The sequence below is a fragment of the Corynebacterium lipophilum genome (assembly GCF_024102595.1).
GTDB classification, from domain to species: domain Bacteria; phylum Actinomycetota; class Actinomycetes; order Mycobacteriales; family Mycobacteriaceae; genus Corynebacterium; species Corynebacterium pseudogenitalium.
On record NZ_JAEUWV010000012.1, the window covers coordinates 1 to 57,671 of the forward strand.

A 57,671-nucleotide genomic window follows, 5' to 3' on the forward strand; every position below is an offset into this window, starting at 1 on the left:
CCGACGGCATTCTTGGTGCAAGTATTTGACTCCTTGCGAGTACGAATCTCGTTGCGCGTAGCGATACGCTAGAGTTGAACCCATTATTTGACCACCCCATGGTGTCTACTTTTCAGGGGTCGGCCCCAAGGATCAGGCACCTGTACTTGATCAGACCGTCATTTATATAGTTTTGGTCTACTTTATTGTTGTCGTGCTTCCTTGTCTGGTGTGTTTTTGGAATGTGTCCAAGATCTTCGACCCTGCATGGGAGGAAACTGCTCGGGTTCTTGCGCTGCGAGGCGCCGGGAAGTGGGTCGCGGCTGCGTTGCTGTCGGCTGCACCGTTAGCCGGTCTTCTCGTGAGCGTTTTACTTTCAGTCGCCCCCTTATATCTCGTATCTCGCATTCTCGAAAAGGTGGTCTGGGAAGGCCGTGGGTTCCTCCCTGCGGATGCTTTCGCTGGCCTAGTAGGAGCATTTGGCTGTGGGGTTCTTATCACCATCATGGTGGGCGTCGCGACGTACCTGAGGAGGATGAAACTCTTTGCAACGACTGCATAAATGGCAATTAGCTGCTTTTCCTGTTGGCATAGTAGCAGCGGCCCTGATGGCCATCGCATCCGAGATATTTTCCCTCCCAATCTTGGTTCCTTTAGCCTTCCTCCCTATCATTGCTGGGCTAGTGTATCTTGCGCCATTTCTAGCCCTCGGCGCCGGCTGGTGTTATGAAAAGGTCTTCGGCGGAGGGATCCAAGGGACTCTAATATCAGCTTCCCTTCGCTACCGTGCAACCTCCATTGGTTCGAGCGTAGTGCTCTTATTCTGCATCTGCGCAGTATCGACTGTGACAGTTGGTTTAGCGAATGCCGGACTTGGACAGGTGAGCTCGGGACTGAGTTACTGGAAGCCAGGGATTCACTGGGGAGCTCTTCGCGATGATGCTGAGATTGAGGCCACCTACGAAGAATTCACATCTCCGGGGGTAATGGGAACATTTGGACAAGGGCGAATACTACGGGAAAACCAACGTTCAATAAACGCGTTCGTTATGTCCTGTCATGAATATGCAGAGCTAGCCACTGACGACCCCGTATGTCCAGCCGATGACGCCGAATCAATGTTGATCCCGGTGGGAATGGACGCAGCATCTCTATCTTCTCAATTCATCATCCCGGTCACAGACACTGAACTAGACCTACCGCCACTACGGATCCAAGAAGTTCCCGGACTCACGGAAATTCTCATTTCGACCTCCAGTGAAGAAATCAACAACGTGGGCAGATATCTATACGCAGATTTGGATCAGCTCCCATCTAATGTTGTTTTGTCTGCAACCATGCAAACCAAGTCCGGATTGACATCGCAGGAAAGAATCGACAATGTCAACTCTGCCATGTCATCCGGGTACGGTGAAGCGGCATCTGCGTTGACGCTCAGTATTATGCTATTCGGACTAGCCGCAGTGAGCGGAATCGCTATTGCAGCGATCAGAGACCGCACTAGACTAGTCAAGGTTCTCACCCTACGGGGAGTACAAGATACGGTCGCTAAGAATCTTGTCCGCATCGAAACGATCAGTCTTACTCTCCCCTTCGCGCTGTTTGGGTGTATCAGTGGCACTCTTCTAGCTGCTGCAGTCGCTCAAGTATCGAGTCTAAATCCTCGGGATGCTTTCACTCCTCATGCACTGGGGATACTGGCGGTTTACGTCGCTGCAGTACCTATCATTACTGAAATCCAGCTTCGCAGAACGGACGGTCAAGATGATTAATCCTGCATGGCTGGTCCAGCTAGTGCGACTTCGGATTGTTGACAAGCGAAGCTCCGAACGGTCAATCGGCAGATTGTTAGGACCACGGATTTAGTAACACTGTGGTGAGTATCCAGTAACGCCCGGGTGAGTATCGAGCAACACCCGGGCGTCGACCATGAGCAGCTACTTTGTAGTGGCTTCTAAGCGCATGTTCGGACCTTGAAGCGTGATGATCTCAGCACCAACAACAAGCCGATTGAGTATCGACTCGGCGATGACAGCATCCGGGATGGACTTGTACCACTCATCGGGCGTGAACTGGGAGGTGACAATCGTCGATCCCCGATGTTCACGCTCAGCAAAAATGTTGAGCAGCTGGTGTGCTGTGGCAGCATCAATCGGTGTTGTTAAGAAGTCATCAAGAACGAGTACGTCTGCCAGGTGGAGATCTTGAAGAAACTCCATGCGTGCTGTGTCATCATGGCGTAGCACCATCAGCTGGTTGGCCAGCGTGTCTGTGCGGAAGAAACGCACAGAGTAGTCGACCGACCAGAAAAATTTCTACCACGACTTGCCCAATTTTGATTGGATCACTGTGATTGCCAAACTGAGTCTTGAGGTCGCGCCGAAGCGCGCGATGAGGTGGGAGACATGCTTTTTTACCGTCGCTTCGGAATACTTCATTGCGGAAGCTATTTCAGCATTAGATAGCCCCTGGCATATGTAATGTAGAATGCGCGCCTCTACCTTAGTAAGGTCCTCATAGGCTGAAAAGAAGTCCACTCGGTGGGATGCTGGGGGTGTGGAAACTTTGTCAGGGATGTAATCAACGAGTCTGCTCAGGGCCTGTGGAGATACCGTGACTCCGCCAGTGAGTGCGTCTCGAACTGCGGAAATAATTGCCTGTGGTCGTGAACTCTTAAGAACATAGCCAGCACCACCACCGGCCAGCACTCGGAGCATTGTCTCGTCACTGTCAAGTGCAGTGATCGCTACGAATGGAGGCGGGTCCGTTCGCCGCTGAACCTCGCTCAACAACGTCACCCCGTCCATCTCCGGCATGTGAATATCGGCCAGAATGATATCGAGAGGGACGTTGTCGAGCACGGTGAGAGCCTCGACTCCATCGTGCGCTTCTGCCACAACGCGGATGTCTTTAGTAGTGGCGAAATACTGTCGGAATGAGGATAAGACCCGTGGGTCATCATCAACGAGAAGAACCTTTATTTGCGCAGTATGTTCGCTCATTTCTTGTAGCTTATTTGCTCCATGGCAGGGCTGGATGATGTTTACAGGAGAAGATATCGGTAATAGTGCCGACGATCGCAACAGCGTTATTTTCGATGTGGGACTCTTGGGGCTGGGAAATTTGCGGCGTTACGGAGACTTGTTCAGCCACCGCCGAGGGGGCGATTAGCAGGGTCAGGATTAATGCTGCTGTGAGGGGAGCAATGGAGCGAAGTCGACGGAAAGGGATCATTCTCTGTCCTCTTTCTGCATCTAGGGGGCATCTCTGGGCTATCTCATTATCTCGCATCAAGTAGCCTCCGTTGCCCACAAGCGAAGGTTATAGACGAAAGTGACCACCGTTCTGGGGGTGTCATTGTTTCTGCTGAGGGATCCGTAACTCGGTATTCCATCGGGTGGAGCTTGAGACTGTCCGCATGTCGCCTCCGATGCCTTCGGCTAGCTGTGAAATAGCCGGAAGACCCAGTCCCGTGGTTAAATCCGATGCCGGTTTTCTGCTGCCAACAGTATTGATGAAGCTGATGGTGACATAGCCGTCGTGGTCCTCCACAGTGAGTGTCACTGTGGAACCGGGATTTGCGTACTTGATGATGTTGGTAGCCACTTCTTTCAGTACCTCTCGGAGTACGACAAGGCCATTTGGGTTAAGGGAAAGGGCCCGGAAAGAGCCCCTTGTTTCCACGGTGAAACCATGTGCTTTTAGGAAGCTGACTATCTGATGAAACTGGTCGGCGGCAGATGGTTCCAAATCGCTAGAGCAGGATGAAGAGTCGCTGCTAAGAATACGCAGTAGACCCCGCACCTCTTTCATGGAATCGCGCGCCTGCTCTGCGATTGCAGCAAGTTCCACCTGGATTTCAGCAGCAAAGCCTTGCTGCAGACTAAGCGTTTCTGCACGCATCACCACTGAGGTCAACGACGCTGCTACGGAGTCATGCAATGCTCTTGCTAACGATGTTCGGCGAGCTCGGATGTCATTATCCCACTGCTCCATCAAGTCTCTTCTCTGAATGATGACGCGGTAAAGGATGTGGCCGAGAAGAACTGCAGCTGCAAGGAATAACGCCCAGACGGTAGATGCCAGCAGATCAGGAGGAAACAGGACCCCTTCTGAAGGGTTGACTGAACCTGAGTACCAAATCAGGATACTTCCGGCTGCCGCCGCTGCTGTGTGGCCACGGTAGGCAACAACTGCAGCGACAAGCGGGGCAAAGAAGGTGAAGGCCGTGGCTCGTATATCTGGCTGTACCGATAAAAGAAGAAATAGAACGAGATATCCGGCCCAGGTAGGTAGCGGGAAACGAGGTACTGCAATGAGACATAAGAGATTCAATGCAGTCGCTGGAATCGTCCAGGGATTGGTAAAAGTACCAGGTTGCAGGAAAAAGTTAACTGCCACCGCCAGGATCCCTACGAGACCAGTCCAGTAGGAGAGAGGCAAGGGCTTCAGCTTGGACCATATTTTTATCAATGATGCTGGCTTCATATTTACCCCATACTCCTGAAGCTTCTTCTGACTGTCAGCAATCTTAGCTGTATGCGATTCTGAAGCTACAAAACGTAATTCCCTCTTACTTGTTTTCAGGCAGATACGACGACTCTTCTCCTGCAAAAGCACCTGTTGAAGCACTCGGTTAAAGACCGTCGGACTTCTAGACGCGTAATCCCCGGAAAAGTTTCTTGTAAATTAGTACAAGCTTGCCGACACTCTCAACCAGCATACTGAGGTGAAGTGTCCTAGGTTTTATTCCGTTTGAGCAGACAGAAAAATCTGGAGTATGCCAAGATGATTTGACCAGGACGCAAAGGACCGTACTGCCCGCCTTATCGATGCTCGTATCTTGGTGGGCCGGAGACTATCCCCATGAGGATGCGTGCATGATCGTGGCACCGAAAACGCGAGGTTGCTCCGTGAAAATCCAGAGCTCCGCGATACTAATGAGGCACTAGGGCTGCCTCGCCTTTCTGCGTCGGAAATAATCCAGTTCATCGATGAATACCGAATTCGTTTCTCTGTCGAGTTCATCTGTGGGACGTTGAAAGATAGCCAAGCTAGTGGGTGCATCATATCGCTTGGTTATCGCCAGGACAATGCCTGCGGTTAAAGTGCTCGTCGCCATTGCGATGTTTTGCTCGTTGAACGCATTAGTGCTATTCATCGGGCCCGGTGTCGGTGTGCGGAAATGGGGCATGCTCTTCACCGTGACGAAATCGATGTCGGTCGTGAGCAAACTGCACGGTTGATGCGACAGGCCGACGTTTCTGGCAAAAGCAAAAGCGGATCACAATCCGTAAGCCTAATGCGCCTCCTCTTCGCCAGGACTGGGTGGAGTGTGAATTCAAACCCAGGACCCGAACAATCTGCGAGTGGCAGACATTACGTATGCACGACGAAGAAAAGCTTCGTGTATGTCGCGTTTGCCATTGGCGTTCATTCTCGACGGATCGTTAGATAGGCGTTACCAGATTCCATGCACACCGAAGTTTTACCGCTGCAAGCTCTCAGCCAGACGATCGCGTCTGCTGAAGAAACAACAGGTCTCAGTCACCACCCGGATCACGGGTCGCAGTATCTCGGCGTTGTCTACAACGAGCAACTCGCCCAGTACGGGTTCGCTGCTTCCACCGGAACTGTTGGTGGCACCTATGACAATTGACAATGCTCTTGCTGTAATTGTGAACAGTTCCTACAAGAACGAGCTGATCCATACTCGCAGGTGAAATGATGCTGTCGAGGGAAAATCGCGATGTTCGAATGGGCGTCATTGTGGAACGAGACAAAGCTCCACCAAAGCTTGAGATACCGGAACCTGGTCGAGGTGGAAACCGAACTTTGGAAGCAGACCCCTCCACTGGCAATAGAAATTAAGGCAAAAACCTAGGAACAAAACCCGGAGCACTTCAGTCGCAGAGTACGCGCTCAAGAGTCAACGCCCTGCTGCTAACGGCACGCAAAGCAAAGCTCTGAACGATTATACCAATTGGCAGTTTGCACAGCGACTGAATTACGTAGAAATCACGATCAAAAAGAAAGTGTCTGCTCTTCTGCGCATACATGGCATGCAGAGCAGAGCAGAGCTGAGCTAGCAACTCTGGCGCGTAAGTTCACATAAACAAAGGCCCGCCACACGGCGGGCCTTTCATCTCAGCGGATTACTTACACCAGAAGCTTACTTCGCGGCGTTGACGCGCTCTTCGAGCTTGTCCAGCTGCTCGAAGATTTCCTTCGGAACGCGGTCGCCGAGGCCAGCGAAGTACTCGCGGGCATCCGCGACGTCACCCTCCCACAGCTTCGGATCTGGGTAGAGGGCTTCCTTGACGTCCTCGATTGGCTCGTCGAGGCCCTCCAGGTCCAGATCTTCCGCGCGGGCGGTGTAGCCGACCACGGTCTCGTCTGCGCCGACGCGGCCTTCGATGCGGTCCACGATCCACTTCAGCACGCGGGAGTTCTCGCCGAAGCCTGGCCACAGGTAGCGGCCGTCCTCGCCGCGGCGGAACCAGTTCACCAGGAAGATTGCCGGCATGCGGTCGCCGCCTTCGCGGCCCATGTCGATCCAGTGCTGGAAGTAGTCACCGACGTTGTAGCCAATGAACGGCAGCATGGCCATCGGGTCGTGGCGCAGGGAGCCGACCTTCGCCTCAGCGGAGGCTGCGGTCTGGCCGGAGGAGAGCATCGCGCCGATCATGGTGCCGTGCTCCCAGTCGTGCGCCTGGGTGACCAGCGGCACGGTGTCCGGGCGGCGTCCGCCGAAGAGGATGGCGTCGACCTTGACGCCCTTCCAGTCGTCGTACTCCGGTGCTGCGGTTGGGCACTGCGCGATCGGGGTGCAGTAGCGGGAGTTCGGGTGGGCAGCCTTCTCGCCGGACTCTGGGGTCCAGTCGTTGCCGTGCCAGTCCACGAGGTGCGCTGGGGCGTCGCCGTCCATGCCTTCCCACCAGACGTCGCCGTCGTCGGTGAGGCCGACGTTGGTGAACAGGGTGTTGCCCGGCTCCATGGTCTTCATGGCGATCGGGTTGGACTTGTAGTTCGTGCCAGGCGCGACGCCGAAGAAGCCGTTTTCTGGGTTGACGGCGTAGAGGCCGTCCTCACGCAGGTGCATCCAGGCGATGTCGTCGCCGACAACCTCGGAGGTCCAGCCCTCGAGCGACGGGGTGAGCATTGCCAGGTTAGTCTTGCCACATGCGGACGGGAACGCGCCGGTGATGTGGTAGACCTTGCCCTCTGGGGAGGTGAGCTTCAGGATGAGCATGTGCTCAGCCATCCAGCCCTCTTCCTTCGCCATGACGGAGGCGATACGCAGGGCGAAGCACTTCTTCGCCAGGATTGCGTTGCCGCCGTAGCCGGAGCCGTAGGACCAGATTTCCTTGGTCTCTGGGAACTGGGAGATGTACTTCGTCTCATTGCATGGCCATGCGACGTCTTCCTCGCCTGGCTCGAGTGGCGCGCCGACGGAGTGGAGGCACGGTACGAACTTGTCGCCCTCGATCTTGTCCAGCGCTTCCTGGCCCATGCGGGTCATGACGCGCATGGACATGACCACGTATGCGGAGTCGGTGAGCTGGACGCCCAGCTTCGGGTCCGGGTCGCTGATTGGGCCCATGCAGAACGGCACAACGTACATGGTGCGGCCTTTCATGGAGCCGCTGAAGTGCTCGCGCATTTCAGCCTTGAGCTCGGCTGGGTCGCGCCAGTTGTTGGTTGGGCCTGCGCCGTCTTCGTCTTCGGTGGCGATGAAGGTGCGGGACTCAACACGTGCGACGTCGGAAGGGTTCGAGCGTGCAAGGAAGGAGTTCGGGCGCTTCTCCTCGTTCAGCTTGATCAGCGTACCCTTCTCCACCAGCTCGGCTGCGAGGCGGTCCCACTCTTCCTGGGATCCGTCCGCGAATACCACCTTGTCAGGATCGAAGAGGTCCACAGCCTCGTTGATCCAAGCAATGAGCTGTTCATTGTCGGTTGGTACGTTGCCTTCGATGCGCTTCACGGCAGTGGTCATAATCTCTCCTGGTCAAAATAGACAAACCTCTAGGTCCCAAGCCTATCGAAATCGCGGTTACGCTGGTCCGTCCCAGACTTTTCGACGCCCACCCCGGTCATAACCAGTGACATACTTCATAGATGCGACCAAGAGTGAGCATGTAAATGTGCCCCGAAAAGGGGTGTGCCCGAACGGTGGAACGTCGATAAATATGGGGCATATGCAGCGGAAACAACATTCCCTTAGTGTGCAAACCCGCAAACAAACGTGACCGGACCCACATTCACCCCTTTCCGGGGGCGCTGGGGGAAATTGCATTTCACTACATGGTGTGGACAATGAACACGATGAACATGTCTGAGAATTCACGCCCTGGCATGGGCGAACTGCCCCACGGGCGGCCCCCACAAACCGAATTTGATACCGGCCTGGACTACCCGCGGCTCGGCTCGGTGACGTTCCGCCGCGGCACACTGACAGACAACCAGGAGGCGCTCTTCGACGAGCACTGGCCGCGCCTGGGGCAGATGCTCAGCGACACCCCCATCGACGTCGACGAATGGTTCGGCCGCACGGGCCACCCCACGATCCTCGAGATCGGCTCCGGCACCGGCACCTCCACCGCGGCGATGGCGCCGCTGGAGGCGGACACCAACGTGATTGCGGTCGAACTGTACAAGCCGGGCCTGGCGAAGCTACTCGGCTCCGTGGTGCGCGGCGAGATCGAGAACATCCGCATGGTGCGTGGCGACGGCGTCGAGGTGCTGGCCCGCATGTTCGGTGAGGAAAGCCTCGACGGCGTGCGCATCTTCTTCCCCGACCCGTGGCCGAAGGCCCGCCACCACAAGCGCCGCATTATCCAGTCGGGCACGCTGAACCTCATCGCGACGCGCCTGAAGAAAGGCGGCGTACTGCACGTGGCCACCGACCACGCCGACTATGCCGAGTGGATCGACGAACTCGTCAACGTGGAACCCATGCTGGAGTACAAGGGTTGGCCGTGGCCAGAGGCGCCGTTGCTGACAGACCGTCAGGTCATCACTAAATTCGAGGGGAAAGGGTTGGAAAAAGACCACACGATCCGCGAATACCTCTGGGAGAAGAAGTAAACCATGCAGGACCTGCAGGACAAGACGCACCCCTACACGCCAGGAGCCGAACCCGGCCCAGAAACCTACCTGCTCGTCTGGGACGCACCGAACCTTGACATGGGCCTCGGCGCGATCCTCGGCGGGCGGCCCTCCGGGTCGCAGCGTCCGCGTTTCGACGCCCTCGGCCACTGGCTGATCGGGCTCGCGTCGAAGGCCTCGCAGGAGACCGGCTCCACCATCGAGCCGGAGGCCACCGTGTTTACCAACGTCGCCTCCCACAACGCCGAGGCGGTCCGCCCGTGGGTGGACGCGCTGCGCAACGTGGGTTTCGCGGTCTTCGCAAAGCCGAAGACCGCTGAGGATTCGGACGTCGATCAGGACATGCTCACCCACATCCGCCGCCGCCTCGACGAGGGCGTGCTGCGCGGCGTCGTCGTCGCGTCTGCCGACGGCCAGAACTTCCAGGAGCCGCTCGAACAGCTCGCGGAAGACGGCCTGCCCGTGACCGTCATCGGGTTCCACGAGCACGCCGCGTGGGCCGTCGACTCCCCACTGCTGCGCTTCGTGGACCTCGAGGACATCCCGAACGTATTCCTGGAGCCGCTGCCGCGCATCAACCTGGAGTCCCTGCCGGACGGCGGCGCATGGTTGCAGCCGTTCCGCCCGCTGACCTCGTTGCTGCACAACACCAAGGAAAAGTAGGAGCTGGCCGTGTTTTACAGGTGGGGACATTTCGCGTACCGACAGCGCAAGGTGCTGCCTATTGTGGTCATCGCGGTGATCGTGGTGCTGCAGGTGCTCTTCGGTTCCAAGCTGGGCGAGCGTCTCTCGCAGGAAGGCTGGGAGGACCCGCGCGCGGACTCCACCACGGCCGCCACCATCGAGAACGACACCTTCGGCCGCGACAACGCCGGTGATGTCATCCTGCTTGTCCGCGCCCCACAAGGCGTGGCCGACCCCGCCGTGTTCAACGAGGCCAACCGCCAAATCGAGGCCCTCAAAACCGAGTACCCCGACCAGATCGACCACATCACCAGCTACTTCTCCGCGCCGAACCAGCAGCAGATCACCGAGGACGGCACCGCCGCCTTCGCCGCGATCGGCCTGGCCGGCGACGGCGAACAGACGCTGAAAGACTTCCGCACCATCCAACCGGCGCTCAACGACATCACGCTGCCTGGCGACGCCACCGTGCAGATCGCCGGCGCCACCGCCGTCGCCGACGCGCTGGACACCGGCATGGCCAACGACATCGCCCGCGCCGAAAAAGTCGGCCTGGTGTTCGTGGCCATCATCCTGCTGTTCGTCTTCGGCGGCGTGGTCGCCGCGGCGATGCCACTCATCGTGGGCATCCTGTCCATCATCGGCTCCCTGTCGCTGCTGTCCATCCTGGCGCAGTTCCAGCAGGTCAACATCTTCTCCCAGTCGATCATCACGCTGCTCGGCCTGGGCCTGGCCATCGACTACGGCCTGTTCATGGTCTCCCGCTTTCGCGAAGAACTCGACCGCGGCGTGAGCACCGAAGAGGCCGTCGCCGCCACCACAACCACCGCTGGCAAGACCGTGTTCTTCTCCGCCCTGATGGTCGGAGTGGCGCTCTCCGGCCTGCTCATGTTCCCGCAGGCCTTCCTCAAATCCGTGGCCTACGGCGCGATCAGTGCCGTGATGCTCGCCGCGGTCATCTCCGTGACCATGCTGCCGGCGCTGTTCGGTATGCTCGGGCCGAACATCGATAAGTGGTCGGTGCGGCGCACGTCGCGGAGGGGGCGTCGAATAGAAGACACCGTGTGGTACCGGCTGCCGGCGTGGGCGATGCGCAACTCGAAGAAGGTCGTCGTCGGCGCGACCGGCGCGCTGCTGCTGCTCACCGTGCCAATGGTCGGCATCACCTTCGGCGGCATCAACGAAAGCTACCTGCCGCCCAACCAGGAGACGCGGCAGGCGCAGGACGCCTTCAACGAGGAGTTCCCCGCGTTCCGCACCGACCCGATCAAGCTCGTGGTCACCAACGCCACCAACGAGCAACTCGTGGACGTGGTCCTGCAGTCCCGCGAAGTCACCGGCCTAGCCAAACCGCTCTCCCCGTCCCAGGCGACGAAGGACGGCACCACAGTGCTCTCCGCGCCGCTGGCGGACCGCAACGGCGGCCAAGCAGTCGTGGACCAGCTGCGCGCCATCGAGGCGCCAGAGGGCGTCGGCGTCCACATTGCGGGCACCCCGGCCATGGAAGTCGAATCCATCGAGGCGCTTCTCGAGCGGCTGCCGTGGATGGCGCTCTACATGGTGCTGGCCACGTTCCTGCTCATGGCGCTGCTGTTCGGGTCGCTGATCCTGCCGGCGAAAGCCGTCATCATGAACGTGCTCGGCATCGGCGCAACCCTCGGGTTCCTCACCCTCGTCTTCGTTGACGGCGTCGGCTCCGGCCTGCTCAACTTCACCCCAGGCCCGCTGATGAGCCCGGTGCTGGTGCTCATCATCGCGATCCTCTACGGCCTGTCTACCGACTACGAAGTCTTCCTGGTCTCCCGCATGGTCGAGGCCCGCCACAACCGCGCCACCACCGATCAGTCCATCAAGTACGGCACGGCGCACACCGGCGGTATCATCACCGCGGCCGCCGCCATCATGATCGTGGTCGCCGCCGCCTTCGCCATGAGCGACATCGTCATGATGAAGTACATCGCGTTCGGCATGATCGTCTCCCTGGCCCTCGACGCCACCATCATCCGCCTGCTCATCGTGCCCTCCGTCATGCACCTTTTGCGCGAGGACAACTGGTGGGCACCACGCTGGGTCAAACGCGCCTACCGCAGCCTCGGCGAAGGCTCCAGCTCCGTCCCACTTATCGACGCCCCCTCCGACCCCACCCACACCCCCGTCGACGAAGCGATCGCCCTCGACCCCTCGCCCGCCCGCGCGGGCCGGACCGTCAACGAAAACGCCAACCTGGTCCCCTTCACGGAACTGATGCAGGAACTCGAAACCCGCCGGGCCCTCGAACAGCTCAAGAAGCGTGAACTTGAACGCTAAGTGGCTGCGCTGGACAGCACCCGTCGTCATCCTGATTGTCGGCCTGGTGCTGTTTCGCGACCGCCTCCCCTTCCTCGGCGAAGCCTGGACCACGCTACGCCGCGCCGACCTGCTGCCGCTGGTCGGGGCCGTCGCCACCGCGTTCGGCGCTATCGCCGCCATGGCCGCCGTGATGCTCGTGCTCCTCAACATCGAGGGGCACATCGCCACCCTACGCAACTGCATCAACATCACGCTCGCCTCTAACGCCTGGTCCACCACTGTCCCCGGCGGGCCGGCACTCTCCGCGTGGCTGACCTTCCGCGTCCACCAGTCCTGGGGCGCCTCCACCGGCCTGTGTGCCTGGTTCTTCGTCGTCTCCGGGGCGCTATCCACGGTCTGGATGGCGCTCATCGGCATCAGCGCCGTCGTGTTCATGGGCGCCCGCCTCTCCGTGTGGGCCCTAGCCGGATCCCTACTGGGGACCGCCGCCGTGGTTGGCGGCCTCTACTGGGCCACCCGCAACCCCACCGTGCTGAAACGCTGGCTGCGCTTCCTGCCCGCCCGCGTCGCAACCAAAGCCAGCGGCGTCGTCGACCAAGTCGCTGCCATCCAAATGTCACGCCGCCGCTTCACCGCCGCCGCCGCGTTCTCCCTGCTCAACCAGGTCCTCGACCTGGCCGTGCTCTACTTCTGCGCCTGGTCCGTCCTCGGCGCCGCCCCAAGTTTCGAGCCCGGCCTCAACCAAACCTCCGCAATGGGCATCACCCTCGCGTTCATCATGACCAAACTCGCCGGCGCCGCCCAAGTCACACCCGGCGGCGTCGGCACCGTGGAGGCCATCCTCGCCGGCTCCCTGGTCACCGTCGGCCTCACCCTTGTCGACGCCACCGCCGTCACCGTCCTCTACCGACTCATCTCCTTCGCCCTCATCACCGCCATCGGCTGGGTCGTCCACACGGCCGAGTACGCCGGGCGCGGCTACATGCTGGGCAAGGCGTGAGGTCGGCCCTGGCCTGGCCTGGCCTTGTCCGGCCCGGCCTGGCCTGGTCTGGCCTGGTCGCCCGAAAAAGTTCCCAACGTTTTTTGAAAACCGGGAACATTCTTCGTAGACAGTCGTCTCGAACTGTAGAAACGCGAGTGTTGGTCGACCGGAACCGGCCCCTAACGCAAAATGATTCCCGGGCTCGGGAACTTCTTTCGTTGAACTCGTGAACACCCCAAGTCACGCGGTGCAACACCGAGTAGGAAGGACACAGCGATGACGGTAGTCGTACTGAAGTGGCCAGCACAAAGACGATGGTGAAGCCGAGAATGAACAACCCGGCCGCACCCGCTACCGGCCACTGGCATTTGGTGACCACCGTGCCCCCTCGGCGTCGTAGTCGACCTCCCCGCCGACCACACTGGCCAGATACGACATATACCTGGGTACCAGGGCTACGACGCACGGGGAGGCGAACGAGATCAGACCGGCAGCTGCCGCAGCCAGGATGCCGAAACACCGAGGAAGATCATCAGTGGCCCGGTGAGTGGTCTGCAGCGACTCTGCCTACCTCGGCACTCAACCCTGCTGTGGGCGTTACTCGTAGCGAAGCGAGCTGAACATCCCGGTTTCCATGTGATAGGCGTTATGGCAGTGAAATGCCCACTCACCGGGGTTGTCAGCGATCAGGTCGGCGATCATGGTTTCACCGTGGCGGAGAAGGACGGTGTCCTTGCGCAGCCCGCCGCTGCCGGGCAGCGCCCACGTGTGTCCGTGGATGTGCATGGGATGGGGCATCATGGTCCTGTTGCGCATGACCATCCGCAGGCGCTGGCCCTCCTGCACGGTCGCGGAGGAGGATTGGCCGTCGGTGAGAATGCTCCATTCATACGGCATCATCTGCCCGCCCAGGTCGATGCCAACTTCTCGGTCTGGTGTGCCCTCGGGCAGGAGTGCACGGTCTGCAGGCTTCAGAGAGGACAGGAGCAGTCCGGTGGACGACAACTCGGGGAAGTCGACATCGGGGCGGGGGGCCTGGCCGCCGGCGGTGCGGATGACGGCGAAGGCGCGGTCGTCCTTACCCACCGCCAAAGCCGTGAGCGGGAAGACGCCGTCGTCGAGGATGACCTCGACGTCGACACGCTCGCCCATCGACAGGTAGATCGATTCGGTCTCCCTGGGCTGGACAGGGAAGCCGTCGGTGTGGGTGACGGTCATGCGGTGACCACCGAGGGCCACCTTGAAGATGGTGTCACCGCCGGAGTTGATAAACCGCAGGCGGGCCTTATCGCCCGGGCGAGCCTCGAAGGTTCGGTGAGCGCGGGGGATACGTCCGTTGATGAGGTAGTGCGGATACATCACATCGCCGGCATCCCCGCCCAGAACCCGGTCCGGGGTGCCGTGCATCATGTGACCGTGACCTCCCATCCCCTTCTTCCCGCTATGGTCGCCTGAACCCATTCCGGTGAGCTTGTCGAGCTCATCGTCGGGAGTGCCCTGAATACCATCGACCCAGTCGTCGAGCACGATGGTCCACTCGACGTCCTGGTCCTCAGTGTCTTGCGGGTCACGGATGATCAGTGGGGCGTGGAGGCCGCGATCAAGCTGCAGGCCGGTGTGGGAATGGTAGAAATAGGTGCCACCGTGGGGTACTTCAAAAACATAGGAGAAAGACTCGCCAGGTTCAATGGGGTCCTGGGTCATGCCGGGCACACCGTCGGCTGCGTTGTGGAGTGCGATGCCATGCCAGTGGATGGAGGTGCTCTCAGGCAATTCATTGGTGATATCGACCTGGAGGACGTCGCCGGCGGTGGCCTCAATGGCCGCATCCCCGGTGTCAGAGACGTATCCCCACGTCTTGGCTTCGATGCCGCCGATATCCAGGGAGAGGGGCCGGGCGGTCAGTGTCCGCCGCACCGTCGGCTCACCGAACGCAGTGGGAGTGGGGCGAAGGGAGGAACCTGGTGCCGAGGCAGCGGGTCCAGGGTCGCTGGTGCAGGCGGCCACGGCCCCGGTGCCGGCGAGGACGAGCCCGCCGAGCAGAAACTGTCGTCGGGAAAACGCGTTCGTCATGATTTAACCTTCCTGGTGTAAGAATTCAGTGACACGGAGAGACAGGTGCAGGTGAGGACCCTGCTGAGCCATTACGTCAGGCGCAGGTCTGTAACACAGGTGGCACCGTCGTCGGTGGTGGAAAACTCCGTGGTACCGGTACGCCCCTGGTAGCTGACCTCAATCAGGCCGGTGACATCATCGGGAAGCCAGAAGCCAATAAACCCGTTGTCGAAGGTGGTTGTCTCCTCGTCCACCAGCACCTCACCGGTCGCCTCATCGGTGATCTTGACCTGGATATCCTCATTGCTGAGTTCCCCCACGCAGGTCGTGAGGCTGTGGTAGAAGCAGTCGTGGGTGGAGTTGACATAGGGTGCGATCGAGACATACGTCTGATTGTCGGGAAGATCGACCACGACTTCCTGGTCACCGCTCGAGAGCAGCAGTTCATCGGGACGCACTGAGGCGATCAGATCCGTGGGGCGCTCAGTGACCTTCTGCCGGTCGAGGTGATCAATGATCTCCACCGCGTCCATGTCAGCCAGGCCATGGGTAGTCAGGAATGTATCTTGGGACACCGTCCCGTCGGCCGTGGGTTCCGGGTCGGCGGTCGAACACCCCGTGAGGGCGAGGGCAAGGGCGGCGGCTGCGATCGCTGCTCGTTTCACGTCAATCTCCTTGGATCGTGGTAACACTGTGAGAAGACACCGCCTCAAGGTCGGTGTCATACCGTTATCTTGCACGGGTGCCTGACGGAGTAGAAATCAAAAACCCTGCTCACAGCCTTATAACAGAGCGAAAAGGGGGTGAATTCAGTGGGCTGGGTCACCACCGGGACACCACCTCACAGCCGTGGGCGATGTCCTTCTACCCGCCCCGGGTATGCGGTGCGGGCAGTGAAATCCCTGGTGACGCCTGCTGAACCGACCAGGGGAGGCGATGCCGCCGGCCCGGGATGGGGCACAGGGGTGTCGGCGATCGAAGAGTGATGTTTGAAGATTTGATGAAGATTCCCCGCCGGGCGCTGCGTGAGGGTGGTATTCCCCCCTGGTCGGCGCGATACTGGGGTCTATGGCTGACCACACACCGACCACCGCCACGCCCCCGGGGCGGGTGCTGGTCGTCGATGATGAACAACCCCTGGCTCAGATGGTCGCCTCCTACCTCATCCGGGCAGGCTTCGATACCCGCCAGGCGCACACCGGCACCCAAGCCGTGGACGAGGCCCGTCGCTTTTCCCCCGATGTTGTGGTGCTGGATCTGGGGCTGCCCGAACTCGACGGCCTGGAGGTATGCCGACGGATCCGCACCTTCTCGGACTGCTACATCCTCATGCTCACCGCGCGTGGCAGCGAGGACGACAAGATCAGCGGTTTGACCCTGGGGGCGGATGACTACATCACCAAACCTTTTAGCATCCGGGAACTGGTGACACGGGTGCATGCGGTGCTGCGCCGCCCGCGCACCAGCACCACCCCACCGCAGGTGACCACCCCCTTGATCGTTGGTGACCTCATCCTTGACCCCGTCGCCCATCAGGTGCGGGTGGGGGAGACGACCGTGGAACTCACCCGCACGGAGTTCGAGCTGCTGGTTGCCCTGGCCCTGCGCCCCGGCCAGGTGCTGACCCGCCACGACCTGGTCACCGAGGTCTGGGGCACCACCTGGGTCGGTGATGAACGCATCGTCGATGTCCACATCGGCAACTTGCGTCGCAAGCTCGGCACCGACACCCGAGGCCGGGGGTTTATCGACACCGTGCGTGGCGTGGGCTACCGGATGGGGCAGCCATGAATCACGGACCCGGCCTGACCTTCCGCTTCCTGGCCGCCCAGGTGTTGGTCGTGGTGATTAGCCTGCTGGTGGCCGCGGCCGTGGCCACGACGGTGGGCCCGCCCCTGTTCCATGATCATATGTTGATGGCCGGCCGGGAGGACCCCTCGCTGGAGCTGTTCCATGCCGAGCAGGCCTACCGGGACGCCAACCTGATCACCCTGGCCGTCGCCCTGCCCACTGCCTTGATCAGCGCCCTACTGGCCAGCCTGTGGTTATCGCGTCGTCTGCGCACCCCCCTGCAGGATCTCACCCGCGCCGCTACCAGCCTGGCGGCCGGTAACTCCCGTACCCGCGTGCCCGCCGGAGAAGCAGGCCCCGAGGTCGCCACCCTGGCGCATGCCTTCAACACCATGGCCGACCGGCTGGAACACACCGAACAGGTCCGCCGCCAGATGCTCTCTGATCTGGCCCACGAAATGGGCACCCCCTTATCGGTGCTCACGGTCTACCTCGATGGTCTCCAGGACGGGGTCGTGGACTGGGATAATGCCAACCACACGATCATGGCTGACCAACTCACCCGCCTGACCCGGTTGATGGAAGACATTGACGATGTCTCCCGGGCCCAGGAACACCGGATCGATTTGGACCTGGCGGAGGAAGAGCTCGGGGATCTGCTCCCTACCGCGGCTGCTGCCGCGGGGGAAGCTTATGCTGACAAAGGCGTCGATTTACAGGTCGAGACCATTACGGACGCCGCCCGGGTGCTCGTGGACCGGCAACGCTTCGGCCAGGTGATGAGCAATCTCCTGTCCAACGCGCTACGGCACACCCCGGCCGGCGGGCAGGTCCGGATCAGCGTTCAGCGCCAGGGGGCGTCCACCGCGCTCATCCACGTCGCCGATGACGGCGAGGGCATCCCACCTAGCCAGCTCGGACACATCTTCGAACGCTTCTACCGGGGAGATGCCGCTCGCAGCCGGGACAACGGCGGGTCCGGTATCGGTCTGACCATCTCCAAGGCATTGATCGAGGCCCACGGCGGCACTCTCACCGCCACCTCCCCCGGACCTGGTCGCGGAGCGGTGTTTACCCTCCGCCTCCCGCTGTCCCCTCCCGACAGTGAGGAGGCTGCTCGGTGACCACACCCTGCCCCGCGTGAGGGCAGTGCCCTCCACCCCTTGAAGATATACCCCAGATAGCATCGCCGAATCCCACCGACCAGAAGGAGCTTTCCCATGATCACCTCCCCACCCCGCCTCTTGCCGATGGCCTCCCACGGCTGCAGCTGTTGCGGACCTGCCTCACGTGCCGACACTGCCTCCATCCCTGCCACCAGCGACTCGTCAGCAGGAGGATCCTCCCCTAGCTACCAGGTCACCGGTCTGACCTGCGGACACTGCGCGAAAAGCGTGACCCAGGCCCTCTCCCAGGTCGACAACGTCCAGATCGATCTCGCTGCTGGTGGTGTTTCCACCGTCACGGTCACCGGTGTCGTACCTCCGGAGATGGTTCGCCGGGCCATCGAAGAGGCCGGCTACACCGTCTTATCCTGATCAGTTTTACCCATCATCTCGACCCCGACCGGGTTGAGCGAAAGGAACGTCATGAACACTCCCAACCATTCCGGTGATCGCCCCGCTCCGGAAACAGACCACACCCACCACCCGGATCATGCCAGCCACGAACACCACACAGATGCCGACACCCACGGCCAGGAGATGCCCCACGATCACCCGCACTCCGCCCTGGACGACGAAGACCACCACGTTCATGGTCACGGCGAACACGCCGGACACAGCACCGCAATGTTTCGGGAGCGCTTCTGGTGGTCGTTGATTCTGTCCATTCCCGTCGTTATTTTCAGCCCCATGGTCGCCCAACTGCTCGGCTACCACCTCCCGGCATTCCCCGGATCTACCTGGATCCCCCCGGTGCTGGGCACGATCATCTTCGTCTACGGAGGAACGCCTTTCCTTAAGGGCGGATGGAAAGAACTGAAATCCCGTCAACCCGGGATGATGCTCCTGATCGCCATGGCCATCACCGTGGCGTTTGTCGCCTCCTGGGTCACCACTCTGGGGCTGGGTGGTTTTGACCTGGACTTCTGGTGGGAGCTGGCCCTGCTGGTGACCATCATGCTGCTGGGCCACTGGCTGGAGATGCGCGCTCTCGGGGCCGCGTCCTCCGCGCTTGACGCGCTGGCTGCCCTGCTGCCGGATGAAGCCGAGAAAGTCATCAACGGGACCACCAGCACCGTGGCCATCTCCGAGCTGGTCGTCGACGACGTCGTGCTGGTGAGGGCCGGTGCCCGGGTGCCGGCTGACGGAACCATCATCGACGGAGCCGCCGAATTCGATGAGGCGATGATCACCGGCGAATCCCGTCCCGTCTTCCGCGACACCGGTGACAAGGTGGTCGCCGGTACCGTGGCCACCGACAACACCGTCCGCATCCGGGTAGAGGCTACCGGCGGGGACACCGCTCTGGCCGGGATCCAACGCATGGTTGCCGACGCCCAGGAGTCCTCCTCTCGGGCCCAGGCCCTGGCGGATCGGGCGGCGGCATTGTTGTTCTGGTTCGCGCTGATCTCCGCTCTGATCACCGCGGTGGTGTGGACCATCATCGGCAGCCCGGACGATGCTGTGGTGCGCACGGTCACGGTGCTGGTCATCGCCTGCCCGCACGCCCTGGGCCTGGCGATTCCGCTGGTCATTGCGATCTCCAGCGAGCGGGCCGCGAAATCCGGGGTGCTCATCAAGGACCGGATGGCACTCGAGCGGATGCGCACCATCGACATGGTGCTCTTCGACAAAACCGGCACCCTGACCGAGGGAGCGCACGCGGTCACCGATGTCGCGGCAGCTGTCGGCGTCACCGAGGGCGAGCTGCTGGCCCTGGCCGCCGCCGCGGAGGCCGACAGCGAGCACCCCGTGGCCCGAGCCATCGTGGAGGCCGCGGCCGCCCATCCCGAGGCCTCCCGTCGGCAAATCCGTGCAACTGGTTTCAGCGCCGCCTCCGGCCGAGGGGTCCGGGCCACTGTCGATGGCGCTGAGATCCTCGTGGGCGGGCCGAACATGCTGCGCGAGTTCAACCTCACCACCCCGGCCGAGCTCACCGACACCACCAGCGCCTGGACCGGGCGTGGGGCTGGGGTGCTCCATATTGTCCGCGACGGTCAGATCATCGGTGCGGTGGCCGTCGAGGACAAGATCCGCCCCGAATCTCGCGCCGCCGTGAAAGCCCTGCAGGACCGCGGGGTGAAGGTTGCGATGATCACCGGCGACGCCCAGCAGGTGGCCCAGGCGGTTGGCCAGGACCTGGGGATCGATGAGGTCTTCGCCGAGGTCCTGCCCCAGGACAAAGACACCAAGGTCATGCAGCTGCAGGACCGGGGTTTGAGCGTGGCCATGGTCGGTGACGGTGTCAATGACGCCCCCGCTCTGACTCGCGCGGAGGTCGGTATCGCCATCGGTGCGGGCACGGATGTGGCCATGGAATCTGCCGGGGTGGTCCTAGCCAGTGATGACCCGCGGGCAGTGCTGTCGATGATTGAGCTGTCCCAAGCCAGCTACCGCAAGATGATCCAGAACCTGGTCTGGGCCTCTGGTTACAACATCCTCGCCGTGCCGCTGGCCGCCGGCGTGCTCGCACCGATCGGGTTCGTGCTGTCCCCGGCCGTGGGTGCGATCTTAATGTCTGCCTCGACCATCGTGGTGGCCCTGAACGCCCAGCTGTTGCGCCGTATTGATCTGGATCCGGCTCACCTGGCTCCGACCGAGTCGAAGGAGGAACACACCACGCCTACTCCGGCATCCACCGCCGTCCACTGATCCACCACTTCTCTCCACTGCCTCCATATGGCCCTGAAAGACCCCACCATGAGGCGCACCCCCTGTTCTTTCCGCTCTCGCCGTGGCCTCCACCCCGGCGCTAGCCGCCTTCGGTGAGGCCCCCGAGTCAGGCAACACCGATGCCACCGCCTCGGCCACCAACACTGCGACGACTGAGGCGGACCGGGAGATCTCCGCCGATCACGACGACACGGACATCATGTTTGCCCAGATGATGATCCCCCATCACCAGCAGGCCGTAGAGATGAGTGAGATGCCCCTGGCCAAGGAGGGTATCCCCGCCCAGGTTGTGGAGTTTGCCCAGGGGGTTATTGACGCCCAGGGACCGGAGATTGACCGGATGAACGCCATGCTCGGGGCCTGGGGCCCGCAGCCGGTCCCCCCTCGGGAGGATTACTACACTCCTATTGCTACAATTTGCGGTTTTACCGGTGTTAGCGGGCAGCAGACGCAAATCTGTTCACAAATTCGCTAAGCGGGTTTTGTGGCACCTACCAGCGACCTACCGACGCAACCAGGCACCGGGTTAGACTGTCTGACATGATTAAAAAACCGTACGCAATTGCTGCTGACTACGTTGCCATCGCCGCGTTCGCGCTGCTCGCGCGCATCGCGCACCAGACCGAAGACATGCCGCTGAACTTCTTCGGCTGGTTGGAAACCTTCCTGCCGTTCGCGGTCGGGCTGGGGTTGGCGTGGCTGGCCACCCGCAAAGACAAGGGGTGGCTGATTTGGCTCATCACGATCGTGGTGGGCCTGATCATTTGGGGCTTCTACCGCCACAAGCTGCCGCACTACTCGTTCGTCATCGTGGCGAGCAGCATGTCGGCGCTGCTCATGCTGGGATGGCGCGGTGCAGCGAAACTGATTCTGAAGCGGCGTTAGCTCGACAGCCAACCCATGTTGGCGAGGAAGTCGCCGCCCTGGAGGGCGTAGATCATCCACACGAGGTGGTTGATGATGTCTCCGGCGATGTCGAGTGCTGAGGAAAGCATGAAATTCTTCTCCTTATGTGTTTTAGAGGGGACTGATGGTGTGCTTCTTCGGCAGGTCTTGCTCTTGTTTGGTGGCAAGTTGGCGAAGGGCGCGTCGTAAAGAGAGGCGGGTTTGGGACGGCTCGATCATCGAGTCGATGAACCCGCGTTCGGCGGCGACGTATGGGGAGGTCATGGTTTCGTCGTAGAAGTCCATGAACATCTTCTTCATCGCTTCGCGCTGGGCGGGGTCCTCGATGGCGGCGAGCTGCTTGCCTTGGATCATGACAACGGCGGCGGAGGAGCCCATGACGGCGATTTGCGCGGTCGGCCAGGCGAGGTTGATGTCGCCGGTGAGGTTCTTGGAACCCATGACGGCGTAGGCCCCGCCGTATGCTTTGCGGACGATGAGGGTGACCTTCGGCACGGTGGCCTCCACGACGGCGAACGCTAGCTTGGCGCCGCGGTGAATGAGGCCTTCGCGCTCCTGGTCGACGCCGGGCAGGTAGCCGGGCGTGTCCACGACGAAGACGAGGGGGATGTTGTATGCGTCGCAGGTGCGGATGAAGCGCGCGCCTTTGTCGGCGGCGTCGGCGTCGATGCATCCGGCCTGGTACATGGGGTTGTTGGCGACGAAGCCGACGGTGCGGCCGTCGATGCGCCCGAAGGCGCAGATGAGGTTCTCGGCGTATCCTGCCTGGATTTCGACGAGGTCCTCGTCGTCGCCGAGCTGCACGAGGAGGTCCATCATGTCGTAGCCGGCGTTGGTGTCGTCGGGCATGAAGGTGTCAAGGGCGGAGTCGTCGAGGTCGTCGTCCTCGGGGGCCCATTCGACGGGGGCTGGGTCGAAGGTGGACGTCGGCAGGTGGGCGAGGAGGTCGCGGACGTAGTCGAAGGCTTCTTCCTCGGAGCTGACGACGGCCTGGATGTTGCCGGATTGTTCCTGGACGCGGGCGCCGCCGAGTTCGGCGGAGGTGATGTCCTCGCCGGTGACTTCGCGGATGACGTTGGGGCCGGTGACGTACATTTCGGACTGGCCGTCGACGGCGACGACGAAGTCGGTGGTCACGGGCGCGTAGACGGCACCGCCGGCGGACTTGCCCAGCATGATGGAGATCTGCGGGCTGCGGCCGGATAGCGGGAGCTGGCGGCGGGCGATCTCGGAGTACATGGCCAGGGACGTCACGGCGTCTTGGATGCGGGCACCGCCCGAGTCCTGGATGCCGATGACGGGGCAGCCGATCTTGATCGCGAACTCCATGACCTCGACGACCTTGCGGCCGAAGGTGACGCCGACGGAACCGCCGTAGACGGTTTTGTCGTGGGCGTAGACGGCGACGGGGCGGCCGTCGACACGTCCGTAGCCGGTGACGACGCCGTCGGAGTAGACGGCTTTCTCGTCGCCGGGTGTGCGGGCCAGGGCACCGATCTCGACGAAGGAGCCTTCGTCGAGCAGCGCGGCGATGCGCTGGCGCGGGGTGGTGTTCCCGGCGTCGTCGCGGCGCTTCCGCGAGCGCTCTGAACCGGGGTCCTGCGCTTTTTCTAGACGTGCACGCAGGTCAGCGAGCTTTTCTGCGCTAGTTGCCATTATCAATCCATTCGTTCATGTACTTGCCCACGATGCCAACCGCGGGCTCGTCAACTACTGCCAAATGGTCGCCCGGCAGATGGACGATCGTCAAATCCTTCACGATAGCGCCCCAGCCACCGTCCTCGTCAATGTGGGCGTAGGCCGGCTCCAGGGTAATGGCGCCGTCGTGCATGCGCTCGGCGCGGAACAGCAGCACCGGCACCTGCACGTCTGCCCAGCGGGCGAAGTCGAGGCGGTTGAGGATCTGGTTATCGACGAAGGACGCGCGCTGGTGCTCCAGCACACCGGCGGCGAGACCGTGCTCGGAGGCGTCGGTGGTGGCGAGGAACTCGGCCAGCATGTTGAGGACCGCGTCCTCCCCTGCTGTCTCCAGCAGGTCGAAGGGCACCGGGAAGTCCAGCCCGTAGGTGTCCTTGGCAAACTTGGCGTAGCGCTCCCAACGCTTCTTGGTTTCTTCTGGGGTGTCGGGGGCGGGCTCGGACGGCTGGGTGGTGTCCAGCAGCGCGATGAACGCGATGCGGTCGTTGCCCAGCTGGTGCGCCACCTCGTAGGCCAGTGCGCCGCCGAAGGACCAGCCAGCGAGCACGACCTTGCCCTCGGGCGCGATGCGGTTGATGTCTTCCACGTAGGCCGCGGCGCGCTCTTCGAGGGTGCCCTCGAGTCGCTCGACGCCGTACACCGCGACGTCATCTTCTAGTCGACGAGCTAACGGCTGGTACACCGCACTGGACCCACCGGCCGGGTGGAACACGAACACGGGCGGCTTGGTGGTGTGCTCTGGTTGCTGCAGCACGCGGATGTTGCCCTCGACCTCGGTTTCGAGGCCTTCGCGCACAATATCGGCGAGCGGCTCGAGCGTCTCTGCGTCCTTGACTTGCTCGGCGGTCACGGTGATGCCGGAGCGCTCGCTGAGGTGATTGGCGATATTCTCGGCCTGCGCGTCGTCGATGGCTGGCAGTTCGGAGGTCACGCCTGCGGCTGCGGTGCCGGTGAACTTCGCCCACGCGCCGAACACCATGCGCTCCGAGGCATCGCGTGGTGCGACGCCGACGCCCTGGGCACCCTCCGCCTTCTCGGCAGGTTCGGCGGCAGTAGCATCGGCGGGCTCAGCGGGCTCGGCGGCAGCCTCAGCGGCCTCCGACTGCACCCCGGCGACCGCGTCCTCGACGATGCGGATGACGTCGGCGACGGAGGCGTCGCGAAGCGTTTGTACTGGCAGTGGCGGGATCTGGAAGTCGTTTTCCACGCGGTTCTTGATGCGCATGCCCATCAGCGAGTCCAGGCCGAGGTCGATGAGCGGTAGCTCGTCGGGGAGGTCCTCGGCGTCGTAGCCCATGGACTCGGACACGATGGAGCGCAGGCGCTGGGCGACGGACTCGCCGGAGTTCGGGTCCCAGCGGATGGCGTCGACGTCGGCGAGCTCGTCGGCGACGGGCGCGGCGTCACCAGCAACGTCAGCCGCCGCGGCCGGAGCAGCGGTCGTTGAGTCTTCCTCAACAGCACCGCCAAGGTCGAGCGCGGTGGCGAAGCCTTCCGCCAGCAGGGTGTCCTCGTGGAACACCTTCACGCTCACCCCGCCGAGCGAGGTCGCCGCGATGGTGGTTACGTCGCCCTCTGCAGGCAGTACGTCGTGGTCCTCGTATGCCACCACCCGGGAGCCGGGCAGAACTTCGGCGGCGACGGCGTCGATAATCTGGTGCGGGCTAAACAGCGTGTCCGCGGCGGTCGAGTACGCGACCTGACCCTCCGGCAGGCGCACCTTCGCGCCGAGCAGCGAGGTGTGCGCGGACGCGGGGCGCGCATCGGTCCAGAATTCGGAGCGCTTGAACTGGGTCAGCGGGGCGTCGATACGCGGGCCGCGCCCGTAGAACGCGGTGAAGTCGACGGCGGTGCCGGTGACGTACAGCTTCGCGGCGAGGTCCAGGATGGACTCCACTTCGTCGACCTTGCGCTTGCAGGTAAACAGCAGCTGCGCGTCGGGCTTGCCCGAGGCGAACGCGGTGTTCATCAGGCCCATGATCGCGACCGGGTTTGGCGCGACCTCCACGAGCGTGGTGTAGCCCTCGGCAAACGCGGTCTCGGTGGCCTGCTGGATGTAGACCGGCTGGCGCGTCATGCGCAGGAAGTATTCGTCGGTGTGCACGACCTGGCCCGGCTGGTACACCACGCGCTCGTCGACGCTGCTCAGCAGAGGGATCCGCAGCGGGTGCGCCTCAATGCCGGCGATCTGGGCAGCCAAATCGCCCAATATCGGGTCGAGCGCACTCGTGTGCCCGGCGCCGCGCACGCGCATCAGTCGCGCGAACTTACCTTCCTCTTCCAGCTTTTCGACGAGCCCCTTCACCGCACCGACGGGGCCGCCGACGGTGAGCATGCCGGGCCCGGCGAACACGGCCGCTTCAACACCCGTGCCCTCCAATTGATCGGCGCTCAATTCGACGACGGCCATAGCACCCTCGGCGTCGGTGTCGGCGGTGAGCGCTTCGCCCTCACCCATCAGTCGAGCGCGGTGGCACGCGATCACCATCGCGTCCTTCGCGCTGATGCCGCCGGAGGCGTAGCCCGCGGCGATCTCACCCATGGACATGCCCATCACTGCTGCCGGGCGGATTCCGGCGGCGTCGAGCATGTCAGTCAGCGCGATCTGGTAGGCGGTCACCGCGACCTGGCCGGTCTCGGTGTCGTAGGTCAGCCCGTCGTCCTCGATGATTTCGATGATGGACCAGCCGGCCTCGAACTGGACGATGGAGTCCAGCTCACGCATCCGCTGCGCAAACAGCGGCGAGGATGCCATGAGCTGCTTCGCCATCTTGCGGTGCTGGGAGCCGAAGCCGGAGTACACAAACACCGGGCCGAGTGCGTTCGGCGAATCCGCCACGGCGATACCGGGGCCGATCTTGCCCTCCGCAACCTGGCGCAGCCGTTTGACGGCCTCCTCGGTCGTGGCGGCGGTAACCACCGCGGCGGAACGGCCGTGGTTGCGCAGTGCCAAGGAGCGCGCGATAGGAATGAGGTCTGCGTCCGGGCGTCCCTCCAGGGCGTCGGCCAGCTCGGCTGCCGCGGACTTGCGCCGCGAGGTCAACAGGCCGCTGACGGGCAGGGCGGCCGTCGATACGCCGGTGAGCGCCTCGGTGCGCTGCGGTGCTGCCTCGTAGTCAGCGGGGTCGAACTCCTTGACCACGACGTGCGCGTTCGTGCCGCCGAAGCCGAAGCCGGAGACACCCGCCACACGCTGGCCGGAGTACTGAGGCCACTCGCGCGGGTCCTCGACGACCTCAAGGTTGTTGGCGTCGAAGTCGACGTAGCGGTTCGGGCCGGCGAAGTTCGCCATGGCCGGGATCGTGTCGTGCTGCAGGGCCTGGACGACCTTGATCAGCGCGGCCACGCCCGCGGCGGACTCCGAGTGGCCGATATTCGACTTCGCGGAGCCGAGCAGCAGCGGCTGGCCAGCCTCGCGTCCGGCGCCGCAGACCTGCCCCAGCGCGGTGGCCTCGATCGGGTCGCCGAGGATAGTGCCGGTGCCGTGGGCCTCCACGAGGTCGACGGTGCACGGGTCCACGCCCGCGTCGGCGTACGCCTGCTGCAACACATCTACCTGGGCCTCCGGGTTCGGGGCGGTCAGGCCGTTGGAGTGGCCGTCCGAGTTGGTGGCGCTGCCCTTGATCACGGCGAGGATGTCGTCGCCGTCGGCGATGGCGTCCTCCACACGCTTGAGCACGATGAACCCGGCCGCCTCCGAACGGACGATGCCGTCCGCGTCATCAGAGAATGCGTGGATCTTCCCGGAGGGCGAAATCACGCCCAATTCCGAGAACATCAAGGAAGCGAACGGGTTGGCGAGGATGTTCACGCCGCCGGCGAGGGCGACGTCGGCTTCGCCGTCGCGAAGCGCGCGCACCGCGTGGTGCACCGACACCAGCGAGGAGGAGCAGGCCGTGTCCACGTTCATGGACGGGCCGCGGAAGTCGAAGGCGTAGGAGATCCGATTCGGGATCACCGCGCTCGACGCGCCGGTCAGCGCGTACGGGTGCGCCTGCGCCGGGTCAGCGCCCATGAGCATGCCGTAGTCGTTATTCGAGGAACCAACAAACACGCCCACGCGCTGCCCACGCAGCGAGTCGGCGGGGATGTGGGCGTCCTCAAGCGCCTCCCAGGCGACCTCCAGCATGATGCGCTGCTGCGGATCGATATTCTTCGCCTCCAGCGGGGACAGGCCAAAGAACTCGTTGTCGAAGGCGGCGATGTCGTCGAGGTAGCCGCCGTCGGTAGCTTCTTCGCGCATCTTGGTGCGCAGGAACGGATCCGAGTTGTACTCGGGCCAACGGCCCTCCGGCAGCGGGCCTGTGGTGACCTCACCTGCGGCGAGCAGCTCCCAGTACTCGTCCACGTTATGCGCGCCCGGGAACCGGCCCGCGGTGCCAACGATGGCAATGTCGTGGCCCTTCGCCTCCACGTTGCTGCCAGCAGCAACGACCTGCGGCGCCGCCGGGGCGTCCGCCGTCAGCGCGTGGGCCAAGGCGGCGACCGTCGGGTACTGGTAGGCCACGGTGGGGTCGATGCGTCGACCCAGCAGCTTCTCCAGTTCCCCGGAGAGAACCACTGCGTCGCGGGAGGAAAGCCCGTAGGACTCAAACGGGGTGGTCGCGTCAACGCTTTCCACACCCGTCGTCTCCGCAACCCACTGCTGCAGCCACTGGATCAATGCATTCTCACTCATAGCACCTAACCCTATCGGTCGTGCCTTTCTTTTCGTTATCAGCCTTGATAGTTCTTCGCGTTGACCTGGCGCGCAATCTTGCCCGAGGAGGAACGCGCGATTTCGCCCGGCGCGTAGAAACGGATGTCTGCGGGCGCCAGGCCGTGCTTCGCGGTCACGGCGGAGCGGATCGCGGCGATGGCGTCGGCGTCGCCGTCCGGGGTGGCGGTGTCCGCGCGCTCTACCAGCAGCACCAGCTTTTCGACGTCCTCCCCCGGCACCGCAAACGCCGCCACCGAATCCTTGCGCACATGTTCGCTGGCCTCCATGACGGTGGCCTCGATGTCCTGCGGGTAGTGGTTACGTCCTGCGACGACGATGAGGTCCTTGACGCGGCCGGTGATGTAGAGGTGGCCGTCGAGAAGCGTGCCCAGGTCCCCTGTTGCCAGCCAGCCGTCCTTCGGCAGGCCTTCCTGGAGCGTGGCGCCGATGGTGTTGCCGAAGGTGTCGGCGGTGTCGCGCGCGCGGTCCTGGTAGCCGAGGGCGATGTTCGGGCCATGTGCCCACAGCTCGCCGATGGTGCCAGGCGCGACCTCGTCGTGGGTCTGCGGGTCGACGACGGCGAAGTGCATCCATGACACCGGCTGGCCGTTGGAGGCCATCACAACGCCGCCATCTGTCTCTACCGCAAGCCCCTCGGTGAGCTTGTCGCGGTCGAGGGTGACGAACTTCGGGCGCTCCGGGGTCTGCGGGGTGGAAACGAGCAGGGTCGCCTCCGCGAGCCCGTAGGAGGGGCGCATCGCTTTGCGGTCCAGGTTGAAGCCCTCGTAGGCCGCAATGAAGCTGTCGACGCTCGGCTTCGTCACCGGCTCAGAACCGATGACGAGGGCGTCGAGGACGGACAGGTCCAGGTCCTGCGGCGCGTGCCCGACGGCACGAGCGCACAGCTCGAGCGCGAAGTTGGGCGCCGCGGTGAAGACGTGGATGTCCTCCGGGTCGCTCTCGCAGCGACCGAGGCGTTCCACCCAGCGCATCGGCTGCTGGATGAAGTCACGCGGGGTGAATAGCTCGAACTCGCTGCCAAGGATGATCAGCATCATCGAGATGATGATGCCCATGTCGTGGTGCAGTGGCAGCCAGCACGGCACGCGCATCGGCTGTTCCAGCTTCGCCGCCGTATAGATCTGGATGACGTTAGACACGATGGACTCGTTGGTGAGCATCACGCCTGCCGGGTTGCGGGTGGAGCCGGAGGTGTACTGCAGGAAGGACACATGGTCCGACGTATCGACGTCCCCCTCCACCTGTCCGGCCACCCAGCCGGCAGCGAGCGTGTCCGGCAGCGCGTCGACCGCGATGATGCGCGGGCGTTCCTTGCCCGGCAGCTCCGCGAAGAAAGCGCGCACTGCTGGCGCGCCCTGCTTGTTGGTGAGCACCACGTTGGCCTCGGCGTCGGCGAGGACGGCGCGCAGGTGGCCTTCGTGGCCTGGCTCGGTCGGGTCGTAGAGCGGCACCGGGATCTGGCCAGCGTACATGGCACCCATGAATCCGAAGATGTACTCGGGGCAGTTGCCCGCCAGGATGGCCACGCGGTCCCCCGGTGCGCCGATCTGCTGCAGGCGCGCCGCCACCGACTTGATCCGTGTGTTTACTTCCGCGCGCGTGAACGTACGCAGCGCCCCGTCCGGGTCTGCGGAGTAGTCCCACGAGCGGATGTTGACGGTGCCTGTCGCACCGGCCTGTGCGGCTGCCCCGTAGAGCATCTCGGTCAGGGCCGGGATGGTGAAGTTCGGCGGGAGTTTGATCTGGCCGGTTTCGTCAATAAACCGCTGAATCAGTACTTGGAGATCCATGGACACTCCTTGTAGTCAGGTCCTAGAATTAGTTAGTTTCTAGAAAGAATCAATTACGGACATCGACCAATCTACAGCCCATTGCGGCGTAGTGGTACCCGGAATCACATCCGGGTTCGAGGCATACATCGCGTGATTGCCGTTGGCCAGCAACAACGCACTCGCGCGGTCCACCGCATTTCCGATGTCCTGCGGCGCGTCACAGATGGAATCATTCGGCGCACAAATCTCATACGCGCGGTCAGCCACCTGGCCGAAGCCACCCTGCCGCGCACCGGTCATCGTTGCGCCTGGCGTCGCCGCGCTCACAACCATCTGCAGCGGGCGCAGCGCAATCTCAGCGCCAACACCACGCAGTTCAACACCAGGGTTCACGCCGACGCCGTTCTCACGACGCCCGTCCGCAATCATCAACGAGCCCAGCAGGCGCTCCGGCGGCAACGCGTGCGTACCCGCGCCAATCTGGCTCGTAATATCGCCCGCAATCACCGCGCCCTGCGAGAACCCTGCCACAATGAACTTCGTCGACGGACACTGCTCCGCCACGAACGCAATCTCGCCGTTCGCGCGCGCCGTGCCCTCAGCGCGGGACTCGTCGTAGCTCATCTCGTTGCGGCCCTGCGGAGTCTGGATGTTCCGGAACTGCGCCGTGTACGGCACCGTGAACACGCGCACCTGGTCAATCGGGTAGCGCTCCTGCAGCGGGTTCGTAATCGACAGCATAAAGCTGTTCGGGTTCGCCTGCGGGGCGAAGGGGTCGTCGTCAATTGACGATTCCCACGTGCCCGGAATCGAGACGAACTCCACCGCCGGGCACCAATCTGGCTCCTGGCGCGCCTCCGTCGACGTGCCCGGCTCACCCGGCTCAACGACACTCGGCCCGTCCTGGTTCTTGAGCCACTGGAATACCCCCAGCCCAATCGCCGCGAGCACCACAATGACCGCAGCTACAACGCCTGCTCTGCGCATATTACTCCCTTACTTGCACAGCTTGGACTGCGCGGTTTCACCAATCAGCGCCGCCACGGCATTCGCATCCAAATCGGTGCGGCGCTGCTCTACCAGCTGCCCCGCAACCGCATCGCGCGTCACGGAGTCACCATTGCACACCGTCGCGCCCGTCGCCGTCAACTGATCCTCGACGCCCTTCACATTCACGCCGCTTTGCTGCAGCTGATCAAGGAACGCCTGCTCCTTCGGGCTAAACGTCGGCGCCTGCTCCGGAATCGAGGTCACCTCGCGCGCCGGCTGATCCGCCGGGCCCTGGTTTTTCGACGCCGGCTTCGCTCCCTCCGACGTCGTCGCCTTCGCAGTGCCAGACGCCGACGACGTTGCCGTCGGCGGGGCCTGGGTCGCCGTTACGTCATCGCTTTCCACCGTCGTGCCACCACAGGCCGCCAGGCCCAACGCGAGGCACAGGCTTGCGCTCGTCAGCAGTCGCTTCATCGCCGCTCCTTACTTCCGCTCGCGGACCACGCCGTTGACCTGCTCCAGCGTTCCGTGCTGGAAGTCAATCACCAGTCCACCGGCAGGGATTTCGCGCATGTCCGAGGTCGGCCAGCCCATCGCGCCCTGCTCGTAGCCGCGCTTGCCCCACTCCTCGAAGATGTCGCCATAGAGCACCACGTGTGCGCCGGTCTCTGGCGACCAGTAGATGTTGCCCTTCTCGAACTGCTGGAAGAACCCTCCGCGGATCGCGATCTCGTTGCTCTTCGGGTAGCCCAGCGCGCTCGTCGCCGTGCCCAGCTCGCCGTACTTCTCGGCGATCGCGCCGTGGACAATGTTGTGGCTCTTATCCGGGTTGCGAGTCAGGAACCCGCCCTGGAACTTCTGCACATAGCCCTTGCCCACCTGGTTCGCCTCAGCAACCGGGTACTTCAGGTCGCCCGTCTCGTAGCCGTTCTCGCCCCAGGCCTTGAACATGTCACCAGGGATGGCGTACGCGCCGGTCTGCGGCGTCCAGTAAATAGAACCGTTCTCGAAGTGGACGAAGCGGCCAACGCCGTCTGGTGTCTTGGTCTCACCGGTGGTCGGGAAGCCGAGCCAGCTCGACGCGCCACCTAGGCCGCTGTACTTCGCCAGGATCGCGCCGAACAGCGGGTACGCACCCGTCTTCGGGGACCAGAACGCGGTACCACCACGGAAGTCCTCGGCCTTGCCCTTGCCGTCAGCGACGTCGTACTCGTTGTTCACGCAGCTGCCGATCACGCCAGACTTCGTCGCCTCAGCGATCGCGCCCACCGGGTTGCAGTCCGAACCACGGTCAGCCTCCGCCAACGCCAACGCATTCGCGATGTACGGCCAGGCCTGCGTCATCTCAAACTGCCAGTACTCCCACGAGTGCACGCCCGACGGACGGAACTTCACAACCGGCTTCACCGGCGTCCGCGACGCGTAATCGACGAAGGTCTGCGTCGACAAGCGAGAAATCACCTCGAGCCCGACACCAGCCGGGTTCGCAGCGCCCTTCGCCACCGACTCCGGGTTACCAAAGTCATCGCGGCCCGAGCCCGAGGACACGTACACCGTCATGTCCTTCAACGCCTCAATGCCAAGCTTCGGGTCGTGGTCAATCCAGTCCTGCGACCCAGCCGGGCCCCACATCGCCTCCGAGTCGTAGCCGCCCGCATCCATCTGCGCGGCCTTAATCGCCGTCGGCATACCCGTGGTTGTGGTGTCCAAGTAACCAGAGAAGGAACCCACGAACTTGAACAGGTGCGGGTTACGCTCCGCCAGGTTAATCGCGGCAGTACCACCCATCGAGATACCCACCACGGCACGGCTATCATTCGAGCGGAACTCGTTATTGAGCACCGGGACGAGCTCCTTCGTCAAGAAGGTCTCCCACTTGTAATTCTTCCCGTTGTTCGGGCGCTGCCAATCCGAGTAGAACGAAGACTCGCCACCAACCGGCAGGATCACGTTCACGTTCTTGTCAGCGTAGAACTGCTCAATATTCGTCTCGATGGTCCAGCCGTTCTCATCATCACGAGCACGCAGACCATCGAGCGCCCACACCTCAGGGAACTTCGCCTGCGGATTCGAGTGCCAGTCACGCGCCAGCAGGATCTGCACCTGCATCAGCTGCTCCGGCATCGCCGCCGAACGAATAAACACAGCCACGCGGCGGTTCGTCAACCACTCAATGCGGTCCACGCTCACACCTTCAGGCAGGCCCGGGATCTGCGGGTTCTTATCAACCTCAATCGGCGTCCGCTTCGGCGGGTCCGACGGCCGAATATTATCCGACAGCCCACCACGGTTACTCGACAGCGGCAACGACGACTGCGCCGCAGCCGACGTCGACAACACCGGAACTAACGACGCCACCATCGGCACCGCCGCCGCAACAATCGCAGCCTTCTTCATCCGATTCATAGGGGAACGGGTCTCACGCATGAATTTCCTGCCTCAACTCTTCTTCTGGGCTTTTGCCATTTTTTGGGTGTGCACAACCAGCGCCGCGTGCTCTACGACCAACTCCGAGGGTTCCCCTCCCCCGGAATCAACCAGCGACGGCGCTAACAAATCACTCTAAAGGTTAAGTATGCCTTGAGAGTTTAGCCACCAGACACGCCGGAGCGCCACCAAGATATTTGGCTTGTGGGTGGGGCGCGTGCACCAAATCCCCTCGGCGCGGGCCTGCGAACTGGGTGTTTGCAGATCAGCGCGCGAAAATCCAGGAATTTGGTGCACACCGGAGTTAGGCAGACACCAAATTCCCTCCCGCAAGCCACACCACCTGGGGAAACGCAAAACCCGCCCACCAAACCAAGGAATTTGGTGCGCAGATCGGGGAGCGAGTGGCAGAGGACGCAATTCATGCTCGGGGACGGGGTAAAAGCCCAGGTCGTCAAAACTGGGGTGCGTCTTTTGTCACTCACCCTCGTACACCAAGCACCAAATTCCCTCAGCGAGAGTCAGTGACCTGGGCGTTTGCAGATCAGCACGCGAGAATCCAGGATTTTGGTGCACACAGGAGTTAGGCAGACACCAAATTCCCTCCCGCAAGCCACGCCACCTGGGAAAACGCAAAACCCGCCCACCAAATCAAGGAATTTGGTGCGCGGGAGCCAAGAAGTGCAAGAGCCAAAAACTACCAGGCGTTCATCACGTTGAGGATGCGCGGCTTCGTGTACTCAAGCTGCTGGCCGAACTGTTCCCAGTTGTGCAGGCCAACAGGTGTGAACACGGCGGTGTGCTTGACGCCGGTGGCCGTAGCCTTGGCGCTCCACAGGCGTGTGGTGAAGTTCGCGACCATCTCGAGCGCGATACCGGCGGCCTTGTGCTGTGGCAGGTAGCGGTCGTCGCGGGCGGATGGTGTACCGCTTCCGGCGGAGACGTAGACGTCGCGGCCGCGGAGGTTACCCATGTTTAGGAATGGGTCGTTCTCGTAGCGGCGGGGATCAAAGATGGAGCCCCACATGGCGTTGAGGTTGTAGAGGCCGCCGTCGAGAAGTGCGAGGCGCAGCGCGGTTTGGGCGCCGGGGATGGTGGTGGTGAGGTAGCCGGAGTAGGACAGCACCTGGCGGAACTGCTGCGGGTGCAGCGCGGCGAGGTTGATCGCGGCGGTGCCACCCATGGACAGGCCGAGGATGGAGTTGTTCGTCGGGGATACGCCGAAGTGGCGCTGCAGGTATGCGGGCAGCTCCTTGGACAGGAAGGTGTCCCACTTGTAGGTGACGGGGCTGTTGAAGTTGTAGGTGGCTGGCGCGTTCCAGTCGGTGTAGAAGGAAGACTGGCCGCCGACCGGCATCACGAGGGTGATGTTGTGGTTGACGAAGGTGCGTGCTGCGTTGACGTCTTGGACCCAGGCGTTGGTGCGTTCGGTGGCGCGGAGGCCGTCGAGCATGTAGAGGCCGGCGTTGCCGCCGCGCTGAGCGGGCTGGATCTGGACGGTGATGTGGCGGCCCATTGCTGGCGACCAGACGGTGCAGCGTTGTACCCAGTAGCCGACGCGGTCCCACTCGCAGGTTCCGGTGGAGTCGGGGCGCAGCCAGTCACGGTTAGCGGCTTGTGCTTGGGGGGCGGCGACGATCATCGACAGCGCGGTCAGGAGCGCTACCACTAGGCCCATGAGTCCGTGGCGGTTCTTCATACAGCGTTTCCCTTTCTCAGCAGTTTGCTACCAAACTACACGGGTACCGCTATGGATACCCAAATCCTCGCCTTGGCTGAGCCGTGCCTGTTCGTCGTCTGTGAGGTAGCTGAGGTAGGTGGAGGGGTCGTCGGAAAGCTGGAGGGTTCGGCCGTTACCCAGCGAGTATTTGATGTTCTTCCAAAAGCGTTCGCGGCTCATTGGCTCGCGGGAGGTGGCGAGCAGCTCGGCTATTTCGGGGCTACGGAGTGCGGCGCGGGCTTGGCGTGCTTCGTCCTGGTCGATCCACTCAGGAAGCTTTGAGAGGTCGACGGCCGTGTCCGCGGCTTGCCATTCGGCGGCGAGCTGCTTGTCGTGTCCGACGCGCCCTTCGGGGTCGCGCGGCATACGGGCCGCGAGCGGCGTCGCAAGGCCGACGGTGTCGAGGACCCGGACGTCGAGCGGCGCGTTCATACTGGTCATCCCGAGGTTGATCAGGTAGAGCGACAACTGGTAGGCCTGCAGGTTACTGTCTGCGTCGGGGACGCGGGGGCGCGGGTACCAGGAGTAGAGCTCCGGGTCGCGGCTGATAAGCCCCGGTGCGATTTGGGCGGCGTGGGCGTCGCGGGCCTCGATGACAGCGTCTGTGTAGTTCGTCATGAGTTTCGAGCCCAGGAAGTCTTCGGCGTAGCGCGGCGGGTTGTCTGGTTCGCGGTTGACGGCCATCGTCCAGAACTCGCGCTCGTCAACGATGCCGAGCTCTTTCGCCGTCCTGCTGTGGATGTCCTCGTCGAGCGGGTGGGCACGCACCACAATTATCGACGCCCACACCACCAACACCAGCGCAACCACCACGTTGAGGCGCGTCAGTGGGGCGGCCATCACCGGCAGCAGCAACGCGAACAGCGGCAGCAGCCACATGCGCCCGTGCATGAAGTCGCCGCCGACGCGCAGCACGTACAGGATGTGGATCAGCGCGCACCCCACGACGAGCGCCACGATGGCGGCGCGACGTCCGGTGACGAGGAGGCGTCGTAAAGAAATAAGGAGTACCGCGATGACCAGCAGGAGCGGCAGGTACAGCGCGTAGGGCCCGATGAAGTCCCAGGCGTACTTGGCGCCTTCGGCCCACTCGCTGCCGGAGGCAGACTTGGCCACCGCGGTGTGCGGGGTGAGCAGGCCGTAGTAGCCCATGCGGAAGATCTGGTACGCGGCGGGCACGGGCAGCGCTGCCGCCAGGATGCCGAGCGTCTTGCGCGGCGAGTACACCAGCAGGACCAGGCCGGTCAGTCCGCCGTAGAGTGCCAGCTCTGGGCGGACCAGCCAGGACAGTCCGCACCAGAAGGCCAGCCAGTAGCCGACCACGGGGGCGGCGCGGCGCGCGGTGCCGCCCGCCCACTGGACGAGCAGCGCCCACCACGCCGCCAGCCACAGCAGGGACAGGCCCCACTCCAGGCCAGAGGTGGCGAAGTCGCGCGCGGGCGGCAGGGCGAAGTACACCAGGATGCCCAGCGGCACCACCGGCGCGGCGCGCCAGAATTTGCCGGAAGCGTAGGTGGCCAGCACCGCCGCGACGACCGTGCACAGCAGCGCGAGCCACATCGCGATGGTTTCCAGGCGGGCGTCGCTGACCATCGCGAACGCGGTGATCAAGTACTGCCACAGCGTGGAGGTGTTCGCCTCCACGCGCTCACCGGCGTTGAAGACTGGGCCGTTGCCGGCCAACAGGTTGCGCACGGTGCGCAGGACGATGAGGCCGTCGTCAGACATCCAGCGCCTGGTCCACCCGCCCCAAAATGCGAACACGCCCGCAATGGCGCACGACAGCAGCAGCGTCACCCGGGCGTTGATCTTCATTGCGCCAATGTTACTAAGCCAGCGCTGGCACCACGTAAACTGCCAGCACAATGCACAGGATCCAGGCCGCGGCCAGCATCTGCAGCACGCGGTCTTCCAGGGCAATCTCGTCAGGCGCGCCGCCGTGACCACCGTCAACCTTCGCGGCGTAGCGCAGGATCGCGATGACGAACGGCACCATCGAGATCTGGTACCAGACCGCGGCCGCGCCCTCGACCGAGTTGGAGAGCTGGAAGCCCCACAGGGCGTAGCTCATCACGACGGCGGTCGCAGACAGGGTCCACACGAAGCGCAGGTAGGTGGCCGTGTAGCCCTCCAGGGCCTTGCGGATCTTCGCGCCAGTCTCCTGCGCCAGCAGCAGCTCCGCGTAGCGCTTGCCCGACGCCATGAACAGCGAGCCGAACGCCGCGACCAGCAGGAACCACTGCGACAGGTCAATGTTCGCCGCCACGCCACCGGCCATGGTGCGCAGCATGAACCCGGAGGACACCAGCGCGATGTCAATGACCGGGATGTGCTTCCAACCGAAGCAGTAGCCGAGCTGCAGCGCAATATAGATGCCAATCACGAGGGCGAGGGCGAAGCCGTCCGTCGCTAAGAAGGAAAGGCCAAGCGCTGCGACGATGAGCACCACCGCCATCGCGTAGGCCAGGTTGATCGGCAGCATGCCCGAGGCGATCGGGCGGAAGCGCTTCGTCGGGTGCTCGCGGTCACTGTCCACGTCGCGGGCGTCGTTGACCAGGTAGATCGAGGAGGCGCCGAAGCAGAACACCACGAACGCCAGCAGCACGTCCAGCGCGGTGCGCGAGGTCCACGCCTCCGTGCCCGCGGCCAGCGGAGCCGCCAGCACCAGGACGTTCTTCACCCACTGCTTCGGGCGAAGGCCCTTCACCATGGCGTCGGGAAGGTTCTTCGGCGGGACGCGTACCTGCTGGTAGTCGACGCCCTCAGTGTGGGGCTCCGGCTTCAAAAAGGGTTCGTGCGGTTGCGTGTTGCTCACTTCAGCTGCCTTTCCACCTCGATCGTCGCTTTGGCGCACCCGGCGCCGAGCAAAGCACCGACAATAGTATCCGTCGGGTAGTGGACGCCAAGGAGGTTGCGGGAGAACATCATCACGGGCACGAGCAGCAGCGGCCACTTCTTGCCCGTGATGTCCATCAGGTGCACCGCGGCCGCGCCCGTGTTCGTCGCATGCGAGCTAGGGAACGACAGTTTCGACGGGGTGGCCACGCCAATGTTCACGCGGGGGTCATGCGGCCTTGGGCGCCGCACAATCCGCTTGATGACGACGCTCGCCGCGTGCGCCACGAACGTGCCCACGCCGAGCGCCAGCCACTTCGAGCGCCTCTTCTTATCGACGCCCGCCCCGAGCCCCGCGACGGCCAACCAGCCAAGGTCGTGCTCGCCGAAGTGGCTCAAGCCCCTGGCCGCCTTGACGGCTGCCGGGGTGTACGCCGCGTTCTGGATCGCGACGAGAATATCAGCCTCACGCTTGCTCATCGAACACCTTCCCCCAGTTCTCAGCGCTGGTCAGCGCTGGTTTCGCGGCTTCGTACTGCTGGCGTAGCTCCTGCCAGCGCTCCTTGATTTCTTCCTGTAGCGCCTTGGTTTCGCGCAGCAGGTCGTCGGCAAGCGCCTTGTTGCGCTTGCGGAACGCCACACCCGTGCCACCTGCCGTGGCCACCGTCGCCGAGTCGAGGCGAGCAAGCGTGAACCAGCGGGCCTCCTCTGCGGTGAGGTTGAGCTGCGGCGCCTGCCAGTGCTCCTGGTTCTCCTGGGTGAACTGGTGGCGCAGCGCCTTGACCGCCCACGGGATCTTCTTCAGCTTGGCCAGGCGCCCGCCGATGTTCTTGGTGGGTACGCCCGGCGCGCCCGTCGGCGCTGGCAGCTCCGTTGCGGAGGAGACGACCTTGGCGTCGTCGTAGTTGGCGCGGATCTTCTGGATGCGCGGCAGCGAGGTCTCGAGGATGTCGAACAGCTGGTCCGGGCCTGCGAGGAAGTCCTTCATGGCCTCCAGCTGGATGGCCATGGTGGAGTACTCCATGCACATGATGTGCTTGTAGGTGGACTTCAGCATGTTCTTGAGCATCGCGTCCGGGGTCTCCGGGCCGTACAGGGAGGCGACGATGAGGCGGTTACGCATGTGGAAGTAGGCCTGCCAGTCGATGGCGTCGTCCTTATCGGCCCAGGCCATGTGCCAGATGGCGACGCCCGGCCAGGTGACCGTCGGGAAGCCGGCTTGCTTGGCGCGCAGGGCGTACTCGTTGTCGTCCCACTTGATGAACAGTGGCATCGGAAGGCCGAGCTTCTCCGCGACGACGCGTGGGAAGAGGTTCATCCACCAGCCGTTGTAGTCCACATCGACGCGGCGGTGCAGGGCACGCGACGTCGTCTTGCGAGGGTCCAGCTCTTCTTCCTCAGTGCCGAGGTAGCCCAGCGGGTACTTGGCAAAGTCGTGGTCGTACACCGCGTGCTCCGCGGCGCGGAACATGAACACATCCTTATCGACGGCCTCTCCCGTCGTCCGCAGCTGCGACCGGTCCTGCAGGTTCAGCATCTGGCCGCCGACGAGGATCGGGGCCTTCGCGTAGCGGGCGGCCTGCACCGCGCGCAGGATCGAATCCGGCTCGATCGCGATGTCGTCGTCCATGTAGAGGATGTATGGGGCGTCCGTGGTGCGCAGCGCCTCGTACATGATGCGGCCGTAGCCGCCCGAGCCGCCCAGGTTGCCCTGGCGGAAGATCTGCAGCTTACCCTGCAGGTTCTTCTCCGCTTCCTTGAAGTCCGGCAGGTCCGACGGGTGCTGGTTGCCCTGGTCGGGCATCAGCACATCGGAGATGGATTCGAGCACGAACGGGTCCTCTGCCAGCGCGTGCAGGGCGTTGACGGCGTCGCGAGGCCTATTGAACGTCGGGATACCCACCGCGACCTGCTTCGGCTCCGGGCCGGTGGTCGTGCCGTCCGGCATCGTCTGGGCCTCCGGCTCCTTGTCGGAGAACCAACCCGCGTTGCGGATCGTCGTGTCCGTTTCCGCCGTGACGTCGAACCACAGCCAGCCGCCGTCCTCGAAGTTACGCAGCGGCAGCACTACCTCCAGCACGCCGTCGCTGGCGTCCGCGTTTTGCACAGCGATGCGCTTACCGTCGTGCTTCGAGCGGTAAATGGAGACAGTCGCCTGCCCCTCAACCTCCATCGCCAGCACAACGTTTTCCAGCTGCGACCAGCGCCGCCAATAGGATGCCGGGAACGCATTGAAGTACGTCTCGAAGGAAACTTCCTCCCCGGCGGGGATGGATACGCTCGTCCGGTCCGCCCACGTCAAGCGCTGCTTGTTCTGCTCTGCCTCGATGAGGTACAGCATGCGGACGTCGTGCGGTTCGCCCTTCTTCGGCATCAGCACTCGCTGAAGGACTTCTACTGCAGTCGTGGTTTCCACAGGTCTCACTTTCGGTGCCTAGTTAGAGTTTCGCCCTAAGCGTAGTGCGTTCGCGGGCGCCGGTGCATGTTCGGCGCTCTCATATGTGGTTGCACATAAAAATCTGGCGGGCACCAACCCCCTCGTCGGTGCCCGCCAGTTCGCGTTCGCTCTGTGTTAGTTGTTAGTTCGATGCGCGGTCGATCGCCTCAAGGATCGTGCGCGTATCGTACGTGAGCAAGTATTTGAGGAACTTCATGACACTCTCCCTTCGGTTTCATTTACTTTGTTGACCGTTTGTTAACTTGCTGTTCACTTTAAAGAATTAGTGGGTGAAAGTCAAGCATTTATTTTCACCCACTATCTCGCTTGTCCGTTTGCGCAGTTCAGATTGCCTTTTCGACGCCCCCACTGTTACCCCTGTGACTGGTGTGAAACTGTGCTAGGTTGCAACCATGAACCGCAAAGCTCTCGGAGCCCTCGCCGCCTACTGCTGCGTCGTCATTGCGTTAACAATGTGTAAAGCGTTCTTCCGCATCGGCTACCTCTGGGACCCAGCAAACCAACGCCGCCGCGGACTCTCGCTACAGCCCCTCGCCGAGCTTCACGACGCCCAATCCTGGTTCGCGCCCCTCTTCGGCTACGGCGGCAACATCGCCTTCTTCATCCCCGTCGGCGTGCTCGCATACGTTGCCTTCCGCGACGCCCGCTGGGCCGTGCTGTTCGGGTTCGGGCTGAGCCTGGCCGTCGAAACGGGACAATACATCTTCTCGCTCGGCTACTCAGATATCGACGACCTCCTCATGAACACCGTGGGCACCCTGGTGGGCGTCGGCATCGCCCGCGCATGCGGCCCGCGGCTGCACACCTTCTGGATCATGCTCGGCTACGTCGTGCCACTGTGCTTCCTCGGCCTCGTACTCGCCGGCGAGCGACTCGGCGACCCCTCCAAGGTCACCGAAGTCTACTGACATGCACTAGCCTTGCAACCTATGGATTTCTTGATTGGCGGGGCAGGAATTTTGCTCTCAGCGTTTGCTGTCATGTTCATCTCAGGCTCGACAGGCGCTATCATCGCGGCCGCCTGCGCGATCGTGGGAGTGGTGTTCCTTATTAAAGGTGCGCAGCGCTAGCGCCTCCGCACCAGCTGGACCGCGCTCAACAACACCACCAGGCCGATGGGAATGAGGAACATAAAGAGGTTGATGATCGGCAGGGACATCTCCGCCCGATACTCTTCCCACCGCGCCACCGCCATCGACCCCCACCCGACCACCAGGCACACCGCGGCTAACCACACCGTCACAACTGCTCTTCTGTAGCCGCGCCCCCACGCAGCTTGCGTGAACCAGACCGCACCGCCCAGCGCAAGCAGCGCCGCCGATGCCTCCACGATGCCGCACACCATGGTCATAGTCATGAATTCCACGGAGCTACCGAGCAGGATCTGCGTACCGATCGCCAGCGCAAGACACACAACCATCGCCGTCGCGTAGGTCCGGAGAGTGCTTCGAGGTTCCATGTGCACATGGTACAGAGGTTTCCCCTCCTATCCTTTTGAAAAAGTTCCCAGTTCATCCGCAATTCGGGGAACGATCCCGCCCATCAGCCTAGATTTCGCTGCGTTTCCCCAGGTCGCCGCACCAGAAATCCAAAATCGTTCCCGGACTTGGGAACTTTTTCAGTGGCCGCCATACGCGAACCGCACGTCAATCCCTCCGCTACGGACCCAACGCCCCAATCGGCGCAACAATCACACCGTCCGCACGCCTGTGGACCGGACCCCCTGAGGTCACGATGAGCAAAACTGTTTCCTGTTCAAGCTGATCCGCAAACCGTTTAAGCGTATCTGCGGCGTGGTCAAGAATCTCTGGCGTATAGCCAAGCTTCACTTCGACGAGTAGATCAACATCGTCAAAGCTGACTACAGCATCCACTTCGAGCTTGGTATTCAGCCTTGCGTGGTACACCGTCTTGCCAGTCAACGCGCGTAGTTCGTGCACAACGAGCGACTCAAACAGTTGCCCAAAATAGCGGGGATCCTGCATCAGATGATGTGGGCCTCGCTCAAGAACAGCCATGGCGAACGAAGGGTCAGCGAGGTGACGCTTGGGAGACTTTCGCAACGTTGCTTTTGACCTCAGGTGAGTCGACCAGGCTGGTTGATCCACGGAGACGAAAATCCGAGAAAGTGCGTCAAGGTAGTCACGCGCTGTATCGCGACTCACTTCGACGTCGGTTGCAATCGTCTGTAGGTTAAGCTCTGTCGCGACGGCTCTTGCAATAGAGCGCAAAACTCTACGAACCCGTTCCGAGTCGCGAGTCACATCCCCAACCGTGTGAATGTCTACGCCCGCAACTGTTTGCATGTAGTCGCGGACGTTTTGAATGGCATCTTCCAAAGAAAGATCCACGTTGTAGGGCAGGCCACCACGACACATCCGATTCGCTAAATCCACAAATGCGAGTGGCGGAGTTGCAAAAGCAGGAGACTTGCCAGCAACGACATCCCGCAAAGACACCGAGCCATCCGATTCGCCCGATTCAAATAGAGTCATGGTCGACATCGTCAATCGCGCAAATCTACCTGCCCCGGAGTGGCGAGTCGCGTTCACCCCAGGCGCTGTCGAGCCTGTGAAAATGAACTGCCCTTTCGCTTTGCGTCGATCAATTTCGTGTCGCGCAAAATCCCACAGGCGAGGCTGCAGTTGCCACTCGTCGAAAAGGCGAGGTGCCTCCCCATCGAGCAGCAACCGTGGATCGGTAGCCATCGCCAATGGGACGCTGGGATCGGTTTCAACATTCAAAATGCTTCCCGCTTGTCGGCTTGCCGTCTCTGTTTTCCCGCAGCCTTTTGGTCCCTGGATGAGCACCCCACCTTGCCGCCGAAGCGCTGCCTCTAATTGAGCGTCCGCAATGCGGGCAATATACGAATCCACCATGAGGATAAATCATAGCCATGAACTGCCTATTCCGCACTTTGAAATGGTTTCACTCGTCATTTTGAAATACTTTTACTCGGCAGTTTGGAATGATTTTACTCGCCACTTTGAAATCCACTCCTACCAAAACCGAAAATCTGTCACAGCCTTGCCCCTGGCCTGGAATACGAGACACGTTGTGCGGTCCCGCTGCCGGGATAGCCGCGCGTAAATCTGCTAACGCCACCGAAGCCATTCCTATCCGCTCGACTGAGAGAGGCTTCATGGCTACGTCTCCACCCTAGGCAGCTCAGGCTGCAGAAAATCGGCCGCTGTCCATTATGTTTGCGGCGGCGCTCGCTGCGTTTATCGCTACGTTTAATGAAACGTTCCTCAACGTCGGCTTCACCAACATCATGGCCGACTTCAACATTGGCGTCTCGACTGTCCAGTGGCTCGCCACGGCATACATGCTGGGCGCGGCCGTCATGACGCCCACCACGGGCTTCGTCGCCGACGGCGACGTGCTCGACGTCATCGGCGACTCCGTCCCGGCGCTCACCACACCGTATGCGCTGCTCGCGCACAACGACTCGACGGAGTTCGGTACCGACGTCGCCGTAGTCCTCGACCGGCCAATCGTCTCCATCGCGACCAAGTCCGTCATCACGGTCAACGTCAACAACGACCTCGGGCACATCTCCTCCGTCCTCACCGATAAACACCTAAAGAAGGCGCTGGTTGTGGCAGATGACGGCACCGTCGTGGGCATCATCAACCGCTCCGACATCAACCGCTACCTCGTATCGACGTTCGTCGACCCGGTCCCGAGCGCCTAGACAAGGATTGCCCATTAGGCAAGGCATACCTTAGAGTGGTCACGTTAGGTCAGGGAGACCTAACGCGAAATTCTTTAACCACCTACGAAAGGTGCAACCTTGACACTCTTTACCCCTCGCGCTCTGAAGGGGATCGCAGCCACGTTCACTGCGGCGCTCATGCTTGCCAGCTGCTCCACCGGATCAAGCGATTCGACAACCGCTCCCGAAACCTCCAATGCCAACGGGTCAGAGGAGCGCATTGTGACAATGGGTCTCGGCGACGTCGATACGGTCCTTGCGCTCGGTGAACAACCGGTCGGTTACGCCACCTGGCAACAGGAAGGTTCGGGAGACCCTTCCGGACTTGGACCATGGGCCAAGGACAAACTCACAGTCGACCCAAACCCGATCCGGGATACGACCACCGAGTTCAGCACCGACACTGCCGAAAGAGTTGCCTCGCTCAACCCGACAAAGATCATTGCGGTGAACAGTGGTCTCGAAGCTGACAAGAAGGCGCTGCTCGAGCAAATTGCGCCAACTACCTTCCACTCGGATGCATACCAAGATTGGCAAGTGCCGTGGGATGAGCAGATTAAGGAAATCTCCAAGGCGTTAAATAAGGAAGCCGAAGGCGAAAAACCCATCGCCGATTCCGAGCAGGCTTTCCAAGATTTCCGCGAAGCTCACCCTGAGTTGCAAGGCAAAACAGCGGTAATCGGCATGCCTTACGACGGAAAGTTTGGCGTATACACCTCGGGCGACGGCCGCGGCTCCTTCATTGAAAAGCTTGGTTTCAAGATCCCAGAGAAGTTCAACGGCGATGGCTCCAGCTTCTTCCTCGACTGGTCGCCTGAAAACTACGTCGACTTCAACGACGTGGACTACCTCTTCGTGCTGGACTACTACGGCGCAATCGATGCGCTGAAGAACGACGAGAATTTCATGGACCTTGATGTCAACAAGCGTGGCGGGGTCTACTGGCTAGACACCGATACCGCCAATGCAATGAGCATGCCGAACCCCCTCACCATCCCGTACGCAATCGAGCAAATCAAAAAGTCGCTCTAGAAGTGGTGCTTACCGGGGGACAACCAGTGGGCCCCCATTTACCGGGTCGGTTGCCACGACAGCAGGCAGATCAAAAACGCTGTTCAGCAAAGTCTCCGTGACCACCTCGGCAGGCGCACCGACCGCACGAACCTCGCCACGCTGCATCACGATAAGTTGATCCGAGTAGCGTGCTGCGAGGTTCAAATCATGCAACACCATGAGCACGGTTCGCCCCTCTTGATCAGCGAGTCGACGTACGAGCGACAAGACCTCGACGGAGTGAGACAGGTCGAGGTATGTCGTCGGCTCGTCCAAAAACACGAGCGGAGTGTCCTGCGCCAAGACCATCGCGATCCAGGCACGCTGGCGCTGTCCGCCAGAAAGCCGTTCGAGTGGACGATCTGCAAACTCTGCAATATTGGTCAGTTCCATCACCGCATCAACCGCACGCGCATCCTCAGCAGAAGCCTGTCGTAGCCAAGACTGATGCGGGTGGCGTCCGCGGCTGACCAAGTCACGAACCGTCAGTCCCTCGGGGGCGACAGGCGTCTGTGGCAATACTGCTAGCTGACGCGCAATCTCTCGGCGCTTCATTTTCGACGTGTCTACGCCGTTCAACATTACCGTGCCGCCATCGCGCGCAATAAGCCCTGCTGTAGCTCGCAACAGCGTTGACTTGCCGCAACCGTTGGGGCCGATGATTGTGGTGACACCGCCTTGGGGCACGTCGAGATCAATGCCGTCAACGATGACGGAAGCCCCATAACTCACCTTGAGATTTCGAACCTGAAGCATCATACGGACACCTTTCGTGTTGCGCGTAGCAGTGTGTAGAGCAGTGCTGCGCCACCAATCGCAGTTGTAGCTATGCCCACCGGCAAGTTCCCCGGCACCAGGGTGCGCACTGCTAAGTCTGCGCCAGACACAATCGCCGCGCCAGCGAGCATCGCTGTTCCTAAAGGTGGCGTTGCTGCTTGTGTGATCTTGCGTCCAATCTGTGGCGCAACAAACGCCACAAAAGCTATCGGACCAGACGCCGCGACGGCCACCGATGCCAGCACTACAGCCATGAGCATGAGGATGAGTTGCATATGCCGGGGCTCCACCCCGAGGCCAGCAGCCGTATCCTCCCCGAGCGAGAGCGCCTGCAGATTGAAGGCTGCCCACCGCAAGAACGGAACGACGACTGCCAGCGCAATAAGTACGGCGAGTGCATCGCGCCAGCTAGCAGAACCCACCGAGCCGGTCACCCACGCCTGCGCCTTGCCCACGTCACGATAGTCGGCGCGAACGAGCAGGAACGAGGTATATGCCATCGCCAGTGCATTGATAATGATCCCGGCGAAGACAAGCTGGAAAGACCCGAGACCCGCGCCACGGCTCAGCCACCAGATTGCCGCAGACACTGCTAATCCACCGAGGAACGCACTGAGCGGGACCCCCAGAAGATGCAGCAGCATTCCGGAGCTTCCACCAGCAAGTAACGCAGTCAATGCGAAAGCGGAGGCACCCGAAGTGACGCCCAAGATGTCTGGGCTCGCCAATGGATTCCTCGTGATGGTCTGGAAGATCGCCCCCGCAAAACCAAGCGCAGCTCCTACTCCCAAAGCAGTTACCACCCGCGGCAGACGCCACTGAACAATCACCGTACGAGCCAATTCTGTGGATTGGCCCATGAGCGCAGAAGCGACATCCCGCACCGTAAGCCCGAAGTCCCCGACCATAACGCCGCCAAGGGCCGCGGCGAAAGCCAACACCGCAAGGACACCATTCGTCACGAAAACCCGCATCACAGTTTCGCCCCTTTGCGCAAGAGGTACAGGGCAAATGGGGCACCAACGAAGGCGAGCGTGATGCCCACCTGCAATTCGCCGGGCCTGGCGATGACGCGGCCGATAACGTCGGCAAGCAAAAGCAACGTGGCCCCAGCCAACGCGGAACACGGTAGTACCCAGCGGTAATCGGGCCCCGTGAAGGCGCGCACAAGGTGTGGAACAACCAGACCGACGAACCCGATTGGGCCCGCCCCAGCCACCGCGGCACCCGTGAGCAATGCAACCAGGACGATGCCCACGGCCCGCGAGAGGGGGACGCTCACGCCAAGTGCGCTTGCCACATCGTCTCCCAAGTTCAGGAGGTTCACCCTGTTTGCCATGGCGAAGGCCCCCACTAGTCCGAGGAGAATCACCGGGGCAAGCACCGCGACCACCTGCATGTCACGCCCAGCGATAGCGCCCGCCGTCCAAAACCGCATCTCGTTGAGGCTTTGTGTATTCGTCAGCACGATGCCGCTGGTGAGCGCACTACAAACCGCGCCCAGCGCAGAACCACCGAGCACAACCATGATCGGGCTCGATCCCAGGCTCCTCATACTGAGTGTGAACACGAGCGCCACCGCAAGTATTGCGCCGAGGAATCCCACCCCAACAGTGCCCAACACCGTCATTGAGCCACGAAAGGAAATGGCTGCAGCCACCGCAAGCGCCGCACCAGGGCCTACACCCAGCAAGTTTGTGTCTGCGAGCGGGTTTCGGGTGTGTCCCTGCAGCAACGCCCCCGCTGTGCCCAAGGCTGCCCCCACCAACAGGCCGAGCAGGGTGCGCGGAACCCGAAGCTGTGCAATGATCTTCGCCTCGTCGCTGGAGGCCTCAAGCCTTTCGGCTCCTCCCGAGAATGCCAACACAATTCCGTCGCGAACCGCGCCCAACGTTGCCCCGAAACCCATTTCACGCGCCCCGAACAGAAGAGACACTAATGCCGCGCACACGGTGGAAGCCGCAAGGAAAGCGACAAGCCCTACACGTTTATCCACTTTGTAACCCCGTTATCGCCAATACCCCATAAACGACACGTGGTGGCGAGGCACACCCGCCTCTTTCACCAGGAGCCGCCGCATCGCCGTCACAGCCGTGTTCTTCCCTGCGATCCAGTAATAGGTGTGCCCTGCAGTATCCGACGTGGGACCTATCAATTCTCCACTGCTGGAATACGTGGGTGTCTCCCAGACTTCATCGAGCTGGGCTTCATCCACAAGACCAGGTTCTCCATTTTCCAACGAAGCGGAGGCACAACGGGATCCAACTTCCTGTTTCAGCTGCGCAAGAAGCAAGCCTCCATAGTCGAAGTCCCCCTCTGCACGAAAATGCCACCGGACATCAACCTGTGAAGGGGAGTCGATGGGCAGGTGATTGCCGGCGGGCACCTCGATATCAACCGAACCAGCGAGCCCCTCGGGCCAATCCTCCAGGATACGAGCCATTGCAGGCAACGCGGTTTCATCGCCGTAAAGACGGGCAATCCCAGCAGATCCGGGGTTAAATTCAATACCAACACCGGAATCATCGTCACGGGTTGGTCCAATAATCAGCAGCTGCTGTCCAGGGTGAGCGTCTTGTGCCCACGCCGAGGCGGGACCGGGACTATCGCTGTGCAAAACAAAATCCACATCCACTTCGTCAGGGCTGTCAGCACTTCGCCGGAACTCCCGAATGGAATAGGTACGCAGGTGTCCGCGCGTGTGCTCCGGCATCGCACGCCATGTGTCCCACCACCCCTCTTCGGGAAGCTCGAACAGACCGCTGGCAGGCGGGATCAGCAGCTTGATACGCAAATCTCTGATCGGAACGGCGGGCCCCATGGCGTCGATCCCGGTGAACGTCACCCGCTGGAAGCTCGGCGCAATACGTTCACTCCGGACGACGGTTGCAAGAAAAGACCTAAAACTCACCCCGTAAATTATATAGGCTTGCCTAACCTATAGAAAGTGTGAAGCGCGCAGTCCCCTAGCGCCCGCGTAGCTGGAGTCGGCTAGCCACCTTCAAAGCAGGTGACAGCAGGGGCATCATCAACCGCTACCTCGTATCGACGTTCGTCGACCCGGCGAAGTAAAAGGCGGATACATTCTCTTTAGCGATGGGTAGGACGCACTGATCGGAACCGGTTTGGTGCTTGTCCGACGCAAGCGGCCCTGAGCTTCCCTGTCACCAGGAGTGAGCGCGCTCGTTGTTCATATTGTCGTCGGCACCCATCCATTAAGCTCTGACACAGTGATTTCGACCCGCCATTTCGTCTGAAGGGAATAACATGCGCAGGCCTTACTACAGGACATCACGCGGACGCGTCATTGCAGGGGTCTGTGCAGGGCTCGCAGAACGCTACGGTCGCAGCCCAGACACAATCCGTTGGTGGTATGCAGTAGCGCAACTATTTAGCTTGCCCGCCATTGCCACCTATATCCTCCAGTGGTTGTTGTATCCGCTCGACGATAACCCTGAGCCGCCGGAAACTGAGCAACCTGCAAGCTGACCAGCCAAGAGACGAGGTGGCGTGCCAGGTACCGCGCCCCACCGAATCTATCGGCAACGTCCTACACGTACAGGTGCAGTCCCGTACATTTATGGCATACCTATTAGTAGCTACATGCCGCTAGGTGTTTCCACATGTTTCATTTCCTTCCGTTACTAGCCATCCTTCTCGATTACTTCCTCGAAGTTCCGGATGCAGCATCGGAGCCAGAGTCACCGTTAGCGAGCATCATCAGCGTCTTTGGACCGTATTCGGCGTTGGTGTTTGGAATAGCCGCGCTGCTTTTGCGACCGCTACCCCGGAAGTTTTCGATTATCGCCAGCGCAGCCGGCCTGCTGGGCCTCATCGCAATCATTGTGCCCATGGTCCTGGCCCCCAGCCCAGAATCGTTTATACACGTTTGGATTCCGCTTCCGGCAGGGTTACTGCTCGCAGGAATCTACGTCCTCATCATTTCCCACATAGAGCAGGCCAATCCCGTGTTAGTACTTCGTCAAGACACGAGCAGGCTATCGATGCCCGGCGCGATCACGGCCGCTTTTCTCATTCTTACTGCGGGGCGGCTACTCACTGCCCATGCGTGGCCGTCCCCGGAGGCAATCTTGGTAGGCACCGTCTGTACCCTGGCCACGCTCGCGTTTTATGAGATGAATTGGAAGTACCTGGTTGGCGCTGTGGTCATTATTCAAGCTGCGCAAATGTTTTATTCCGTACTCCCATTCGAGGCATACATGCTCCACGAGGTGCAGCTTGCCGTCAAGGTTGCTTGCATTCTCGAGATTATCCGCGCAGGCACCCGCGAACATCTGCTGAAGCAAGCATCGCGCAGCGAATCCCCGCGCAGCTGCTGAGGAAAAACGTGTAAGCGTGGCTTGTGCCTTCCGGCGGATCTACACCGATCAGATCGATAGCACTACCCGCTCATAGTCTTCTACCAGCACGTTCGGCACTTTGAAATGGTTTCACTCGTCATTTTGGAGGTCCATCCCCACCGACAGCACAAAGCCCTCAACCGAGCGCCCATGCCACTTCGCCCTGACAGATGCTCTAGACACTGCCATCATGCCCAGGCTGGCAATTGTTCACCCATTCGGTACAGATGGTGAGGCAATCATTGGGAGCAGGTGCGCTTTCCACCTATCCTTTGATGTTGCCTCAAATAGCAAAGGATAGATGTCTAAGTTTATAGGTTGGGTACGACATCACAACTTTGCATGCTAACTTATGACGTATGGTGTGACCGAGTGTGACTTATGAGACTTTGCCGTGGCAGGCTGCAACCGAGAATATATCGCGTCGGGCGCAGCTACGTACGCCGCGAAAATACGAGAGCGCCATAGTCCCGCGCATCGCTGACGAGGAATTGCAGCTACGCCCTGAAACGCTTGCAGTCGCGGATCGAGCAACCATCGCGGTGACGCGTTTCGACGCCACACACGCCACAGACCTCATTCCTTTTATCCCACTTTTTGTTGCGCGGTGAAGCCGTCGCATCGAGTAGAATTGAACAACTTACCTCCTCGTCTCGCAAGATATTTGAAGCGGAACTTTCTGGTTCGGGGTCGGCCAATGCAAAGCTGATCGTGGCGAATGTTCGACAGATGCAACGGGTGATTGCAGTTGATACAGCAACAACTGAAACGTTGTTGGCGATGCACAGTGTGCTTCTGCAGGACGCTGCACCGAGGATCGCAGGTCGACTGCGCGAGCAGCCGGTGTGGATCGGTGGACCGGACAACCACCACCCGGGCGGTGCATTGTTCGTTCCGCCGCACCACGATCATGTACCGGAGCTGTTGGCGGATCTGGAGAGGTTCATGTCGCGCCGCGACATCCCAGCGTTGGCGCAGGCCGCGATTACACACGCTCAGTTGGAAACCATCCACCCCTTCGCGGACGGAAACGGGAGGACAGGGAGAGTCCTCGTTCATGTGTTGCTGAAAACCCACGGCATCAGTGTCAATGGGTCGGTGCCAATCTCTGCAGGTTTGCTATCCCATATTGATGACTACTTTGCTGCACTGGACGCATACCGGCAAGGTGACGCCGACCAAATCGTCAACCTTTTCGCAGCAAGTGCGCTCGAAGCCGTCGAGTACGGCACGTGGATCGCAGATGAACTGAATACGCTGCTGGATGAGTGGAAGCAACAGTTGGCCGCACGCTCCGATGCCCTTGTATGGAGAGTGCTCCCGTTGTTGTTGCAGCGGCCGGTAATCACCACGCGGATTGTGGTAGAGGAATTAGGAGCGACGCAGACCTCAGCAGGAAATGCGCTCGAAGCACTCGCGCAGGTCGGCATCGTTACCGGAGCACAGCTGGACAGACGCACCCGCGCCTGGCGAGCCCCCGACGTGTTGGATTTGCTCGATGAGTTCGCCGAGCGGAGGCGACGCACTTGAGACGCAGAGCCCAGCGCCGCGATGCCTTCGGCAAGAATCACTTGGTTGACTTTGATGGCAACGGCGACGCTGGCATGCATCGCACTGATCGTGGCAGGACCTGTGCCGAATATTCTGTGGGCCGCGCTGGTGGGCGCAGCCGCTGGCTGCCTGGTACGCATCACCGATAGGAAGAAGCCGTAGCGTAGGGCCAAGAGCTGCGCGCACCAAATCCCCGAATTTCGGTTGGGCGCCGAGACGTTTCCCCAGGTCGCGCGAAGTCGACGCGGGAATTTGGTGCGCGTACAAGAGAAAGAGTGCCAATAGACACAACCCGAATTACCCTAGACATTCAAACTAGCAGGTAAGAAATGTTCTAGATATAAACGGGTGCGTCCTTTGGCACTCACCCCTCAAGACCCCGCCGAAACCCCAAGCGAACCCCTAGTGCCCGCGCTTCTGGTCCAGCGGCTCGCCGTCCTCGAAGTGGGGGCGCAGGTGGTTGTCGAATAGGGACAGGGCAGCGCCGATGGCCATGTGCATGTCCAGGTACTGGTAGGTGCCCAGGCGGCCGCCGAACAGGACGCCGTTCTTGCGGGATTCCTCGGCGGCGAGTTCGCGGTATTTCAGCAGCTTGGCGCGGTCTTCAGGGGTGTTGATCGGGTAGTACACCTCGTCGTCGTCGGTGGCGAAGCGGGAGTACTCCTTCACGATCACCGTCTTGTCCGTTGGGTACTCGGTGCGCTCTGGATGGAAGTGGCGGAACTCGTGGATGCGGGTGTAGGGGACGTCGGCGTCGTTGTAGTTCATCACCGAGGTGCCCTGGAAGTCGCCGGTGTCCAGTACTTCCTGTTCGAAGTCGAGGGTGCGCCAGCCGAGGTGGCCTTCGGCGTAGTCGAAGTAGCGGTCGAGTGGCCCGGTGTAGACCACTGGGATCCCGGTGTACTCGTCGCGGATGTCGAACCAGTCGGTGTCGAGGCGGACGTCGATAAGTTCGTGATCGGCCATGTTCTCGAGCCAGGCGGCGTAGCCGTCGACGGGCAAGCCTTCGTACTTGTCGTTGAAGTAGCGGTTATTGAAGGTGTAGCGAACTGGCAGGCGGGAGATGATTTCCGGCGGTAGTTCGGTGGGATCGGTCTGCCACTGCTTGGCGGTGTAGTGCTTCACAAATGCCTCGTACAGCGGCTTGCCGATCAGCGCGATGCCACGCTCTTCGAGGTTCGTAGCCTCGGCGGGGTCGCGGCCCTCGCGCTGTTCTTCGATCAGCTTGCGGGCCTCGTCCGGCGAGTAGTACTTACCGAAGAACTGGTTGATCAGGCCCAGGCCCATTGGGAACTGGTAGGCGGTGCCGTCGTGCATCGCGAAGACGCGGTGCTGGTAGTCGGTAAAGGAGGTGAAGCGATTGACGTACTCCCACACGCGCTCGTTGGAGGTGTGGAAGAGGTGCGCGCCGTACTTGTGCACCTCAATGCCGGTGTCCGGCTCCTTTTCGGAGTAGGCGTTGCCGCCGATGTGGTTGCGCTTCTCCACCACGAGCACCCGCTTACCCAGCTCGCTGGCGGCTTGCTCTGCCACGGTGAGGCCGAAGAATCCGGATCCAACAACAATGAGGTCGTAAGTCATACGGCCATTTTGTCACATTTCTTTTCGACGCCCCTCCGCACGACACGCCAAGCCTCAAGATTCACTTGAGACTTTAACTTGCACTACACTTCACTGGAGTAACCTTTATCCCTATAGCCACAGGAGTTAAAACGTGCAACAGCGGAAGCGCCTGAATGGGCAATCCTCCAGGATGCGCCCTCTGATGGCTGCGGTGGTGTCCGTGGCCCTCGTTGTCGCCGGGGCGTTCGGCGGCAACCACATTGTCCAGGTCCAGTCGGCGGCCCCGGCGCAGATGGACGTCTATAACGCCAGCGAGTCCTTCGCTCGGGGCGCAAACATCACTGTGGATGACGCAGCGGTGCGCACCCAGGGTGAGGAGACCGAGGAGCGTCGTGTGGTCAAGGAGTTCACCCGCGACCGCGAGTTCACGCTGTTTGGCCTGACGTGGAAGGGCGACCGCGACATCGTCGCCTACGTGCGTGCCCAGCGTGCCGACGGCAGCTGGACGGAGTGGTTCGAGATGGATCCGCTCGATGCAGCACCCGGCACCGACACGTTTGGCACCGAGCCGATCTTCGTGGAGCCGACGAAGCGTGTTCAGGTCTCCACGGGCAACGTCGATCTCCTGGAGAACGGCCGCAAGGACTCGACCGCGCCGAACGCGGCCACCGACATCCAGGCCGTCTTTATCGACGGCGGCACCGGCACCGTCAATGGCACCATCAAGCCGGTCGTCGACTCCTACACCTACGGGATGCCGAAGGTCATCACCCGCGCGCAGTGGGGTGCGGGCAAGAACAGCAACCCGACGTACACCGCGCCGGTCACGGCCGCGACGGTCCACCATACCGCTGGTTCCAACAACTACACCGAGGCGCAGGCGCCGGGCATCGTCCGCGGCATCTGGAACTACCACACCTACACCCTGGGCTGGGGCGATGTGGGCTACAACGCCATGGTCGATAAGTACGGCAACATCTACGAGGGCCGGTACGGCGGACTCGACCGCGCGGTCCAGGGCGCGCACGTGGGTGGCTTCAACCAGAACACCTGGGGCGTGTCCGTGCTGGGCAACTACCAGACCGCGGTGCCGACGCGTGCGTCGCTGCAGGCGCTGGGCGACATCATCGGCTGGAAGGCTGCTGTCTCCGGGTTCGACCCGATGGGTTCGAGCTACCACTACGCTGACTTCGATTTCAAGGGCAGCAAGTACCGCGCCGGCCAGGGCGGGATGTTCCCGAACATCAACGCGCACCGGGACTTCCACTACAACGAGTGCCCAGGCCAGAACCTGTACAACCAGATGGGCACGGTGCGCACAATCGCGAACACGAAGTACCGCGCGCTGAAGAACTCTTCCGAGTTCACCCCTCCTGGCGACTACACGGGACCGGTCACCGACACCACGGTCGGCGACCTGCTCGACGCACTGGGCTCCGGTAAGAAGGAATCGGACACCGTCACGAACCCTGACGGCACCACGACCCAGGTGACCAACTCGGGCTCCTCCGACAACATTTCCCTGTCAGGTATTGCCTCGGGTGACGCGGTGGCGATCGCAGCGGCCGTCGGCACCTTGGCTGGCCTGATCTTCCTGTACGCGAAGGCGAACGACCTGCTGCCGGGAGGCATCCAGAACCTCGCAGGTGTGGAGATCGCTCCGGGGCTGACGCTGCAGCAAATCGCCCCGTACATCGAGCCGATGCTGAAGTTCGCTGGCCAGAACGACCTGGCTGCGGTGTGGAAGCAGTTCGAGCCGACGCTCGGCGCCGTCATCGGTGGCGTCGGCGGCGTGGGCGGCAACGACTTCGGCTTCTTCCAGAACGGCATCGCCGTGCGCAACGCGAAGGGCGAAGCGTTCACGATGTTCACGAAGATCGCGAACGCCTGGCTGCAGCAAGGTCTCGACGCCGGCCCGCTCGGCCTGCCGGTCAACTCCGAGCACCCGATTGGCGACGGCCTCTTCCGCGTCGACTTCCAAGGCGGCGACATCACGTACAACCAGCACACCAACACCATCAACATTGGCGTGCACTAGCAACGGCTAGCGGCTAGGCAAGGTTATAGGAACGGCGTACCGCATCTTCCCACGCGGCGACAAGCACTTCGCGAGTCGCCGCGTTTGCCGTATCTTCCCAGGTTGTGGGCGTGCCGAGGGAGAGTGGGGCGTCGAGAAGCCCGGCGCCCATCCCCGCTGCCGACGCTGCCCCCATGACCGTGGTTTCGATGTTGCCGGGGCGCACGACGCGGGTGCCCAGGATGTCGGCCTGCATCTGCATGAGGAGGTCGTTGGAGGTCATGCCGCCGTCGACGCGCAGCTCGCGCAGTTCGACGCCCATCGCTTCGACGACCTCGCGGGTCTGTAGGCATGTTGCTTCGAGGGCGGCGCGCGCGATGTGGCGGCGGTCCACGAAGCGGGTCAGGCCGGTGATGACGCCGCGGGCGTCCGGGCGCCAGCGCGGCGCGAACAGCCCGGAGAACGCAGGCACAATGACGACGCCGCCGCTGTCCGGGACCTCGCTGGCGAGTTTCTCGGATTCGGCGGCGGTGCGCAGGATCCCGAGCTGGTCGCGAAGCCACTGGATGAGCGATCCACCCACCGCGACGGAGCCCTCCAGGGCGTAGACGGCGGGCTGCCCGGCGCGCTGGTAGGCAACGGTGCTGAGCATTCCGGTCTCGCTGAAGGTGGGCGTGGTGCCGGTGTTGAGCAGCATGAACAGGCCGGTGCCGTAGGTCATCTTCGCAGCACCCTCTTCGAGGCCGCCTTGGCCGAAGAGCGCCGACTGCTGGTCGCCGAGCACGCCGCAAATGGGCACGTTGGCCAGCGGACCCCGGTTGCGGACCTGGCCGAAGTCGCCGACGGACGGGCGGATCTCCGGCAGGATTTCGGGCGCCACGCCGATGGCTTCGCACAGGTCGGGGTCCCACTGGAGGGTTTCCAGGTCCATCAGGAGGGTGCGGCTGGCGTTCGTGACGTCGGTGACGTGCAGTGCGTTGTCAGGGTCGCGCTGGCCGCCGGTGAGGTTCCAGATCAGCCAGGTATCCATGGTGCCTGCGAGCAGCTCGCCACGGGCAGCACGCTCGCGGGCGCCGTCGACGTGGTCGAGGATCCAGGCCCACTTCGGCCCGGCCGGGTACGAGTTGCGCAGCAGCCCGGTGGTGGCCTGGAACTCGGTGGCGTCGCCGTCGTAGGAGGTGCGGGTGTCCTGCCACACGATGGCGTTGTAGATGGGTATACCGGTTGCGCGCTCCCAGATGACGGCGGTTTCACGCTGGTTGGTCAGGCCCAAAGTGGCGATGGCGGCTTCGTCGATATCTGCGCTGGCCACGGCGTCGCTCATGGCGCGGCGCGTGTTGCGCCAGATCTCGAGTGGGTCGTGCTCGACCCAGCCTTCGCGCGGCAGGATCTGCCGGTGCTCGAACTGCGCCTGCGCGATCACCTTGCCGCCCGTAGTGGCGACTACGAACCGGGTTGATGTTGTGCCTTGATCAATAGCCGCCAGCAACGTCATGAGTTAAAACCAGTGCTCCAGTACTTGTGCCACGCCGTCTTCATCATTCGATGCGGTCACAATATCAGCGGCGTCCTTCACCGCGTCCGTCGCGTTGCCCATGGCAACGCCCATGCCGGCCCACGCCAGCATCTCAACATCGTTTTGCATGTCGCCGAACGCCACCACCTGAGACGGGTCGATCCCGTACTGGGCAGCCAGGTAGGAAACACCTGCCGCCTTGGTCACGCCGGGGCGCGAGAACTCGAGCAGCCCCTCCTCCATGGAGTAGGTCACGTGCGCGATGTCCTGGTCGATCTCGGGGGCGATCATGTCGAACATCTCTGCCGCCATCAGGTCCGGGCAGCGCACGAGCAGCTTCGCCGCAGGTTCTGCCAGCAGCTCCTCGACGTGGACGACGCCGAAGCGGGCGTCCCAGGCGTCCGGGTTGTACTCCGGCGTGATCAGGAAGCACTCTTCCTCCGGGTCGAGCGCGCTCTGGCTCAGCCGTTCCACCCCGTAGCCCACGGTCACGTCGGCTTCCCCCATCACCTTTTCGACGACCTCCACGGTCTCCTGCATACTCTCCGGGGACAGCGCGAAGGATTTCACCACTTCGTCGTGTTCTGGGTCGTAGATGACGGCGCCGTTGGCGGCCACACAGACCGGCTCGAACGGCAGCTGCTCGAGCACCGGCAGCAGCCAGCGGTGGGGGCGCCCGGTGGCCAGCCCGAACTTGGTTCCGCCGCGCACAGCCCGCGCGACGACCTCCAGCAGACGAGGTGTCACCCGTCCGTAGGAGTTGAGGAATGTGCCATCGATGTCACTGATGATCAGGCTGGGGGCGTTCATGTTATTTCCCTTTCTTTGCCTCGCGTTCTTTTCGGCGAATTTCGGCTGCTTCTTC

The 57,671-nt window shown here is 62.0% G+C and carries 50 protein-coding genes and 1 pseudogene (1 of these 51 running past the window's edge); 22 read left to right on the forward strand and 29 right to left on the reverse strand.

Translation table 11 applies throughout. The features are described 5' to 3' along the window. Nucleotides 1-587 precede the first annotated feature (587 nt). Entirely contained in the window at nt 588-1,751 is a 1,164-nt protein-coding gene (locus JMN37_RS08025; RefSeq protein WP_252931612.1) for a hypothetical protein, read from the forward strand. A gap of 165 nt (nt 1,752-1,916) precedes the next feature. Here the strand turns inward: JMN37_RS08025 and JMN37_RS08030 are convergent, their stop codons facing one another. The 4 genes from JMN37_RS08030 to JMN37_RS11465 form a co-directional block, all read right to left on the reverse strand. Next, nucleotides 1,917-2,267 carry an ATP-binding protein gene (locus JMN37_RS08030; RefSeq protein ID WP_071573020.1) on the reverse strand — a complete coding sequence of 117 codons (351 nt, stop codon included), beginning with the start codon at nt 2,265-2,267 and terminating at the stop codon, nt 1,917-1,919. A 27-nt stretch (nt 2,268-2,294) separates the two neighbouring features. After that, nucleotides 2,295-2,981, reverse strand: a complete 687-nt coding sequence (locus tag JMN37_RS08035; RefSeq protein ID WP_071573019.1) for a response regulator — start codon at nt 2,979-2,981, stop codon at nt 2,295-2,297. 10 nt (nt 2,982-2,991) lie between these two features. Beyond that, complete coding sequence (locus tag JMN37_RS08040) at nt 2,992-3,213, reverse strand: hypothetical protein (RefSeq protein WP_143109625.1); 222 nt, start codon at nt 3,211-3,213, stop codon at nt 2,992-2,994. 120 nt (nt 3,214-3,333) lie between these two features. Further along, nucleotides 3,334-4,611, reverse strand: coding sequence for a sensor histidine kinase (locus JMN37_RS11465; protein WP_252931614.1), 1,278 nt, complete (start codon nt 4,609-4,611; stop codon nt 3,334-3,336). A gap of 841 nt (nt 4,612-5,452) precedes the next feature. Here JMN37_RS11465 and JMN37_RS08050 point away from each other — a divergent pair. Beyond that, on the forward strand, nt 5,453-5,638 hold the full coding sequence (locus JMN37_RS08050) for a hypothetical protein (RefSeq protein WP_143110542.1): 186 nt from the start codon (nt 5,453-5,455) through the stop codon (nt 5,636-5,638). Nucleotides 5,639-6,151: 513 nt separating this feature from the next. On the opposite strand, the gene JMN37_RS08055 is transcribed toward JMN37_RS08050, so the two are convergent. Further along, on the reverse strand, nt 6,152-7,975 hold the full coding sequence (locus JMN37_RS08055; protein ID WP_071573016.1) for a phosphoenolpyruvate carboxykinase (GTP): 1,824 nt from the start codon (nt 7,973-7,975) through the stop codon (nt 6,152-6,154). A 329-nt stretch (nt 7,976-8,304) separates the two neighbouring features. On the opposite strand from JMN37_RS08055, the gene trmB reads away from it, so the two are divergent. From trmB to JMN37_RS08075, 4 genes are read left to right on the forward strand one after another with little or no spacing between them, the layout of a single operon-like run. Beyond that, nucleotides 8,305-9,066 (forward strand): tRNA (guanosine(46)-N7)-methyltransferase TrmB, encoded by a 762-nt coding sequence (gene trmB / locus JMN37_RS08060; RefSeq protein ID WP_071573163.1) that lies wholly within the window; start codon nt 8,305-8,307, stop codon nt 9,064-9,066. Nucleotides 9,067-9,069: 3 nt separating this feature from the next. After that, nucleotides 9,070-9,750, forward strand: a complete 681-nt coding sequence (locus JMN37_RS08065; RefSeq protein WP_252931616.1) for an NYN domain-containing protein — start codon at nt 9,070-9,072, stop codon at nt 9,748-9,750. Nucleotides 9,751-9,759: 9 nt separating this feature from the next. Beyond that, the gene (locus JMN37_RS08070) at nt 9,760-12,078 is read left to right on the forward strand and encodes an MMPL family transporter (RefSeq protein WP_252931618.1); all 2,319 of its coding nucleotides are present in this window, start codon (nt 9,760-9,762) and stop codon (nt 12,076-12,078) included. Beyond that, complete coding sequence (locus JMN37_RS08075) at nt 12,062-13,060, forward strand: lysylphosphatidylglycerol synthase transmembrane domain-containing protein (RefSeq protein WP_252931620.1); 999 nt, start codon at nt 12,062-12,064, stop codon at nt 13,058-13,060. The genes JMN37_RS08070 and JMN37_RS08075 overlap by 17 nt, the downstream gene beginning before the upstream one ends. 277 nt (nt 13,061-13,337) lie before the next feature. On the opposite strand, the pseudogene JMN37_RS08080 reads toward JMN37_RS08075, so the two are convergent. The 3 genes and pseudogenes from JMN37_RS08080 to JMN37_RS08090 form a co-directional block, all read right to left on the reverse strand. Next, nucleotides 13,338-13,600 (reverse strand): annotated as a pseudogene (locus JMN37_RS08080) (hypothetical protein); the annotation flags it as partial. Between the two features lie 39 nt (nt 13,601-13,639). Beyond that, a complete protein-coding gene (locus JMN37_RS08085; protein ID WP_252931621.1) occupies nt 13,640-15,115 on the reverse strand; it encodes a multicopper oxidase family protein in 1,476 nt (491 codons plus the stop codon). 71 nt (nt 15,116-15,186) lie between these two features. Then, a complete protein-coding gene (locus JMN37_RS08090) occupies nt 15,187-15,762 on the reverse strand; it encodes a CueP family metal-binding protein (RefSeq protein ID WP_071573011.1) in 576 nt (191 codons plus the stop codon). A 403-nt stretch (nt 15,763-16,165) separates the two neighbouring features. Here JMN37_RS08090 and copR point away from each other — a divergent pair, with 403 nt between their 5' ends. From copR to JMN37_RS08120, 6 genes are all read left to right on the forward strand, one after another. After that, nucleotides 16,166-16,888, forward strand: a complete 723-nt coding sequence (gene copR, locus JMN37_RS08095) for a two-component system response regulator CopR (RefSeq protein ID WP_252931623.1) — start codon at nt 16,166-16,168, stop codon at nt 16,886-16,888. Continuing rightward, nucleotides 16,885-18,012: a two-component system sensor histidine kinase CopS gene (gene copS / locus JMN37_RS08100; RefSeq protein ID WP_252931624.1), complete on the forward strand. Its 1,128-nt coding sequence runs from the start codon at nt 16,885-16,887 to the stop codon at nt 18,010-18,012. Before copR ends, copS begins: the two co-directional genes overlap by 4 nt. A gap of 96 nt (nt 18,013-18,108) precedes the next feature. Next, nucleotides 18,109-18,426 (forward strand): heavy-metal-associated domain-containing protein, encoded by a 318-nt coding sequence (locus JMN37_RS08105; RefSeq protein ID WP_252931626.1) that lies wholly within the window; start codon nt 18,109-18,111, stop codon nt 18,424-18,426. Between the two features lie 51 nt (nt 18,427-18,477). Beyond that, nucleotides 18,478-20,703, forward strand: coding sequence for a copper-translocating P-type ATPase (locus JMN37_RS08110; RefSeq protein WP_252931628.1), 2,226 nt, complete (start codon nt 18,478-18,480; stop codon nt 20,701-20,703). 82 nt (nt 20,704-20,785) lie between these two features. Beyond that, the gene (locus JMN37_RS11470; RefSeq protein WP_252931629.1) at nt 20,786-21,199 is read left to right on the forward strand and encodes a DUF305 domain-containing protein; all 414 of its coding nucleotides are present in this window, start codon (nt 20,786-20,788) and stop codon (nt 21,197-21,199) included. A gap of 65 nt (nt 21,200-21,264) precedes the next feature. Continuing rightward, nucleotides 21,265-21,609 (forward strand): DUF3054 domain-containing protein, encoded by a 345-nt coding sequence (locus tag JMN37_RS08120; protein WP_070479647.1) that lies wholly within the window; start codon nt 21,265-21,267, stop codon nt 21,607-21,609. Nucleotides 21,610-21,741: 132 nt separating this feature from the next. Here JMN37_RS08120 and JMN37_RS08125 read toward each other — a convergent pair whose 3' ends face one another. The 11 genes from JMN37_RS08125 to JMN37_RS08175 form a co-directional block, all read right to left on the reverse strand. Then, nucleotides 21,742-23,286 (reverse strand): acyl-CoA carboxylase subunit beta, encoded by a 1,545-nt coding sequence (locus JMN37_RS08125; protein WP_252931631.1) that lies wholly within the window; start codon nt 23,284-23,286, stop codon nt 21,742-21,744. Continuing rightward, the gene (locus tag JMN37_RS08130; RefSeq protein ID WP_252931632.1) at nt 23,276-28,006 is read right to left on the reverse strand and encodes a type I polyketide synthase; all 4,731 of its coding nucleotides are present in this window, start codon (nt 28,004-28,006) and stop codon (nt 23,276-23,278) included. Before JMN37_RS08130 ends, JMN37_RS08125 begins: the two co-directional genes overlap by 11 nt. Nucleotides 28,007-28,044: 38 nt before the next feature. Further along, nucleotides 28,045-29,838 carry a FadD32-like long-chain-fatty-acid--AMP ligase gene (locus JMN37_RS08135; RefSeq protein WP_252931634.1) on the reverse strand — a complete coding sequence of 598 codons (1,794 nt, stop codon included), beginning with the start codon at nt 29,836-29,838 and terminating at the stop codon, nt 28,045-28,047. Between the two features lie 39 nt (nt 29,839-29,877). After that, the gene (locus JMN37_RS08140) at nt 29,878-30,807 is read right to left on the reverse strand and encodes a cutinase family protein (protein ID WP_252931636.1); all 930 of its coding nucleotides are present in this window, start codon (nt 30,805-30,807) and stop codon (nt 29,878-29,880) included. A 9-nt stretch (nt 30,808-30,816) separates the two neighbouring features. Then, nucleotides 30,817-31,284, reverse strand: a complete 468-nt coding sequence (locus JMN37_RS08145; protein ID WP_070479656.1) for a DUF732 domain-containing protein — start codon at nt 31,282-31,284, stop codon at nt 30,817-30,819. 9 nt (nt 31,285-31,293) lie between these two features. Next, nucleotides 31,294-33,237 carry an alpha/beta hydrolase-fold protein gene (locus tag JMN37_RS08150; RefSeq protein WP_252931638.1) on the reverse strand — a complete coding sequence of 648 codons (1,944 nt, stop codon included), beginning with the start codon at nt 33,235-33,237 and terminating at the stop codon, nt 31,294-31,296. Nucleotides 33,238-33,934: 697 nt separating this feature from the next. After that, on the reverse strand, nt 33,935-34,936 hold the full coding sequence (locus JMN37_RS08155; protein WP_070361775.1) for an alpha/beta hydrolase: 1,002 nt from the start codon (nt 34,934-34,936) through the stop codon (nt 33,935-33,937). A 27-nt stretch (nt 34,937-34,963) separates the two neighbouring features. Further along, nucleotides 34,964-36,772, reverse strand: coding sequence for an arabinofuranosyltransferase AftB family protein (locus JMN37_RS08160; RefSeq protein ID WP_252931639.1), 1,809 nt, complete (start codon nt 36,770-36,772; stop codon nt 34,964-34,966). Between the two features lie 13 nt (nt 36,773-36,785). Next, entirely contained in the window at nt 36,786-37,772 is a 987-nt protein-coding gene (locus JMN37_RS08165) for a decaprenyl-phosphate phosphoribosyltransferase (RefSeq protein ID WP_070361773.1), read from the reverse strand. Further along, nucleotides 37,769-38,272 (reverse strand): phosphatase PAP2 family protein, encoded by a 504-nt coding sequence (locus tag JMN37_RS08170; RefSeq protein ID WP_252931641.1) that lies wholly within the window; start codon nt 38,270-38,272, stop codon nt 37,769-37,771. Before JMN37_RS08170 ends, JMN37_RS08165 begins: the two co-directional genes overlap by 4 nt. After that, the gene (locus tag JMN37_RS08175) at nt 38,259-40,208 is read right to left on the reverse strand and encodes a glycosyltransferase (RefSeq protein WP_256000766.1); all 1,950 of its coding nucleotides are present in this window, start codon (nt 40,206-40,208) and stop codon (nt 38,259-38,261) included. The genes JMN37_RS08170 and JMN37_RS08175 overlap by 14 nt, the downstream gene beginning before the upstream one ends. 434 nt (nt 40,209-40,642) lie before the next feature. Here JMN37_RS08175 and JMN37_RS08180 point away from each other — a divergent pair, with 434 nt between their 5' ends. Then, nucleotides 40,643-41,158: a VanZ family protein gene (locus tag JMN37_RS08180; RefSeq protein ID WP_252931643.1), complete on the forward strand. Its 516-nt coding sequence runs from the start codon at nt 40,643-40,645 to the stop codon at nt 41,156-41,158. Nucleotides 41,159-41,179: 21 nt separating this feature from the next. Further along, a complete protein-coding gene (locus JMN37_RS08185; protein WP_168156157.1) occupies nt 41,180-41,320 on the forward strand; it encodes a hypothetical protein in 141 nt (46 codons plus the stop codon). On the opposite strand, the gene JMN37_RS08190 is transcribed toward JMN37_RS08185, so the two are convergent. Next, entirely contained in the window at nt 41,317-41,709 is a 393-nt protein-coding gene (locus JMN37_RS08190) for a hypothetical protein (protein WP_252931645.1), read from the reverse strand. The genes JMN37_RS08185 and JMN37_RS08190 overlap by 4 nt on opposite strands. Before the next feature lie 199 nt (nt 41,710-41,908). Further along, a complete protein-coding gene (locus JMN37_RS08195) occupies nt 41,909-43,129 on the reverse strand; it encodes an ATP-binding protein (RefSeq protein WP_252931647.1) in 1,221 nt (406 codons plus the stop codon). A gap of 320 nt (nt 43,130-43,449) precedes the next feature. Between JMN37_RS08195 and JMN37_RS08200 the strand changes: the two genes are divergently transcribed. Together JMN37_RS08200 and JMN37_RS08205 are read left to right on the forward strand one after the other, a co-directional pair. Further along, nucleotides 43,450-43,947: a CBS domain-containing protein gene (locus tag JMN37_RS08200; RefSeq protein WP_252931654.1), complete on the forward strand. Its 498-nt coding sequence runs from the start codon at nt 43,450-43,452 to the stop codon at nt 43,945-43,947. A gap of 99 nt (nt 43,948-44,046) precedes the next feature. Then, complete coding sequence (locus JMN37_RS08205; protein ID WP_252931657.1) at nt 44,047-45,000, forward strand: ABC transporter substrate-binding protein; 954 nt, start codon at nt 44,047-44,049, stop codon at nt 44,998-45,000. Between the two features lie 9 nt (nt 45,001-45,009). Here JMN37_RS08205 and JMN37_RS08210 read toward each other — a convergent pair whose 3' ends face one another. From JMN37_RS08210 to JMN37_RS11475, 4 genes are read right to left on the reverse strand one after another with little or no spacing between them, the layout of a single operon-like run. After that, nucleotides 45,010-45,780 (reverse strand): ABC transporter ATP-binding protein, encoded by a 771-nt coding sequence (locus JMN37_RS08210; RefSeq protein ID WP_070361767.1) that lies wholly within the window; start codon nt 45,778-45,780, stop codon nt 45,010-45,012. After that, nucleotides 45,777-46,772 (reverse strand): FecCD family ABC transporter permease, encoded by a 996-nt coding sequence (locus JMN37_RS08215; protein WP_252931665.1) that lies wholly within the window; start codon nt 46,770-46,772, stop codon nt 45,777-45,779. The genes JMN37_RS08210 and JMN37_RS08215 overlap by 4 nt, the downstream gene beginning before the upstream one ends. Continuing rightward, nucleotides 46,772-47,794, reverse strand: a complete 1,023-nt coding sequence (locus JMN37_RS08220; protein ID WP_370296017.1) for a FecCD family ABC transporter permease — start codon at nt 47,792-47,794, stop codon at nt 46,772-46,774. The genes JMN37_RS08215 and JMN37_RS08220 overlap by 1 nt, the downstream gene beginning before the upstream one ends. A 12-nt stretch (nt 47,795-47,806) precedes the next feature. Beyond that, on the reverse strand, nt 47,807-48,709 hold the full coding sequence (locus JMN37_RS11475) for a siderophore-interacting protein (RefSeq protein ID WP_070361765.1): 903 nt from the start codon (nt 48,707-48,709) through the stop codon (nt 47,807-47,809). Between the two features lie 356 nt (nt 48,710-49,065). Here JMN37_RS11475 and JMN37_RS08230 point away from each other — a divergent pair, with 356 nt between their 5' ends. The 5 genes from JMN37_RS08230 (at nt 49,066) to JMN37_RS08250 (ending at nt 51,872) form a co-directional block, all read left to right on the forward strand. After that, entirely contained in the window at nt 49,066-49,287 is a 222-nt protein-coding gene (locus JMN37_RS08230; RefSeq protein ID WP_083329431.1) for a PspC domain-containing protein, read from the forward strand. A 134-nt stretch (nt 49,288-49,421) separates the two neighbouring features. After that, the gene (locus JMN37_RS08235) at nt 49,422-50,138 is read left to right on the forward strand and encodes a hypothetical protein (protein WP_252931670.1); all 717 of its coding nucleotides are present in this window, start codon (nt 49,422-49,424) and stop codon (nt 50,136-50,138) included. Nucleotides 50,139-50,533: 395 nt separating this feature from the next. Beyond that, nucleotides 50,534-50,770 (forward strand): hypothetical protein, encoded by a 237-nt coding sequence (locus tag JMN37_RS08240; protein ID WP_252931672.1) that lies wholly within the window; start codon nt 50,534-50,536, stop codon nt 50,768-50,770. A gap of 118 nt (nt 50,771-50,888) precedes the next feature. Beyond that, a complete protein-coding gene (locus JMN37_RS08245; RefSeq protein ID WP_252931674.1) occupies nt 50,889-51,689 on the forward strand; it encodes a Fic family protein in 801 nt (266 codons plus the stop codon). Between the two features lie 45 nt (nt 51,690-51,734). Further along, nucleotides 51,735-51,872 (forward strand): hypothetical protein, encoded by a 138-nt coding sequence (locus JMN37_RS08250; RefSeq protein WP_252931676.1) that lies wholly within the window; start codon nt 51,735-51,737, stop codon nt 51,870-51,872. A 240-nt stretch (nt 51,873-52,112) separates the two neighbouring features. Here the strand turns inward: JMN37_RS08250 and glf are convergent, their stop codons facing one another. Further along, nucleotides 52,113-53,291: a UDP-galactopyranose mutase gene (gene glf, locus JMN37_RS08255; RefSeq protein WP_252931678.1), complete on the reverse strand. Its 1,179-nt coding sequence runs from the start codon at nt 53,289-53,291 to the stop codon at nt 52,113-52,115. A gap of 133 nt (nt 53,292-53,424) precedes the next feature. Here glf and JMN37_RS08260 point away from each other — a divergent pair, with 133 nt between their 5' ends. Continuing rightward, nucleotides 53,425-55,311 (forward strand): N-acetylmuramoyl-L-alanine amidase, encoded by a 1,887-nt coding sequence (locus JMN37_RS08260; RefSeq protein ID WP_252931680.1) that lies wholly within the window; start codon nt 53,425-53,427, stop codon nt 55,309-55,311. A 13-nt stretch (nt 55,312-55,324) separates the two neighbouring features. Here JMN37_RS08260 and glpK read toward each other — a convergent pair whose 3' ends face one another. The 3 genes in view from glpK to JMN37_RS08275 are tightly spaced (at most 3 nt apart) and all read right to left on the reverse strand, a layout consistent with a single transcriptional unit that may run on beyond the window. Next, complete coding sequence (gene glpK, locus JMN37_RS08265) at nt 55,325-56,785, reverse strand: glycerol kinase GlpK (RefSeq protein ID WP_252931689.1); 1,461 nt, start codon at nt 56,783-56,785, stop codon at nt 55,325-55,327. 3 nt (nt 56,786-56,788) lie between these two features. Then, nucleotides 56,789-57,616 carry an HAD family hydrolase gene (locus tag JMN37_RS08270; protein WP_070361759.1) on the reverse strand — a complete coding sequence of 276 codons (828 nt, stop codon included), beginning with the start codon at nt 57,614-57,616 and terminating at the stop codon, nt 56,789-56,791. 1 nt (nt 57,617) lies between these two features. Beyond that, nucleotides 57,618-57,671: the final stretch of a lysophospholipid acyltransferase family protein gene (locus tag JMN37_RS08275; RefSeq protein ID WP_252931691.1), read on the reverse strand. Its footprint extends 768 nt past the window's final position; only the last 54 of its 822 coding nucleotides appear in the window; its start codon lies beyond the right edge, outside the window — the gene reads right to left on this strand; it ends in the stop codon at nt 57,618-57,620.

Excerpts from the sequence above, each read along its gene's own strand:
- JMN37_RS08025 (WP_252931612.1), top strand. The coding sequence starts at position 588 with ATGGCCATCGCATCCGAGATATTTTCCCTCCCAATCTTGGTTCCTTTA.
- JMN37_RS08035 (WP_071573019.1), bottom strand. The coding sequence starts at position 2,981 with ATGAGCGAACATACTGCGCAAATAAAGGTTCTTCTCGTTGATGATGAC.
- JMN37_RS08040 (WP_143109625.1), bottom strand. The coding sequence starts at position 3,213 with ATGATCCCTTTCCGTCGACTTCGCTCCATTGCTCCCCTCACAGCAGCA.
- JMN37_RS08050 (WP_143110542.1), top strand. The coding sequence starts at position 5,453 with ATGCACACCGAAGTTTTACCGCTGCAAGCTCTCAGCCAGACGATCGCG.
- JMN37_RS08055 (WP_071573016.1), bottom strand. The coding sequence starts at position 7,975 with ATGACCACTGCCGTGAAGCGCATCGAAGGCAACGTACCAACCGACAAT.
- trmB (WP_071573163.1), top strand. The coding sequence starts at position 8,305 with ATGAACATGTCTGAGAATTCACGCCCTGGCATGGGCGAACTGCCCCAC.
- JMN37_RS08065 (WP_252931616.1), top strand. The coding sequence starts at position 9,070 with ATGCAGGACCTGCAGGACAAGACGCACCCCTACACGCCAGGAGCCGAA.
- JMN37_RS08085 (WP_252931621.1), bottom strand. The coding sequence starts at position 15,115 with ATGACGAACGCGTTTTCCCGACGACAGTTTCTGCTCGGCGGGCTCGTC.
- copR (WP_252931623.1), top strand. The coding sequence starts at position 16,166 with ATGGCTGACCACACACCGACCACCGCCACGCCCCCGGGGCGGGTGCTG.
- copS (WP_252931624.1), top strand. The coding sequence starts at position 16,885 with ATGAATCACGGACCCGGCCTGACCTTCCGCTTCCTGGCCGCCCAGGTG.
- JMN37_RS08105 (WP_252931626.1), top strand. The coding sequence starts at position 18,109 with ATGATCACCTCCCCACCCCGCCTCTTGCCGATGGCCTCCCACGGCTGC.
- JMN37_RS08110 (WP_252931628.1), top strand. The coding sequence starts at position 18,478 with ATGAACACTCCCAACCATTCCGGTGATCGCCCCGCTCCGGAAACAGAC.
- JMN37_RS08120 (WP_070479647.1), top strand. The coding sequence starts at position 21,265 with ATGATTAAAAAACCGTACGCAATTGCTGCTGACTACGTTGCCATCGCC.
- JMN37_RS08125 (WP_252931631.1), bottom strand. The coding sequence starts at position 23,286 with ATGGCAACTAGCGCAGAAAAGCTCGCTGACCTGCGTGCACGTCTAGAA.
- JMN37_RS08130 (WP_252931632.1), bottom strand. The coding sequence starts at position 28,006 with ATGAGTGAGAATGCATTGATCCAGTGGCTGCAGCAGTGGGTTGCGGAG.
- JMN37_RS08135 (WP_252931634.1), bottom strand. The coding sequence starts at position 29,838 with ATGGATCTCCAAGTACTGATTCAGCGGTTTATTGACGAAACCGGCCAG.
- JMN37_RS08140 (WP_252931636.1), bottom strand. The coding sequence starts at position 30,807 with ATGCGCAGAGCAGGCGTTGTAGCTGCGGTCATTGTGGTGCTCGCGGCG.
- JMN37_RS08145 (WP_070479656.1), bottom strand. The coding sequence starts at position 31,284 with ATGAAGCGACTGCTGACGAGCGCAAGCCTGTGCCTCGCGTTGGGCCTG.
- JMN37_RS08150 (WP_252931638.1), bottom strand. The coding sequence starts at position 33,237 with ATGCGTGAGACCCGTTCCCCTATGAATCGGATGAAGAAGGCTGCGATT.
- JMN37_RS08155 (WP_070361775.1), bottom strand. The coding sequence starts at position 34,936 with ATGAAGAACCGCCACGGACTCATGGGCCTAGTGGTAGCGCTCCTGACC.
- JMN37_RS08160 (WP_252931639.1), bottom strand. The coding sequence starts at position 36,772 with ATGAAGATCAACGCCCGGGTGACGCTGCTGCTGTCGTGCGCCATTGCG.
- JMN37_RS08170 (WP_252931641.1), bottom strand. The coding sequence starts at position 38,272 with ATGAGCAAGCGTGAGGCTGATATTCTCGTCGCGATCCAGAACGCGGCG.
- JMN37_RS08180 (WP_252931643.1), top strand. The coding sequence starts at position 40,643 with ATGAACCGCAAAGCTCTCGGAGCCCTCGCCGCCTACTGCTGCGTCGTC.
- JMN37_RS08185 (WP_168156157.1), top strand. The coding sequence starts at position 41,180 with ATGGATTTCTTGATTGGCGGGGCAGGAATTTTGCTCTCAGCGTTTGCT.
- JMN37_RS08190 (WP_252931645.1), bottom strand. The coding sequence starts at position 41,709 with ATGGAACCTCGAAGCACTCTCCGGACCTACGCGACGGCGATGGTTGTG.
- JMN37_RS08195 (WP_252931647.1), bottom strand. The coding sequence starts at position 43,129 with ATGGTGGATTCGTATATTGCCCGCATTGCGGACGCTCAATTAGAGGCA.
- JMN37_RS08200 (WP_252931654.1), top strand. The coding sequence starts at position 43,450 with ATGTTTGCGGCGGCGCTCGCTGCGTTTATCGCTACGTTTAATGAAACG.
- JMN37_RS08210 (WP_070361767.1), bottom strand. The coding sequence starts at position 45,780 with ATGATGCTTCAGGTTCGAAATCTCAAGGTGAGTTATGGGGCTTCCGTC.
- JMN37_RS08215 (WP_252931665.1), bottom strand. The coding sequence starts at position 46,772 with ATGCGGGTTTTCGTGACGAATGGTGTCCTTGCGGTGTTGGCTTTCGCC.
- JMN37_RS08230 (WP_083329431.1), top strand. The coding sequence starts at position 49,066 with ATGCGCAGGCCTTACTACAGGACATCACGCGGACGCGTCATTGCAGGG.
- JMN37_RS08235 (WP_252931670.1), top strand. The coding sequence starts at position 49,422 with ATGTTTCATTTCCTTCCGTTACTAGCCATCCTTCTCGATTACTTCCTC.
- JMN37_RS08245 (WP_252931674.1), top strand. The coding sequence starts at position 50,889 with ATGCAACGGGTGATTGCAGTTGATACAGCAACAACTGAAACGTTGTTG.
- glf (WP_252931678.1), bottom strand. The coding sequence starts at position 53,291 with ATGACTTACGACCTCATTGTTGTTGGATCCGGATTCTTCGGCCTCACC.
- glpK (WP_252931689.1), bottom strand. The coding sequence starts at position 56,785 with ATGACGTTGCTGGCGGCTATTGATCAAGGCACAACATCAACCCGGTTC.
- JMN37_RS08270 (WP_070361759.1), bottom strand. The coding sequence starts at position 57,616 with ATGAACGCCCCCAGCCTGATCATCAGTGACATCGATGGCACATTCCTC.